Annotated in this window: 54 protein-coding genes (1 of these 54 running past the window's edge); 33 read left to right on the top strand and 21 right to left on the bottom strand. The window is 68.4% G+C overall.

Annotation, left to right across the window (positions count from 1 at the left end; all coding sequences use genetic code 11):
- A protein-coding gene (locus AB0I34_RS07445) for an ABC transporter permease subunit (protein ID WP_360440982.1) crosses the window boundary here: on the bottom strand, positions 1 to 207 show its beginning. The gene continues 561 nt to the left of window position 1, outside the view; only the first 207 of its 768 coding nucleotides appear in the window; its start codon is at positions 205 to 207; its stop codon lies off the left edge, out of view.
- A complete protein-coding gene (locus AB0I34_RS07440) occupies positions 200 to 928 on the bottom strand; it encodes an ABC transporter ATP-binding protein (RefSeq protein ID WP_360440979.1) in 729 nt (242 codons plus the stop codon). Before AB0I34_RS07440 ends, AB0I34_RS07445 begins: the two co-directional genes overlap by 8 nt.
- A 95-nt stretch (positions 929 to 1,023) precedes the next feature.
- Between AB0I34_RS07440 and AB0I34_RS07435 the strand changes: the two genes are divergently transcribed.
- Complete coding sequence (locus AB0I34_RS07435; protein ID WP_360440976.1) at positions 1,024 to 1,680, top strand: response regulator transcription factor; 657 nt, start codon at positions 1,024 to 1,026, stop codon at positions 1,678 to 1,680.
- Between the two features lie 18 nt (positions 1,681 to 1,698).
- Entirely contained in the window at positions 1,699 to 2,964 is a 1,266-nt protein-coding gene (locus AB0I34_RS07430; RefSeq protein WP_360440973.1) for a HAMP domain-containing sensor histidine kinase, read from the top strand.
- A gap of 6 nt (positions 2,965 to 2,970) precedes the next feature.
- Here AB0I34_RS07430 and AB0I34_RS07425 read toward each other — a convergent pair whose 3' ends face one another.
- Entirely contained in the window at positions 2,971 to 3,654 is a 684-nt protein-coding gene (locus AB0I34_RS07425; protein WP_360440970.1) for a response regulator transcription factor, read from the bottom strand.
- Complete coding sequence (locus tag AB0I34_RS07420) at positions 3,651 to 4,820, bottom strand: sensor histidine kinase (protein ID WP_360440967.1); 1,170 nt, start codon at positions 4,818 to 4,820, stop codon at positions 3,651 to 3,653. Before AB0I34_RS07420 ends, AB0I34_RS07425 begins: the two co-directional genes overlap by 4 nt.
- A 110-nt stretch (positions 4,821 to 4,930) precedes the next feature.
- Between AB0I34_RS07420 and AB0I34_RS07415 the strand changes: the two genes are divergently transcribed.
- Genes AB0I34_RS07415 through AB0I34_RS07405 form a run of 3 tightly spaced genes read left to right on the top strand, consistent with a single transcriptional unit; the run spans position 4,931 to position 8,094 of the window.
- Positions 4,931 to 5,863 (top strand): ATP-binding cassette domain-containing protein, encoded by a 933-nt coding sequence (locus tag AB0I34_RS07415; RefSeq protein WP_360440964.1) that lies wholly within the window; start codon positions 4,931 to 4,933, stop codon positions 5,861 to 5,863.
- Between the two features lie 3 nt (positions 5,864 to 5,866).
- Positions 5,867 to 7,279, top strand: a complete 1,413-nt coding sequence (locus AB0I34_RS07410; protein WP_360440961.1) for a hypothetical protein — start codon at positions 5,867 to 5,869, stop codon at positions 7,277 to 7,279.
- Positions 7,279 to 8,094: an ABC transporter permease gene (locus AB0I34_RS07405; RefSeq protein ID WP_360440958.1), complete on the top strand. Its 816-nt coding sequence runs from the start codon at positions 7,279 to 7,281 to the stop codon at positions 8,092 to 8,094. Before AB0I34_RS07410 ends, AB0I34_RS07405 begins: the two co-directional genes overlap by 1 nt.
- On the opposite strand, the gene AB0I34_RS07400 is transcribed toward AB0I34_RS07405, so the two are convergent.
- Together AB0I34_RS07400 and AB0I34_RS07395 are read right to left on the bottom strand one after the other, a co-directional pair.
- The gene (locus tag AB0I34_RS07400) at positions 8,091 to 9,254 is read right to left on the bottom strand and encodes a peptidoglycan bridge formation glycyltransferase FemA/FemB family protein (RefSeq protein ID WP_360440955.1); all 1,164 of its coding nucleotides are present in this window, start codon (positions 9,252 to 9,254) and stop codon (positions 8,091 to 8,093) included. The genes AB0I34_RS07405 and AB0I34_RS07400 overlap by 4 nt on opposite strands.
- A gap of 74 nt (positions 9,255 to 9,328) precedes the next feature.
- Positions 9,329 to 9,943, bottom strand: a complete 615-nt coding sequence (locus AB0I34_RS07395) for a DUF4386 domain-containing protein (RefSeq protein WP_360440952.1) — start codon at positions 9,941 to 9,943, stop codon at positions 9,329 to 9,331.
- Between the two features lie 316 nt (positions 9,944 to 10,259).
- Here AB0I34_RS07395 and AB0I34_RS07390 point away from each other — a divergent pair, with 316 nt between their 5' ends.
- Entirely contained in the window at positions 10,260 to 12,317 is a 2,058-nt protein-coding gene (locus AB0I34_RS07390; RefSeq protein ID WP_360440949.1) for a glycoside hydrolase family 36 protein, read from the top strand.
- A gap of 5 nt (positions 12,318 to 12,322) precedes the next feature.
- Here the strand turns inward: AB0I34_RS07390 and AB0I34_RS07385 are convergent, their stop codons facing one another.
- Entirely contained in the window at positions 12,323 to 13,078 is a 756-nt protein-coding gene (locus AB0I34_RS07385; protein WP_360440946.1) for a DeoR/GlpR family DNA-binding transcription regulator, read from the bottom strand.
- A 216-nt stretch (positions 13,079 to 13,294) separates the two neighbouring features.
- Here AB0I34_RS07385 and AB0I34_RS07380 point away from each other — a divergent pair, with 216 nt between their 5' ends.
- The 6 genes from AB0I34_RS07380 to AB0I34_RS07355 are packed head-to-tail and all read left to right on the top strand — an operon-like array spanning position 13,295 to position 19,921.
- Complete coding sequence (locus AB0I34_RS07380; protein ID WP_360440943.1) at positions 13,295 to 14,629, top strand: extracellular solute-binding protein; 1,335 nt, start codon at positions 13,295 to 13,297, stop codon at positions 14,627 to 14,629.
- A 2-nt stretch (positions 14,630 to 14,631) separates the two neighbouring features.
- On the top strand, positions 14,632 to 15,588 hold the full coding sequence (locus tag AB0I34_RS07375; RefSeq protein WP_360440940.1) for a sugar ABC transporter permease: 957 nt from the start codon (positions 14,632 to 14,634) through the stop codon (positions 15,586 to 15,588).
- The gene (locus AB0I34_RS07370) at positions 15,585 to 16,418 is read left to right on the top strand and encodes a carbohydrate ABC transporter permease (protein WP_360440937.1); all 834 of its coding nucleotides are present in this window, start codon (positions 15,585 to 15,587) and stop codon (positions 16,416 to 16,418) included. Before AB0I34_RS07375 ends, AB0I34_RS07370 begins: the two co-directional genes overlap by 4 nt.
- Positions 16,419 to 16,458: 40 nt before the next feature.
- Positions 16,459 to 17,823 carry a hypothetical protein gene (locus AB0I34_RS07365; RefSeq protein WP_360440934.1) on the top strand — a complete coding sequence of 455 codons (1,365 nt, stop codon included), beginning with the start codon at positions 16,459 to 16,461 and terminating at the stop codon, positions 17,821 to 17,823.
- On the top strand, positions 17,820 to 18,953 hold the full coding sequence (locus AB0I34_RS07360) for an SIS domain-containing protein (RefSeq protein ID WP_360440931.1): 1,134 nt from the start codon (positions 17,820 to 17,822) through the stop codon (positions 18,951 to 18,953). The genes AB0I34_RS07365 and AB0I34_RS07360 overlap by 4 nt, the downstream gene beginning before the upstream one ends.
- Positions 18,950 to 19,921 (top strand): BadF/BadG/BcrA/BcrD ATPase family protein, encoded by a 972-nt coding sequence (locus AB0I34_RS07355; RefSeq protein ID WP_360440928.1) that lies wholly within the window; start codon positions 18,950 to 18,952, stop codon positions 19,919 to 19,921. Before AB0I34_RS07360 ends, AB0I34_RS07355 begins: the two co-directional genes overlap by 4 nt.
- Positions 19,922 to 20,206: 285 nt before the next feature.
- Here AB0I34_RS07355 and AB0I34_RS07350 read toward each other — a convergent pair whose 3' ends face one another.
- The gene (locus AB0I34_RS07350; protein WP_360440925.1) at positions 20,207 to 20,764 is read right to left on the bottom strand and encodes a TetR/AcrR family transcriptional regulator; all 558 of its coding nucleotides are present in this window, start codon (positions 20,762 to 20,764) and stop codon (positions 20,207 to 20,209) included.
- A gap of 90 nt (positions 20,765 to 20,854) precedes the next feature.
- Here AB0I34_RS07350 and AB0I34_RS07345 point away from each other — a divergent pair, with 90 nt between their 5' ends.
- The 3 genes from AB0I34_RS07345 (at position 20,855) to AB0I34_RS07335 (ending at position 22,476) form a co-directional block, all read left to right on the top strand.
- Positions 20,855 to 21,229: a nuclear transport factor 2 family protein gene (locus AB0I34_RS07345; RefSeq protein ID WP_360440922.1), complete on the top strand. Its 375-nt coding sequence runs from the start codon at positions 20,855 to 20,857 to the stop codon at positions 21,227 to 21,229.
- 204 nt (positions 21,230 to 21,433) lie between these two features.
- A complete protein-coding gene (locus AB0I34_RS07340) occupies positions 21,434 to 21,904 on the top strand; it encodes a nuclear transport factor 2 family protein (protein WP_360440919.1) in 471 nt (156 codons plus the stop codon).
- A 134-nt stretch (positions 21,905 to 22,038) separates the two neighbouring features.
- Positions 22,039 to 22,476, top strand: a complete 438-nt coding sequence (locus AB0I34_RS07335) for an SRPBCC family protein (protein ID WP_360440916.1) — start codon at positions 22,039 to 22,041, stop codon at positions 22,474 to 22,476.
- Between the two features lie 39 nt (positions 22,477 to 22,515).
- Here the strand turns inward: AB0I34_RS07335 and AB0I34_RS07330 are convergent, their stop codons facing one another.
- Positions 22,516 to 23,274, bottom strand: a complete 759-nt coding sequence (locus AB0I34_RS07330) for a methyltransferase domain-containing protein (RefSeq protein ID WP_360440913.1) — start codon at positions 23,272 to 23,274, stop codon at positions 22,516 to 22,518.
- A gap of 95 nt (positions 23,275 to 23,369) precedes the next feature.
- Here AB0I34_RS07330 and AB0I34_RS07325 point away from each other — a divergent pair, with 95 nt between their 5' ends.
- On the top strand, positions 23,370 to 24,287 hold the full coding sequence (locus AB0I34_RS07325) for a LysR family transcriptional regulator (RefSeq protein WP_360440910.1): 918 nt from the start codon (positions 23,370 to 23,372) through the stop codon (positions 24,285 to 24,287).
- Between the two features lie 56 nt (positions 24,288 to 24,343).
- On the opposite strand, the gene AB0I34_RS07320 is transcribed toward AB0I34_RS07325, so the two are convergent.
- From AB0I34_RS07320 to AB0I34_RS07310, 3 genes are all read right to left on the bottom strand, one after another.
- Positions 24,344 to 26,812 (bottom strand): X2-like carbohydrate binding domain-containing protein, encoded by a 2,469-nt coding sequence (locus AB0I34_RS07320; protein ID WP_360440907.1) that lies wholly within the window; start codon positions 26,810 to 26,812, stop codon positions 24,344 to 24,346.
- A 118-nt stretch (positions 26,813 to 26,930) separates the two neighbouring features.
- Entirely contained in the window at positions 26,931 to 27,956 is a 1,026-nt protein-coding gene (locus AB0I34_RS07315) for an NADPH:quinone reductase (RefSeq protein WP_360440904.1), read from the bottom strand.
- Positions 27,957 to 28,215: 259 nt separating this feature from the next.
- Entirely contained in the window at positions 28,216 to 28,944 is a 729-nt protein-coding gene (locus tag AB0I34_RS07310; protein WP_360440901.1) for a hypothetical protein, read from the bottom strand.
- Positions 28,945 to 29,039: 95 nt separating this feature from the next.
- Between AB0I34_RS07310 and AB0I34_RS07305 the strand changes: the two genes are divergently transcribed.
- On the top strand, positions 29,040 to 30,074 hold the full coding sequence (locus tag AB0I34_RS07305) for a methyltransferase (RefSeq protein ID WP_360440898.1): 1,035 nt from the start codon (positions 29,040 to 29,042) through the stop codon (positions 30,072 to 30,074).
- Here AB0I34_RS07305 and AB0I34_RS07300 read toward each other — a convergent pair.
- Positions 30,055 to 31,155, bottom strand: coding sequence for a winged helix DNA-binding domain-containing protein (locus AB0I34_RS07300; protein WP_360440895.1), 1,101 nt, complete (start codon positions 31,153 to 31,155; stop codon positions 30,055 to 30,057). The two genes, AB0I34_RS07305 and AB0I34_RS07300, sit on opposite strands and share 20 nt — an antisense overlap.
- A 24-nt stretch (positions 31,156 to 31,179) precedes the next feature.
- Positions 31,180 to 31,707 (bottom strand): hypothetical protein, encoded by a 528-nt coding sequence (locus tag AB0I34_RS07295; RefSeq protein ID WP_360440892.1) that lies wholly within the window; start codon positions 31,705 to 31,707, stop codon positions 31,180 to 31,182.
- 214 nt (positions 31,708 to 31,921) lie between these two features.
- Between AB0I34_RS07295 and AB0I34_RS07290 the strand changes: the two genes are divergently transcribed.
- The 5 genes from AB0I34_RS07290 (at position 31,922) to AB0I34_RS07270 (ending at position 36,111) form a co-directional block, all read left to right on the top strand.
- On the top strand, positions 31,922 to 32,785 hold the full coding sequence (locus AB0I34_RS07290; protein WP_360440889.1) for a serine/threonine-protein kinase: 864 nt from the start codon (positions 31,922 to 31,924) through the stop codon (positions 32,783 to 32,785).
- Between the two features lie 24 nt (positions 32,786 to 32,809).
- Positions 32,810 to 33,463, top strand: coding sequence for a response regulator transcription factor (locus AB0I34_RS07285; protein WP_360440886.1), 654 nt, complete (start codon positions 32,810 to 32,812; stop codon positions 33,461 to 33,463).
- Between the two features lie 150 nt (positions 33,464 to 33,613).
- Entirely contained in the window at positions 33,614 to 34,225 is a 612-nt protein-coding gene (locus tag AB0I34_RS07280; RefSeq protein WP_360440883.1) for a signal peptidase II, read from the top strand.
- Positions 34,226 to 34,237: 12 nt separating this feature from the next.
- Complete coding sequence (locus AB0I34_RS07275) at positions 34,238 to 34,618, top strand: response regulator transcription factor (protein ID WP_360440880.1); 381 nt, start codon at positions 34,238 to 34,240, stop codon at positions 34,616 to 34,618.
- Positions 34,615 to 36,111: a CHASE3 domain-containing protein gene (locus AB0I34_RS07270; RefSeq protein WP_360440877.1), complete on the top strand. Its 1,497-nt coding sequence runs from the start codon at positions 34,615 to 34,617 to the stop codon at positions 36,109 to 36,111. Before AB0I34_RS07275 ends, AB0I34_RS07270 begins: the two co-directional genes overlap by 4 nt.
- A 12-nt stretch (positions 36,112 to 36,123) precedes the next feature.
- On the opposite strand, the gene AB0I34_RS07265 is transcribed toward AB0I34_RS07270, so the two are convergent.
- Genes AB0I34_RS07265 through AB0I34_RS07255 form a run of 3 tightly spaced genes read right to left on the bottom strand, consistent with a single transcriptional unit; the run spans position 36,124 to position 39,253 of the window.
- Positions 36,124 to 37,401, bottom strand: a complete 1,278-nt coding sequence (locus tag AB0I34_RS07265) for an ABC transporter permease (RefSeq protein WP_360440874.1) — start codon at positions 37,399 to 37,401, stop codon at positions 36,124 to 36,126.
- Positions 37,398 to 38,183: an ATP-binding cassette domain-containing protein gene (locus AB0I34_RS07260; protein ID WP_360440871.1), complete on the bottom strand. Its 786-nt coding sequence runs from the start codon at positions 38,181 to 38,183 to the stop codon at positions 37,398 to 37,400. Before AB0I34_RS07260 ends, AB0I34_RS07265 begins: the two co-directional genes overlap by 4 nt.
- A complete protein-coding gene (locus AB0I34_RS07255; RefSeq protein WP_360440868.1) occupies positions 38,183 to 39,253 on the bottom strand; it encodes a substrate-binding domain-containing protein in 1,071 nt (356 codons plus the stop codon). The genes AB0I34_RS07260 and AB0I34_RS07255 overlap by 1 nt, the downstream gene beginning before the upstream one ends.
- 220 nt (positions 39,254 to 39,473) lie before the next feature.
- Between AB0I34_RS07255 and AB0I34_RS07250 the strand changes: the two genes are divergently transcribed.
- Genes AB0I34_RS07250 through AB0I34_RS07240 form a run of 3 tightly spaced genes read left to right on the top strand, consistent with a single transcriptional unit; the run spans position 39,474 to position 41,220 of the window.
- Positions 39,474 to 40,211, top strand: coding sequence for a phosphoribosyltransferase family protein (locus AB0I34_RS07250; RefSeq protein WP_360440866.1), 738 nt, complete (start codon positions 39,474 to 39,476; stop codon positions 40,209 to 40,211).
- Between the two features lie 50 nt (positions 40,212 to 40,261).
- Entirely contained in the window at positions 40,262 to 40,699 is a 438-nt protein-coding gene (locus AB0I34_RS07245; RefSeq protein ID WP_360440863.1) for a universal stress protein, read from the top strand.
- A 32-nt stretch (positions 40,700 to 40,731) separates the two neighbouring features.
- Positions 40,732 to 41,220: a GNAT family N-acetyltransferase gene (locus AB0I34_RS07240; protein WP_360440860.1), complete on the top strand. Its 489-nt coding sequence runs from the start codon at positions 40,732 to 40,734 to the stop codon at positions 41,218 to 41,220.
- Here the strand turns inward: AB0I34_RS07240 and AB0I34_RS07235 are convergent.
- Both AB0I34_RS07235 and AB0I34_RS07230 read right to left on the bottom strand, forming a co-directional pair.
- Complete coding sequence (locus AB0I34_RS07235; RefSeq protein ID WP_360440857.1) at positions 41,144 to 42,523, bottom strand: MFS transporter; 1,380 nt, start codon at positions 42,521 to 42,523, stop codon at positions 41,144 to 41,146. The two genes, AB0I34_RS07240 and AB0I34_RS07235, sit on opposite strands and share 77 nt — an antisense overlap.
- Positions 42,524 to 42,600: 77 nt before the next feature.
- On the bottom strand, positions 42,601 to 43,668 hold the full coding sequence (locus tag AB0I34_RS07230) for an alkene reductase (RefSeq protein WP_360440854.1): 1,068 nt from the start codon (positions 43,666 to 43,668) through the stop codon (positions 42,601 to 42,603).
- Between the two features lie 211 nt (positions 43,669 to 43,879).
- On the opposite strand from AB0I34_RS07230, the gene AB0I34_RS07225 reads away from it, so the two are divergent.
- From AB0I34_RS07225 to AB0I34_RS07205, 5 genes are all read left to right on the top strand, one after another.
- Positions 43,880 to 44,350: a MarR family transcriptional regulator gene (locus tag AB0I34_RS07225; protein WP_360440851.1), complete on the top strand. Its 471-nt coding sequence runs from the start codon at positions 43,880 to 43,882 to the stop codon at positions 44,348 to 44,350.
- A 105-nt stretch (positions 44,351 to 44,455) separates the two neighbouring features.
- Entirely contained in the window at positions 44,456 to 45,337 is an 882-nt protein-coding gene (locus AB0I34_RS07220; protein ID WP_360440848.1) for a universal stress protein, read from the top strand.
- A 109-nt stretch (positions 45,338 to 45,446) separates the two neighbouring features.
- Complete coding sequence (locus tag AB0I34_RS07215; RefSeq protein WP_360440845.1) at positions 45,447 to 48,173, top strand: AAA family ATPase; 2,727 nt, start codon at positions 45,447 to 45,449, stop codon at positions 48,171 to 48,173.
- A 57-nt stretch (positions 48,174 to 48,230) separates the two neighbouring features.
- Entirely contained in the window at positions 48,231 to 48,599 is a 369-nt protein-coding gene (locus AB0I34_RS07210; RefSeq protein ID WP_360440842.1) for a VOC family protein, read from the top strand.
- Positions 48,600 to 48,634: 35 nt separating this feature from the next.
- Entirely contained in the window at positions 48,635 to 49,027 is a 393-nt protein-coding gene (locus tag AB0I34_RS07205) for a VOC family protein (protein WP_360440839.1), read from the top strand.
- Between the two features lie 9 nt (positions 49,028 to 49,036).
- Here AB0I34_RS07205 and ftsH read toward each other — a convergent pair whose 3' ends face one another.
- Positions 49,037 to 51,001 (bottom strand): ATP-dependent zinc metalloprotease FtsH, encoded by a 1,965-nt coding sequence (gene ftsH / locus AB0I34_RS07200; RefSeq protein ID WP_360440836.1) that lies wholly within the window; start codon positions 50,999 to 51,001, stop codon positions 49,037 to 49,039.
- Between the two features lie 148 nt (positions 51,002 to 51,149).
- On the opposite strand from ftsH, the gene AB0I34_RS07195 reads away from it, so the two are divergent.
- Positions 51,150 to 52,469 (top strand): NAD(P)/FAD-dependent oxidoreductase, encoded by a 1,320-nt coding sequence (locus tag AB0I34_RS07195; protein WP_360440833.1) that lies wholly within the window; start codon positions 51,150 to 51,152, stop codon positions 52,467 to 52,469.
- A 1-nt stretch (position 52,470) separates the two neighbouring features.
- Here AB0I34_RS07195 and AB0I34_RS07190 read toward each other — a convergent pair whose 3' ends face one another.
- The gene (locus AB0I34_RS07190) at positions 52,471 to 53,958 is read right to left on the bottom strand and encodes a DHA2 family efflux MFS transporter permease subunit (protein ID WP_360440830.1); all 1,488 of its coding nucleotides are present in this window, start codon (positions 53,956 to 53,958) and stop codon (positions 52,471 to 52,473) included.
- 146 nt (positions 53,959 to 54,104) lie between these two features.
- Here AB0I34_RS07190 and AB0I34_RS07185 point away from each other — a divergent pair, with 146 nt between their 5' ends.
- Together AB0I34_RS07185 and AB0I34_RS07180 are read left to right on the top strand one after the other, a co-directional pair.
- Positions 54,105 to 54,785, top strand: a complete 681-nt coding sequence (locus AB0I34_RS07185) for a VOC family protein (protein ID WP_360440827.1) — start codon at positions 54,105 to 54,107, stop codon at positions 54,783 to 54,785.
- A gap of 101 nt (positions 54,786 to 54,886) precedes the next feature.
- Complete coding sequence (locus AB0I34_RS07180) at positions 54,887 to 55,336, top strand: DinB family protein (protein WP_360440824.1); 450 nt, start codon at positions 54,887 to 54,889, stop codon at positions 55,334 to 55,336.
- Positions 55,337 to 55,541: the final 205 nt, after the last annotated feature.

Below are 55,541 nucleotides of genomic sequence, written 5' to 3'. Positions count from 1 at the left end.
CGTGAGCAGGACCCCGACCGCCAGCCCGACCTGGACCGTGAGGTTGACCGCCTCGCGTTGCTCGAGGAAGTTCATGGCCCGATTGGTCGCCGCCAGGTAGGTCATCGCGCTGAGCAGGATGCTGAACCCGAACACCAGCACCGGTCCGCGGCCGCCGATCCAGAGGTCTCGGCTCTCCTGCTCGGCAACCACTGTCCACCTAGTCATGACCGCTCTCCCCGGTCAGGTCGAGGAACGCGGCACTGAGACTGCCCGCACCCGCGACGATGCCGGCGATCGGCCCGGCCGCCTGAAGCCTGCCGTGGTCGAGGATGAGCACGCTGCCGCAGACCTCCTCAATCTCGGTGAGCGTGTGCGTCGACAGCACCACCGTCGCACCGCGCCGGCCGGCGATGTCCGCGATGGTGCTCAGGATCTCGCGCTGACCGGCCGGGTCGAGGCCGAGTGTCGGCTCGTCCAGGAACACGACCGCGGGGTCGTTGACCAGCGCGCGGGCGATCCCGAGCCGTTGCTTCATACCCCGGCTGTACGTCGAGATCCGTGAACCCGCTCGATCGCCGAGACCAACGTCGGTCAGCAATCGTTCGGCCACCGCGCGTGCATCGTGGCGACTCGATCCGAACAGCCGCGCCGCATAGCGGAGGTACTCCGCGCCGGTCTGCCGTGCCGGGTATCCGGCGCTCTCCGGCAGGACGCCGATGCGTTGTCTGATCCGGTGCGGCTGATCGCTGGGTACGCCGGCGACGCTGAAGGTCCCGCCGGTCGGCTCGAGGATCGTCGTGAGCAGGCGAATCGTGGTCGTCTTCCCGGCGCCGTTGGGGCCGAGCAGTCCGATCACCTCGCCCGCGTCCGCGGCGAAGGTGAGTCCGTCGAGGGCGTTGCGCGCGCCGTACCGCTTGCTGAGGCCGATCGCCTCGATGGTCGCCATGGGCCGACGCTAGGTCCGCACGGCTGAATCCCCGCTGAACGGTGCATTCAGCCGGGATTCAGCCAGAATGGAGGAGGATCGCCTGGAGGTGGGTGATGCGCGCGCTGGTGGTGGAGGACGAACTCCGGCTGGCCACGGGTCTGCGGGCCGGCCTGGAGGCAGAGGGGTACGCCGTCGACGTCGCGCTGACCGGGACCGACGGACTGTGGCTCGCCCGCGAATACGGGTACGACGTCGTCCTGCTGGATCTGATGTTGCCGGAGCTCGACGGGTTCGAGATCTGTGCGACGCTTCGGGCCGAGCAGGTGTGGACGCCGATCCTGATGCTGACGGCACGGGATGCGGACACCGACCAGATCCGTGCCCTGGACACCGGCGCGGACGACTATCTCACCAAGCCCTTCTCGTACGCCGTCCTGATCGCCAGGCTCCGTGCCCTGGTACGGCGGGGTGCGGCGGAACGACCGTGCGTGCTGGAAGCCGGTCACCTGCGGCTGGATCCCGCGGCCCGGAGAGCCTGGGCCGGTGAGGTCGAGCTGGTGCTGACCGCGCGGGAGCTGTCGCTGCTGGAGTTCCTCGTTCGGCGGCATGGTCAGGTGGTGTCGAAACGAACGATCCTCGACCACGTCTGGGACTACGACTTCGACGGCGACCCGAACATCATCGAGGTCTACATCCGGCGACTCCGCACCAAGCTCGGGCAGGACTCGATCACGACCCTGCGCGGAGCCGGCTACCGGCTTGCCGATTGACGATGGGGAGGTCATGCCATGCGGCTGCGGGTGACAATCACAGCGGTGTTGGTGCTCGGCCTCGCGCTCGTCGCGGGCGCCCTGGTGCTCGTCGCGTTGCTCGGCTCCGTGCTCACCGACCAGGTGTGCCGGGACGCGCAGGACCGAGCCGCACAACTGAGCTCGGCGACCGGCACCGACCGGCCACAGTCCACGAACAGCGAGCTGATCCAGTGGATCGCAGTACAGGGTGGTGGCGACACGATCGCTTCTCCGCCTGCCAACGGCTGCGTCTCGGTCGAACCTCCCGGTTATCCGGAGGACTTCGTCTTTGCCGCGGCACCGCTCGCCACCGGTGGCGATGTGATCGTGGGTAAACCCTTGGTGGATGTGCTGGACTCGACCCGGTTCGTACGTCGCGTCCTCCTGGTCGGGGTGCCGTTGATGATGCTGATCGTCGGCGGTGTGACGTGGGTGGTGACAGGGCGGATCCTGGCGCCGGTCACGGCGATCCGGCGTGAGGTCGACGAGATCACCGCGACCGAGCTCCACCGCCGGGTCCCCGCCGCACGCACCGACGAGATCGGCCGACTGGCCAGGACGATGAACCGGATGCTCGATCGCCTGCAGCGGTCACAGGAGAGCCGGCTGCGGTTCGTCTCCGATGCCTCGCACGAGTTGCGGTCCCCGATCGCGGCGATCCGCCAGCACGCCGAGGTCGCCCGGGCCCATCCCGGGCGCACGACCGTCACCGAGCTGGCGACGACAGTCCTCGAGGAAGATGTGCGGATGCAAGGCCTGGTTGACGATCTGCTGCTACTGGCCCGATCCGACGAGAACCACACGGAACCTCCGAACACCCCGGTCGACCTCGACGACCTCGTCCTCGCCGAGGCGCAACGGTTGCGGTCGGCAACAAGCCTGGCGATCGACACGGCCGGCGTGTCCGGCGGTCAGGTCCGCGGCGACGAGGCGGCGCTGGCCCGGATGATCCACAACCTCGCCGACAACGCCGCCCGGCACGCCCGGAGCCGGATCGCGTTCACCCTCACGGAATCCGCCACCACCGTCGTCCTCGCCATCAGCGACGACGGTCCCGGCGTCCCCAGAGCCGACCGGACCCGCGTCTTCGACCGGTTCGTGCGGCTGAACCCGGCCCGCTCCCGCGACGCCGGCGGCACCGGCCTCGGCCTGGCGATCGTTGCCACCATCATCGAACGCCACCACGGCACGATCACGATCCGCACCGCCGCCACCGGAGGCGCCACCCTGGAAGCCACGCTGCCACAGGCCGACCACACCTGAGGCCGCTCAGCGGTCGCGTGGGGCACCGGGGACGACGAGGCCTGACTCGTAGGCGGCGATCACGGCCTGGGTGCGATCGCGTGCGCCGAGCTTGCTGAGCAACCGGCTGACGTGGGTCTTGACGGTCTCGTCGCTGACCACCAGCCGGGTCGCGATCTCAGGGTTGGACAGACCACCGGCGATCAGTCGGAGCACCTCGAGCTCGCGCGGTGTGAGGTGGCCGAGAGACACCGCCGGGTCGCCGGCCGGACGACGTCGGGCGAACTCCGCGATCAACCGGCGCGTCACGGTGGGCGCGAGCAGACCACCGCCGGACGCGATCACCCGGACCGCGTCGAAGAGGCGTTCCGCGGTCACGTCCTTGAGCAGGAAGCCGCTGGCTCCGGCGGCCAGAGCGTCGTACACATGCTCGTCCAGGTCGAACGTGGTCAGCATCAGGATCCGCGGACCTGCGGTGGGACCGGAGTCGGTGACGATGCGACGGGTCGCCTCGATACCGTCCAGGACCGGCATCCGGACATCCATCAGGACGACGTCCAACGCCTGGTCGCGACACAACCGGACCGCCTCGGCCCCGTCGGCAGCGGTGCCCGCGACGACGAAGTCCGGCTGGGTACCGAGGAGCGTGCCGAATCCGGCGCGGATGACCTCCTGATCGTCGACGACGGCGATCCGTGTCGGTGTCGTCATGGCGCGTCCAGCGGGATCGGAAGGACAGCCTCGACCACGAAACCGCCGCCCACGGACCGCCCGAAGGTCAGAGAACCGCCCATCATCGCGGCGCGCTCGCGCATGCCTACCAGCCCGTGTCCGCCGGTCCCGTCGGGGTGGAGGGCCGGGCCTGGACCGCTGTCTCGGATCCGCACACGCAGTGTCTCGTCCGTGTAGTCCAACTCCACGTCCGCGGCCGCGCCCGGTGCGTGCCGGCGCGCGTTGGTCAGCGCCTCCTGGACGATGCGGAACGCCGTCAGCTGGACCCCCGGATCGAGCGGGACGACACCGCCGCGCACGATCAAGCGAGTGCTGGCGCCGGACGACGCGCGCGCTTCGTCGACGAGTGCGTTCAGCTCTTCCAGACCGGGCTGCGGTGCCCGCACGGCCCGAGCGCCGGTGTCAGCGTCTTCGCGCAGTACGCCGAGCAGCCGGCGCATCTCGGTGAGAGCGGACCGCGCGGTGTCGCCGATCGCGATCAGCCGTTGCGCACCCTCCGGCGGCAAGCATGGTGTGGACAGCCGGGCGGTCTCGGCCTGGACGGCGATGATCGAGATGTGGTGCGCGACGACGTCGTGCAGTTCGCGGGCGATCCGGGCTCGCTCACCCCGTGCCGCGTAATCATGCAGGGTCTCCGCGGTCTCGCGCTCGGCTGCCGCTGCGGCCACCGCCGTACCGCGTTCCCGTACGGCGGTGCCGAGCAGGACCGCGGCCGTCATCAGGACCAGCACCACAGTCGAGTCCAACCGCGGCTCACCGAGCGCGAGCACCACGAACGGCAGCAGCAGCGGGAACGCCACCAGACGCGATCTGCTCCGCGCCAGCCGGTACGCAGCGATCATCCCGGCCAGCACCGCCGCGACGTACGGCGTCTCGGGGCTGGCGAGCAACACGCTGTTCGCCAGCGTGACTGCCAGTGCTGCCGGAATCGGGTGGGCCGGCAGGAATGCGAGCGGCACCGTCGCACAGAGCCCGAGGAGCAGCCCTGTCCCTTGGTCCATGCCGCTCCGGTCGCCGCCGCTCGCAGACTCCATGACCGCGAGCAGTGCGAGCAGGACCGCCACGACGACGTACGCATCGCGGGTGTCGGCGATCCTGCGGACGGCAACGAACGCCCGGTCGCCCAGCTCACGGACCTGGCTCACAGACTCATTGTCCGCCCGGTCCGTCACCCCGGTCGTCCCCCACGCGAGGGACGACCAGAGCGCTCAGGAGCGTGACGAAATCTGCCGGGCCGAGCCGTAGCGTCGCAGGCATGGAGTCCACCACGATCGAGGTTCGCGAGCTGTCCAAGACGTACGGCGCCACGGTCGCCGTGGACGGTCTGTCGTTCACTGTCCGGCCGGGGCAGGTGACCGGGTTCGTCGGACCGAACGGAGCCGGGAAGTCGACCACGATGCGGGTCATTCTCGGCCTCGACGCGCCGGACGACGGCGACGCACTGGTCGGCGGTCGCCGCTACCGGGATCTCGCATCGCCGCTGCGCGAGGTCGGTGCGCTGCTCGACGCGGCCGCGGTCCATCCGGGCCGGAAGGCACGCGATCACCTGCTCTGGATGGCGCAGTACAACGGTCTTCCGGCGCGGCGCGTCGACGAGGTCCTCGAGCAGGTGGGCCTCACGCAAGCGGCACGACGCCGAGCCGGCGGGTTCTCGCTGGGCATGCGGCAGCGGCTCGGGATCGCCGGGGCGCTGCTCGGGGATCCGCCGGTGCTGTTGTTCGACGAGCCCGTGAACGGGCTGGACCCCGAGGGCATCGTCTGGATCCGCGGTCTGCTGCGGTCGCTGGCGGCCGAGGGCCGGACGGTGCTGGTGTCCAGCCACCTGATGGGTGAGCTCGAAGGCAGCGCGGACTATCTGATCGTGATCGGCCGCGGCCGGCTGATCGCAGATACCACCGTGGCGGAGCTGGTCTCCGCCGCATCGGCGGACAGAGTTGTACTCCGCACTTCGCACCGGACCCAGGCGATGACGGTGCTGGCGACGGCCGGCGCCACGGTCGCCGCGACCGACCACGATCGAGTGACCGTGACCGGGTTGACGTCAGAGCACGTCATCAAGCTACTGAACCAGCACGGGCTGACGTTCACCGAGGTCGCCGCGCATCGGGCGTCGCTGGAAGAGGCCTACATGGACCTGACCCGCGACGTGGTCGAGTTCGCCGCGCACGGCCGGCCACGGGAGGCGTGAACGATGACGAGCTTCCTGCGCGTGCTGCGCGGAGAGTGGACGAAGTTCCGCTCCGTGCGGAGCACCGCACTGTGCCTGCTCGCGGCGGTCGCAGTCACCGTGCTGCTGGAACTCCTGGGCACGTCGGCCGGCTCGACCGACGCCAACGAGCAGCCGCGGTACTCCGACCAGGCCTACTTCGTGCACAAGCCCTTGGCCGGCGACAGCTCGGTGGTCGCCAGGGTCGTCAGCCAGCAGAGCAGCCACGAATGGGCCAAGGCCGGCCTCCTCGTGAAGGCTGGGATCACACCGGGATCGCCGTATGCCGCTGTGCTTGTCACGCCTGACCACGGGGTGCGGATGCAGGCGATGTTCGACACAGATCTGGCCGGACCGCCCGACCGGGCGCCGCAGTGGCTCAAGCTGACCCGGGTCGGCAGTTCGATCACCGGGTACGCATCCGCCAACGGCCAGGACTGGCACGAGGTCGGGACGCTGAGCGTGGCGCTGCCGCGCGACGTCGAGATCGGCCTGTTCGTCGCGTCACCGCCGTCGTACGTGTCCACCCGAACGGGCGGCGGCATGTCGATCGGGATCAGGAACACCGTGGGCGCGGCGATCTTCGACGATGTCAGGGTGACCGGTGCACTGGCAGGGGGCCGGGACTGGATCGGTCAGAACATCTCGACGTTGCCGTCGAAGGAGACCGGTGGAGTTCCGATCGGTGACCTGAGCCGGTCCGGCGACACGTTCAACGTCACCGGGTCCGGCGACATCTCCGGGTACGGCATCGCGAGCTGGCATTCGCCGGGCGACGACGATGTGGTGCTGCTCAGCCTCTTCGGCGTACGCGTCGGAGTGATCGCGGTGATCGCCCTCGGCGTGCTGTTCATGACAGCGGAGTACCGGACCGGGCTGATCCGCACCACGTTCATCGCCGGACCCCGGCGCGGCCAGGTTCTCGCTGCGAAGGCCGTCGTGCTCGGCGGCACGGTGTTCGTGGCCGGGCTGATCGCCAGTGTCGCGTCCTTCCTGATCGCGCAACCTGGCCTGCACTCGGGTGGCTACAACCCACCGGCGTACCCGCATGTGTCGCTGCTGGACGGCGAGAGCCTGCGTGCGGTCGTCGGAACCGCCGTCTTCCTCGCCCTGATCGCGCTCTTCAGCCTCGGCATCGCCGTACTCCGGCGACGTACGGTCGGCGCGATCGTGTTCGTCGTCGCACTCGTGGTGGTGCCGCAGCTCGTCGTACCGGTGATCTCACCCGATGCCGACATCTGGGCCACCCGGCTGACCCCGATCGCCGGGCTGGCCGTGCAGCAGACGGTCGACGCGGGCCAGGTGATCGGTCCATGGGCGGGTCTGGGCGTGCTCTGCGGGTACGCCGTCATTGCACTCGGTCTTGCCCGCTGGCAACTCGGCCGCCGGGACGCCTGATGGCCGCCGGACAGGGCCTGGTGGCCGGACGGGCGCTGTGGGCAGAGTGGACGAAGCTGCGCACGATGCCGGCCACCGGCTGGACGCTTGCCGCGATGGTGTTGACGACGGCAGCCATCGGGGCTTTGGTGACCTGGGACCTCACACCGCCGGACTGCGCGCGCTCCGACCCCAGCTGCGACTTCGATCTCGCCAAGCTGAGCCTGTCCGGGGTCTACCTCGGACAGGCGGCCGTGATCGTGCTGGCAGCGCTCGCGGTCACCACCGAGTACGAGACTGCGATGATCCGGACGACGCTTGCGTCCTGCCCGCGCCGGTTCGCCGTCCTCGCCGCGAAGGCGGTGGTCGTGACCTCCGCGGTCGTCGGGGCCGCCACGATCAGTGTGGTGATCTCGCTGCTCGCCGGCCGCGAATTCCTGGCCGGCAACGGGTTCACCACGACCGCGGGCTACCGGCCCCTCTCGCTCGGAGATGGGCCGACCCTGCGCGCGTACGGCGGAACCGTGCTGTATCTCGGCCTTGTCGCGCTGCTCAGCCTCGGCGTCGCCTTCGTCGTCCGCCATACCGGCGGCACGGTGTCGATCCTCTTCGTCCTGCTCTACGTCGCACCGATCATGTCGATCGCCGTCACCGACCCCCGCTGGAAGGAATGGATCGAGAAGGCGTCACCGATGACCGCGGGCCTGTCGATCCAGGCCACGCTGCGTCTGGACGCCCAATCGATCGCTCCCTGGGCAGGTCTCGGTGTCCTCGCGTTGTACGCCGTCGCCGCCCTCGCCACCGCCCTGCTGCTCCTCCACCTCCGCGACGCCTAGCCCCGGATCAGCCCCGAGCGGCGGCGGTGACGGAAGTGGATCATCGCCCGGTGCAGGGTGCGGTTGATCGGTCCGGGAAGCGGCCGCTCCCATTCGCCGACGGTCTCGACCACCTCTCCGCCGGTGCCCAGCTTCCACCGCAGCAGCCCGTACGCGGCGTCATCCGGATCCAGCGAGGCCGGCACACCGCGCATGTCGTACCGCTCGGCGCCGAGCTTCTGGGCGTCGGTCATCATCTTCCACTGCAGGATGTGGCTCGGCCTGACGTCGCGGCGGTGATCGGCCGATCCGCCGGCCTGGTACCAGACGCGCCTGCCGACGACGTTCATGGTGTGGGCGGCAAGGACTTCGTCCCGCCAGGTCGACAGATACAACCGCATCTGACCCGGCACCTCGCCGTTCATCACCCGGTACTGGCGTTGGTAGTACGCCAACGACCGGCCCGAACGGAACCCGTTGCGTCGTTCCGTGGTGCTCAAGAGCTCATAGAACGTGGGCAGGTCGCGCTCGGCCCCGAGTCGTACGTCGACGCCCGATCTCATCGCCTTGCGGATGTTGCGCTGCCACTCCTTGCTGAAGCCGGCCACCAGATCGCGACCCGCGATCGGGACCTGGAACAGATACCGGGGCTGTGCATCGCCGGCCGACTCCTGCTCGCCGCATCGGCGCCAGCCCAGGGATCTCAGGCGGTCGGCGATCGCCGACCCGACTGGCTCCACCACATCAGGCAGGACATGGTCGACCCGGCGGCCAGGTGCGACCGCCGGCCTCAAGGTGGCTGCCTGCCAACGCCGCAAGGCCTTCGGCGGCCCCAACCTGACCGCGAAAGCCTCCCGTCGCTCGAGATAGTCGAGCAGGGGATCGAGCCATCGTTCCAGCCAAGGATCCGCCCAATCGATATCCGGGCCCTCAGGCAGGTACGCATACCACCGGGACAGGCCCGGCACCTGGCGAAACAGCACCAGCGTCGTACCGACGACCCGTCCGTCGCCGTCCCGCCAAGCCAGCAACTCGGAGGCCCAGCCGGTCTTGACCTGAGCCCACGAAGGGATCTGCAGAAAGCTTCTGTCGTCGTGGAGATCGGCTACCGCTCGATAGTGCAGTGGCTCGATCTCACCGACCGTCAGTTGGTCCTGACGAATCGGAACATCGGTGTGCACACGTCTCACCCCGCCCGCAATCGGCTGTCATGTCGTCGCGTCACCCTGTAAGACGCCTCGACAGCCGCGAAAGGTCACACCGCCAACGCTGGTGACCCGACCTCACCTGCAGGTGTCGGTGACCTGAACCCCTTGGCGATCAGCCAGATCGGCATGGCCACGAACTCGAACAACCCGCCCGGAATCAGGAGCGCAAGCCCTGCGCCGTCATTCATGTCGAGAACACCGAGAAGGTCGAGGGGTACTCCGAGCAGGAGACAGGAGTAGCCGACGATCCCGAGCACCGCGATCGCCCGAGGGACGAGCCTGGAGACGAACAGCAGGTAGGTGAGGATCAGACCGCCGATACCCGTTGGGATGTACACCCAGAGCAGGTGATTGGGAACGACCTCCAACTGTGTCAGCAGATAGATCCCGCACACAGTGGAGACGGTGAACTCGATGACTCTCATCACCGGGTACCAGATCGCAAGCCTCTGATTGACGTCCTTCAGAACCGGGTACATCAGCAGGCCGATCCCCACGACGGCGATCCCGGAACACATCATCAGTACGACGCCGACCGTCAGTGGCGCGCGGTCGGTGTCGCCGTTCTCGAACGCGTCGATCAACGACGTACCGACCATGGCGGTGACCATCTGGACCAGGAACAAGATGCCGACGGCGACCGCGATTCCCCTTCTTGACATGACTCTCCCTCGATCGAGCATGAGCAAGGAGATGCGATATCGCCCCCGATGACGGTCTCCCCCGGATATGACGTCCGCTCCCCAGCCCCTCCCCCGGCAGACGTCTCTCCTCACAGTGCGCCTCCACAGATCGGTTGTCCACCTCCACTACCGAATCCGCGGCTGACCAAATCACAATGCGACGGCGATTGCGCGTTTTGATCAATAGTGTGCGCAAATAGATTGTTGCCTTGACGGAATGTGTTCGCCAGATTACGTTTCAGACCTCATCGCGCATTGTGCGCTGCGTCGGCTTTCACTCCTGAGGGGTTTTGGCATGACCAATATGAAGCGGCGAACCGTGCTGAGAATCGCGTTGGGAGGCGCAGGTCTCGCTGCGCTCCCGGCGGCGACTGCTGCGGCGGCAGGGCCGAAGATCGTGGGAGTCGGCGACACCTCCATCACTGTTGAGTTCGATGACCAGTTGCACAGCAGAGTCGCACTGAACGGCTCGCAGCTGACGCAGTTCGACGCCGGCGAGGCGTTGCTCCTCGGCGAAACAGCCATCGACACCTTCGCCTATCGCGAACACCGGACGCGAAAGACCTGGCATTCCCGCCACGGCGCAGGTGTGCAGGTGACCATCGAGGGTGACTCCAAGGAACGCGTACGGAAGACCGTCGAGCTCACCTGCTATCAGCGATTGAGCGGTATGGCCGTGATGCAGGTGACCTACACGAACCTGTCCGGCACGTCGTTCGACATCACCGGCTGGCGGAACGGAGCCCACGAACTTCTGCAATCGCCAGGCGGCTTCTACACCTTCTCCGGCTCAACTCACGAGGACCGGCGCGACTGGGTGCAACCGGTGACCGAGGACTTCTCCCAGGAGAACTCCCTCGGCATGGATGCCTCCGACTACGGCGGCGGCACCCCGATGGCGACAATCTGGCGTCGCACCGGCGGCCTCTCCGTAGGCCACGTCGAGCCCAAGGCCCGGATTCTGCGGATGCCCGTCCGCAAGTCCGGGCACGGAGCAAGCATCGCGATCGAGGGCGACACCCCGCGCACCCTGGAGCCCGGACAACGGCTGACCACCGACACCACCTTCGTGACGGTCCATCCCAGCGACCACTTCGTTCCGCTGCAGCGGTATCGCGACTACATGGGCGACCTCGGTCTGCGGGCGCCCAAGGTCGCAAAGTCGGCGTACGCTCCGGTCTGGTGTGCCTGGGGATACGAGCGCAACTTCACCGTCGAACAGGTGCTCGGGACGTTGCCGAAGGTCCGCGACGTCGGCTTCAAGTGGGCCGGGCTGGACGACGGTTGGCAGACCAACGAGGGCGACTGGGACATCAACCTGGCGAAGTTCCCCGGCGGCAACGCGGACATGCGGGCGTTCACCCGGGACATCCGCGACGCCGGTCTGCTGCCCCGGCTGTGGTGGGCGCCGCTGGCTGCGGATCCCGAGAGCAACCTGTTCAAGGACCACTCCGACATGTTGCTGCTCGACCGCGACGGCAACAAACAACAGGTGACCTGGTGGGACGCGTGGACCCTGTGCCCGGCGTACCAGCCGGTGGTCGACTACTTCGCCGGGCAGGCGCGGAAGTTCATCGGTGATTGGGGTTATGAAGGATTGAAGATCGACGGGCAGCATCTGAACGGCGTCACGCCCTGCTACAACCCCACTCACGGGCACGCCCGGCCGGAGGAGTCGACCGAAGGACTGGCCCAGTTCTGGAAGGCGATCCACGACGCCGCGCACGCCGAGAACCGCAACGCGGTCGTCGAACTCTGCCCGTGCGGTACGGCGTTCGCCTTCCACAACCTGCCGTACGTCGACCAGTACCCGGGCTCGGACCCGACGTCGTCGTACCAGGTCCGGACCAAGGGCAAGTCGATGAAGGCGCTGATGGGACAGGGCAGCAGCTACGCCGGTGACCACGTCGAACTGAGTGACGGAGGCAACGACTTCGCCTCCAGCTACGGCGTCGGCGCGGTGCTCTCGACGAAGTTCACGTACCCGAGCGACCCGCCGGGGACGAAGCCGGGGCGGGAGAAGGTGCTGACCCCGGAGAAGGAGGCGCTCTGGCGCAAGTGGGTCGACCTGTACGAGAAGAACATGCTGCCCACCGGCGAGTACCGCGGTGAGCTGTACGACGTCGGGTTCGACCTGCCGGAGACGCACGTCATCGCCAAGAACTCCACGCTGCACTACGCCTTCTACGCCGACCAATGGGATGGAGACGTGGAGCTGCGAGGGCTGGGCAAGGGCAAGTACACACTGACCGATCCCTTCAACGGAACGTCTCTGGGCACCGTCGACTCACGGCACAACATCGTCAGGCTGACGTTCGACAAGTTCCAGCTCGTCGTTGCCGAGCGCCGCTGATCCGGTCAGACCGCGGTCACCTGTACGCCGGCTCGCTGCAGTGCTTCGAGTTGGCCGGGCTGAGCGCCGCGATCGGTGACGACATCGTTGACGCCGGAAAGCATGCTGATCCGGGCGAAGGTGACGCGGCCGAGCTTGGAGCTGTCCGCGATCACAACACTGCGGTAGGCCCGGCGCAGGAACGCGAGGTCGGTCTGCGCTTCCATCTCGTCGTACGTCGTACAGCCTTCTTCCGGCGTGAGTCCGTCCACGCCGATGAACGCGATGTCGAGGTGGTAGTTCGCGAGCATCGCCTCGGCGGCCGGGCCGACCAGCTCGTAGGAGGAGCGCGCGATCCCGCCGATCAGCACGAGCCGGACGCCCGCGTGACCGACGAGCTCGGAGGCGATGTTGATCGCGTTCGTCACCACGGTGATGCCGCGCCGTTGCGCCAGGGCGCGCGACAACTCGAGGGCGGTGGTGCCGCCGGTCATGCCGACAACAGCACCCTCCTCCACGAATGAGGCAGCGGCTCTGCCGATGGCTCGCTTCTCCGCCTGCCGCAGCGCCGCCTTGACCCGGGTCGGGACTTCGTCGCCGGACTCGTTGGACATCGCTCCGCCGTGCGTCCGCACCAGCAACTGGTCGCGGCTCAGGGTCTGCAGGTCCCGGCGGATGGTCGCGCCCGAGACGCCGAGCGCCCTGGCCAGCGCGGCGACGTCCACGCTGCCGTGCTCGCCGACCTGATCGAGGATCGCACTCAACCGCTCTGACTTCCGCACAACGGGCACTGTACAAGATGCACATCTTTTGAGCACTTGCGCATTATTCTGCGCATGTAATCGAATGCCTTGACCGGTTGTTTTCTATTCAGCTACGTTCGCATCAAATTCGCGCGATCGAATGCGCGATTGCGCAGCGTCTCTCACTCGTACGCCGGCCGCTTCGGCCAGGGCCGGGATCACAACGGAGAAACCATGCTGAGGACCAGACGTCGGATGGGTACAGCGCGGTGGAACGCAGCACTGACGGCAGGCGTCACAAGCCTCGCCCTCGTGCTTGCGGGCTGCGGCGGGTCGGGGTCGACGGACAAGCAGAGCAGTGGCGGTTCGACCCAGACCAGCGGAGTGACGATCACCGTCGCGCTCGCCTCGGACCCACCACCGAAGGCCGCGCTGGCCGCGTTCACCAAGGACACCGGCATCACGGTCAACTGGGTGAACATCGACTGGGACAGCCTGCAGAGCAAGATCTCCGCCGCCGCCACCGCGAAGACCTACTTCGCCGACGCCACCAATGTGGACTGGTCCCGGGTCGGTCAGCTCGGCAAGCTGAAGTGGTTCTACCCGATGGACACCTACGTCGACACCAAGGCGATGGAGGCCGACGTACCGCAGCTCGCGTCGTTCACCGTCGACGGTCACGTGGTCGGCGTCCCGTACGACGCCTCCTTCATGGTCACGACCGTGAACACGGAGCTGTTCCAGAAGGCCGGCGCGAATCCCGCACCGAAGACGATCGACGAGTACACCGACGCGCTCAAGACGATCAAGGCCAAGGGCGTCGCCGAGCACCCGCTGAACATCCCGTTCGCGGCCGCCGAAGGCTTGTCGACGTACTGGTACGAGACCACCGGTGCGTTCGGTGGGACGGTGCTCGACAAGGACGGCAAGCCGCAGTTCACCAGCCCCGACTCGCCCGGCTACAAGGCCGCCCAGTGGATGGTGGACGCGCTGAAGACCGGCCTCGTCCCGCCCGGCAACATCAACGTCACCGACTCGCAGGGACAGCAGAACCTGATGGCCAAGGGGCAGGTGGCCAGCACCTTCTCCGACTACTCCGGCAACGTCGGCACGCTGTACAACATCAAGGCGTCCTCGTCGGTCGCCGGCAAGGTGAAGTACCTGCCCACCCCGGGCGCCTCAGGTCCCGCGGCGAACCTCAGCAACCCGGACGGGGTCGGCATCCCCAAGGAGGCCAAGTACCCGAACGCCGCCGCGAAGTTCATCGAGTGGTTCACCGCCACCGAGCAGCAGGCCGACTTCGCCGGCGTGAACGGTCCGGAGAAGACCTTCGCGACGTACCCGATCCCGTCGCACCTGTCCGCGGTCCAGCAGATGGTTGCCAAGGGCAATCTGGTCGGCGGCACGGACCTCGAGCCGATGCTGAAGGGCTCCAAGCCGGTCTTCGAGGGTGGCGCACCGTCGTGGTACCCGAAGTTCTCCAACGCGGTCTACACCAACCTGCACGCCGCGGCGACCGGCTCGATGTCGGTCGAGCAGGCGATGAAGACGATCGGCGACACGGCGAACCAGCTCGCATCCGGGTCGTGACGGTGAGCTCTTCGACCACCGAACCGAGGGCGGCCGAGGGGGCGGCACCGCGTCCCCCGGCCGGGCCGACCAGCGTCGCACCGGTACGCCGCTCCCGCGTCGACCTGCTGCCGTACCTGCTGGTCGCGCCGGTGATGATCTTCATCGCCTGCCTGGCCCTGGTGCCGGCCGTGTTCACCGTGGTGCAGTCGTTCTTCAAGGTCGACGCACTCGATCCACCCACGCGGTTCGACGGATTCGGCAACTTCACCCGGCTCTGGCATGCCCCTGCCGTCATCGGCAGCATCGGCAACACCGCGCTGTACGTCGTGATCGGCGTGACCCTGTCCACCCTGATCGGCATCGGCGCCGCTGTCGTCCTGCAGAAGCCGTTCCGTGGCCGCAGCCTGGTGATCGCGATCCTGATCCTGCCGTGGGCCATGCCCGGGGTGGTCGAGGGCATCCTCTGGACCGGGATCTTCGATCCCAACGCGGGTTTGATCAACAGCGTGCTGTCGTCACTCCATCTCAGCGACGGCAACGCCGTACTGCTCGGTCAGAACCGGTTGCTCACGATCGCCCTGATCGAGCTGGTCCAGGTCTGGCAGATCGCGCCGCTCTCGGTCCTGCTGATCCTGGCCGTCCTGCAGCTCATCCCGGGCGAGCTGTACGAGGCAGCCCAGATCGACGGCTGTACGTCGTGGTCGGCGTTCCGGCGGATCACGCTGCCACTGGCCCGGCCTGGCATCGCGGTCACCATGGTGCAGGCGGTGATTGCCACGCTCAACGTCTTCGATCAGCCGTACGTCCTGAACGGTGCGGCGAACACCGGAGCCTCGGTCACCATGCAGACGTACTTCATCAGCTTCCAGGATCTCGACTTCGGTCAGGGGTACGCGTTGTCCCTGCTGATCACCATCGTCACGCTGCTGATCTCGCTGGTCGTGGTCCGCCTGGTCTACCGGAGGGTCGAGCTGTGAAACGACGGACCGGCGCCCGCGGTCTCGGGGTCGCGGCGATTCTGATCTGGTCCCTGGTGCCGATCTACTGGGCGATCAAGACCAGCCTGCAGACCGAGGCAGACGCACGGGCCAAGCCCGCGCACTACCTGCCGACGAACGCCACTCTGGACAACTATGCGACGCTGCTGACCGGTGACAGCGACGTCCCGGCGCAGATCCGGCGGTCCGCGGTGAACATCGTCGTCGAGTGCGGCGCGGCAACCATCGTGACCGTGCTGCTCGCGACGCTCGCCGGGTACGCGTTCGCGCGGATGCGGTTCCGCGGCCGGAACGTCTTGTTCTACGCGGTTCTGGCGACGATGGCGTTCCCGGCGTACACGACGTTGATCCCGCTGTACCGGATCATGAGCACGTTCGGGCTCGTGAACACCTACACCGGGATCGTGCTGGTCTACGTGTCCGGCTTCCTGCCGCTGGCGACCTGGATCCTGCACAACTACTTCGCCAGTCTGCCGGTCGGGATCGAGGAGGCCGGGCTGGTCGACGGAGCCCGCCGGCTCCAAGTGCTGTGGCACCTGTTGCTGCCGCTGGCGCGACCGGGCATCATCTCCACCGCTCTGATCACGTTCCTGTTCGCCTGGGGGCAGTTCCTCTTCCCACTGGTGCTGTCGAGTGATCTGTCGACACAGCCGCTGACCGTCGTCATCGCTTCTCTCCAGGGCCGGCACGTGGTGCCGTCGACGCTGCTGAACGCAGCCGGCGTACTGGCGATCATCGTTCCCGCGCTACTGGCGCTGGCCTTCAACCGCTACATCGTCAACGGTCTACTGGCCGGGAGCACCAAGTGACATCCGGCGTGATCGATCCACGTTCCTGAAGGAGAAGTCCTTGACCGAGAAGTCCTTCGTCCTGATCGGCGCGGGCAGCACCGTGTTCACCCCCGGCCTGATGACCGATCTCGCCTCGTCCCGGACGTTCGACGGCTGGACGGTCCACCTGGTCGACCTGAACGGCGAAGCCGCCGAGACCATGGCCAGAGTGGGTCGCCGGATCGCCGCCGAACGGGGCGCCGAGCTCGAGTTCGTCCCACACGTCGATCGCCGGGAAGCCTTGCGGGGCGCGCGATTCGTCACCACGACGATCGCGGTCGGAGCCGCCGCCGGCTGGCGCGCCGACATCGAGGTGCCGGCCCGCTACGGCATCGCTCAGACTGTGGGCGACAGCGTCGGGCCGGGCGGCGTACTGCGGGCGCTCCGGCACGTGCCCGAATTGGTGGCCATAGCAACCGACGTTGCAGACCTGGCGCCTGAGGCCCAGCTGATCAACTACTCGAATCCGCTGACCGCCAACGTCCGGGCCATCACCCTCCAGACCGGCGTCAAGGCCGTCGGCCTGTGCCACGGGACCATGCACACGCTGTCCAAGCTGGCCGCCGATCTCGAGATCCCGCGTGACGAGGTGAACGCCGTTTTCGCGGGCCTCAACCATCTGTGCTGGCTGCTCGACGTACGCAGGGGCACCGAGGATCTGTATCCGTTGCTGCGCCGGCGCGTGGCGGAGCGCGCCGGCGGCGTGGACGCGCCCTCCACTCGGGAGGAAGGTGTCCATCTGCCGGTCTCGGCGGATCTGCTGCGGACGTTCGGGCTCTATCCGGCACCAGGTGATCGGCACGTCGCCGAGTTCTTCGGTTGGTACCTGCGGGCCGAGGACGGCCGCCCGGCCGACGAGACTCGGCTGCCTTGGGGATTGCAGGGTGGCCGGGACGCGACGATGGAGTACATCGGCGAGAAGGACGACCTCTGGGAGCTCTTGCATGCCCAAGCCGATGGGAAGGCGCCCTTGCCGCGGACCGACAATCAGGAAGCCGAGCGACTGGTGGCGATCGCCGAAGCCATTGTCAGCGGCAACGAGCACGTCGAGTTGGCGGTGAACCTTCCGAACGAGGGGAAGATCCCCAACCTGCCGCCGACCGCCGTCGTCGAGGTGCCGGCCGTGGTCGGCGCCGCGGGAATCACCGGGCTTGGCGTCGGAGCATTGCCGGACGGGATCGCCGCCGTACTGACCGCGCGGGCTCAGCAGCAGGAGATCACCGTTCGTGCCGCCCTGACCGGCGACCGGGCGCTCGCGCTGCAGGCGCTGGCACTCGATCCGCTCGTCGGCCGGCTCGACATCGCGACCGGAATCCTGGACGACGCGATCAAGGCACACGGGCCGCTGCTGGATCGGTTCACGGAAACGGAGCCGGCCAGATGACCGGGGCACCGAACACCGCGGACGGGCTGGCCTCCCTCACCACCTACCGCGAAGTCGTTCAGCAGCCAGCGGTTTGGCGTGAGGCTGCCGAGACTCTGGCCGCCAGGTCGGACGAGGTCGCCACGTTTCTCGAGCCACTGTTCGCGCTGCCCGACCTGCGCATCGTGCTGACTGGCGCCGGGACGTCGGCGTTCGCCGGGGAGGTGCTGGCTCCCGCGCTGGCGCGGACCCTCCGGCGCCGGGTCGACGCGGTGGCGACCACCGATATCGTCTCGAATCCGCGGGAGATGTTCGCCGAGGATGTGCCCACGCTCCTGGTCTCGTTCGCTCGCTCCGGCGACAGCCCGGAGAGTGTCGCGGCCACCCAGTTGGCCACGACGTGCCTGACATCTGTGCATCAGTTGGTGATCACCTGCAACCCCGAGGGCCAGCTGGCCCGCGAGCACAGCGGCTCGAAATCCTCTCTGGTCCTGTTGATGCCGTCAGCAACCAACGACCGCGGCTTCGCGATGACGTCAAGCTTCACTTCGATGCTGTTGACCGCCTGGCTCACGTTGGCGCCGGACCAGGATCCGCGGCTGGCCGAGCGGCTCGCCGCAGCGGCCGAGCAGGTTCTCGACCGCCCGGACGAGCTGGCTCGGTTGACCGGTCGCCCCTACGACCGGGTCGTCTACCTCGGCAGCGGTTCGCTGGGCGGATTGGCCAGGGAATCGGCGTTGAAGCTGCTCGAACTCACCGCGGGCAAGGTGATCAGCTTCTACGACACACCACTTGGGTTCCGGCACGGGCCGAAGGCAGTCCTCAAGGACGGGACCCTTGCTGTCGTCTACCTGTCCAACGATGCCTACACCCGCCAGTACGACCACGACATCGTCGAGGAACTCCGTGCGGCCATCGGAGCCGAGAACGTGCTGGCCGTCAGCGCTCAGGCCGATGATGCGGAGTGTTGGCAGATCGACGGGGTGGCCGACGTGGACGACGCCGTACTGACGCTGCCGTTCGTGGTCATCGCTCAACTGCTCGCGTTGCGATTCTCCGTGGCGCTCGGCCGGACACCGGACAATCCGTTCCCCGACGGCGAGGTCAATCGCGTCGTTCAGGGCGTGACCATCCACCCACTGCAGCCGTGACGATCTTCCTGGGCGTCGACGGCGGTGGTTCGGGTACGGCGCTGTGCCTGGTGACCGGTGATGGCGAAGTCCTGGCCGCCGCCGACGCGCCGAGTTGCTACTACCTCGACTCGGCCGAGGGCGAAGGCGTCTCGCTGGTGGAGCGCGTACTGACCGAGGCGGTTGCCGGAATCTGCGCGAGTGCCGGGATCCAGCCGGCCGCAATCACGTCGGCGTTCTTCGGACTGCCGGCGTACGGCGAGGTGAGCGGCGACGTGCCGCTGCTCGATGCGGCACCGCGGACCGCTCTCGGACATGATCGCTACAGCTGTGGCAACGACATGGTCTGCGCCTGGGCCGGTTCGCTCGGGCTTGCCGATGGCATCAACGTGATCAGTGGAACCGGGTCGATGACCTACGGCCGGTACGGCGATAGCGGGGTCCGCGTCGGTGGTTGGGGCGAACTGTTCGGCGACGAGGGCTCGGGCTACTGGATCGGTGTCCAAGGTCTGCGCGCGTTCTCACAGATGAGTGACGGGAGGTTGCCACCGGGACCGCTGCTCGCCGTACTGCGGGAGGAGCTCGACCTGGCATCCGATCTCGATCTGCTCGACATCGTGCTCAATCGTTGGCGCGGAAGCCGGCGGGCCGTGGCGGCACTGTCCCGACCGATCGTCCAGGCTGCCCGGCTGGGTGACGCGGCGGCCGGACGAATCGTTGGTGATGCAGCGGCTGAGCTCGTGCGGCTGGTGGACACCACGCGCTCGCGCCTGGGCTTCACACCGGCGGAGACGGTCCCGGTCTCCTACTCAGGCGGCGTACTCACGGCGCCTGAGGTACTGCAGCCTTTCACGACCGCACTGGCCGCGCGGAGCGAGACCTACGACCTGCGGACGCCGCTGTACTCCCCCGTGATCGGCGCGGCACTCTACGCGGCAGCCCAAGCCGGAGAGTCGTTGAACGAGCACGCGCTGAGCCTGCTCAGTTGACTGCCGGTACGACGAATCACCTCGGGCGGATCGGGTACCAGGAGGTCAGAGGTGCCCGGGCTTCTCGGGGGTCTGGTTGCTTCGAGGTCTGGGACCGTTCAGCCACGCAGCGGGCCCGGACCGTTCCAATTCACGCCGCGAACAACCTTCAAACGTTCGAATATGTATGTTTTCGATACGTTGTAGTCCACAATCGGAGCTAAGGGACGGTCGACTTCGTTTGCACGGTTGAGCCCCCCACACAGCTCCCGTTTTCCCGGGGCCGGCCGTCTCGTGAATCTCTCGTCAGCCGAGAACGACGGCGGCGAGGTCGCGCGCGGCGCGGCCGGGATGGTGACCGTCCTGGGTGGCCCCCACCACCAGGGTCCCCTCGATCAGCAGATGTAGCTGCTCTGCAGCGCGTTCTGGGCGGGCATGACCCAGGGCCTTGAGTTCCCGCACGAGGAGCGCGCGAAGGCTCCGCCGGAAGGCATCGGTCTCCGCATGGGCCGGATGACCGGGGTTCGCGAACGAAAGGTCGGTCGCGAAGTACCGACAGCCTCGGAAGTCGGGGGTCGCGACGAGTTCGTCGAGCCGATCGAAGAGCCCGAGCAGTCGGGCTCGCGGTTCGGTGGCGCCGGCCAACGCGTCCTCGTACCAGGCAAGGTCCTCCTCGGCGGCGCGACGGAGAACCGCCGCGATCAAGCCGTCCTTGTCGCCGAAGTGTTCGTAGAGCGACCTGCGGGCGACGTTCGCCTCCTTGAGCAGCGCATCCACTCCGACCGAGGCGCCTTGTGAGTAGAAGAGTTGCTGCCCTGCCGCGAGAAGTCGTTCCCGGGGTCCTGGCGAGGTCCTGGGCGTCATCTGCCGATCCTGACCCTCTCCTTGACGATAGACCATTCAGTCTACTACGGTCAGAAGTAGACCAACTGTTCTACTTTCCAGGAGGGTGAGATGACCGACACCGCTGAGACCGTTGACCGCTTCAACGCCGCGTTTCGGCAGCGCGACAAGGACGCACTCGCCACCCTCGTCCATGACGACTGCGTGATGGTCGCGGCCCAGCCCGCTCCCGACGGCGCCGCGTTTGTCGGGAAGGACGCGTGCGTGGCGTTCTGGGCCGAGCTGATGGACGACGAGTCGACCACTTTCGAAGTCCAGCACGTGTTCTCGGCCGGAGACTGGGCGGCAGTGCGGTGGCGCTACCGCTTCGGGCCCACCGACACGGAATCCGTTCTCGGCGTGAACGTGACGCGGGTGAGCGACGGCCGCGTCATCGAGCAACTCGGGTACACCAAGACGCCCGGTGGGCTCCCACTTCCGGACTGAGAACCCACCGAGACCGACTACAGGTTGCTGACCTTGTAAACGGTGGCGTTGATGGACACGACGTACGCCGTGTTGCCGACGAACTCCATCGCTGTCGGGCGGTCCAGGACCAGCTCTCGTCCGCGGCACCCGCAACCCGTCAAGGGAACTGGTCTCCGCAGGATCTTGGATACTGTCTCGACGGGACCCGACCGAGGAGAGCAGATGAACACCCGACCACCACTGCCGCCGTTCACCGAGGAGACCGCGATCCAGAAGGTCCGGGCCGCGGAGAACGCCTGGAACCTGCGCAATCCCGAGGCCGTGTCGCTCGCCTACACGACCGATACGAGGTGGCGTAACCGGGACGTCTTCGTCAACGGACGTGACGAGGTGGTCGGGTTCCTGACGCAGAAGTGGGAGCGCGAGCTCGACTACCGCCTGATCAAGGAACTCTGGGCGTATACCGGCAACCGGATCGCGGTTCGCTTCGTGTACGAGTGCCACAACGCCGACGGGCAGTGGTTCCGCAGCCACGGCAACGAGAACTGGGAGTTCGACGAGTTCGGGCTGATGCGAGTACGCCGGGCCAGCATCAACGACCAGTCCATCAACGAGTCCGACCGGCTCTTCCACTGGGACGCTCCCGGACCTCGCCCCGACGACCACCCCGGCCTGACCGAGCTGGGACTCTAGCCCCGATCATCGCGACCTACAGAGCTCGCATCACGCGTTCGACGTGTGGACCCGCAGGTGTGCGATCTGGTGGCCGGCCGCCTGGACCGCAATCGCAACCCGCTACGCCGCAGCCGCCGCGAGATGATTCCGACATGGCTGTCGACGTACTCACTGAGATCCTGATCAACCGCCCGCTCGCGCAGGTCGCGGCGTACGTCGGTGATCCGACGAACGCACCCGAGTGGTACACGAACATCGAGTCCGTCGAGTGGCGGACCACACCGCCGGTGGCGGTCGGGTCCCGGATGGACTTTGTGGCGCACTTCCTCGGTCGGCGCCTCGCCTACACCTACGAGGTGGTGGAACTGGTGCCGCACGAGCGCCTGGTGATGCGCACCGCCCAGGGACCGTTCCCGATGGAGACCAGCTACCAGTGGACGGCGGCCGGCGAGGCTGCGACCCGGATGAGCCTGCGCAACCGCGGCGAACCTTCCGGGTTCGCGGGTGTCGCGGCTCCATTCATGTCCGCGGCCATGCGACGCGCCAACCAGAAAGACCTGAGGCGCCTCAAACAGCTCCTCGAGGCGTGATCGTCACAGGGGCGGTGCGAGGGCGACCAGCTTTTCGCCTCAATCGCGCCGGCGATGCGCGGTGATGATCCAGGCGCGGGAGTCGAACCAGACGCCGTCTGGGGTCTGGTGGGCGGCAAGGTCGGCGAGGAGGCGTTGGCGAGCGTGTTCGGCCTGGGTTGGGTCCAGGCCCGCAACGAGGTCCTGGGTCATCCGCAGACTGCTCGCGGCTTCGTAGGCGGTCTCGGCGTCTTTGCCGTAGTACACAGGTTCGCGTACGTCGGTGACTTGAATGCCAGTGAATCCCGCGGCGGTCAGGATGCGTTGCGCGGTCGCCGGGTCGGCGAGGGAGAACGCGCCACCGGTGACGGGCTCGGTGCGTTGCGCACCGCGGAAGACGGCGTACCACTCCTGGTGTTTGCTGTCCTGCCAGACAAGCTGCACGAGCCGCGAGCCCGGACGCAGTGCGCGGGCGATATTGGTGAACGCGACCTCGGGGTCGGTGAAGAACATCGTGCCGAACCGGCTGATGCCTAACGAGAAACGATCCGATGGAAAGGCGTGGACCTGGACATCGGCCTGCTCGAAGGAGATGTTCTGAAGGCCTTCCTGTTCGGCCAGCCCGCGAGCGGTCGCCACCATCTGGGCGGAGATGTCCACGCCGACCGCGGAGGCCGCCCGCTTGGCGGCGTCCCGGGTGGTCAGCCCGGTACCGCAGCCGATGTCGAGCACGTGATCATCGGGGCCGACCTTCGCGGCCGCCTGCAATCGCTCGTGATAGCGACGGAGCTCGGCGTCGTAGTCGAACGGTTGGTCCATGAGTACGACGCTAAGCCGCCTACCTGCATGGTGAAAAGCGATAGTTCTCGATCGATGTCATCGCGAAGCCCGATCCACGCGGGTATCTTCAGGTCATGGCCGAGGTTGAGTTGCGGCATCTGGCCACCATGGCCGCCGTCGCGGATGAGGGATCGTTCGGGCGTGCGGCGGTGCGACTCGGGTACACGCAATCGACGGTGAGCCAGCACATCGCGACGCTGGAGAAGGCCGTCAGCGGTTCGGTGTTCGACCGGCCCGGCGGGCCGAAGCCGGTGCGGATCACGCCGCTCGGCACAGTCGTGCTGTCCCACGGTCGAGACCTGTTGGAGCGAACCGACGACCTGGCCGCCGCGGTCGACCGGTTCAAGGCCGGCGAAGGACGCATCGACATCGGCACCTTCCAGAGCGTCTCCAACGTGCTCCTGCCGCACGTCATCCGCCGGTTGCGCGAGGAGCTCCCCCGCTGCGACATCCGGTTGATCGAGGACGAGTCCGATCCACCACCGGTCGGCACGGTGGACCTGATGTTCCACGACCGCCGAGTCCCCGGCGAGATCGAACATCTCAAGCTGCTCGACGATCCCTATGTCCTGGTGGCTCCACGCGGCGCGTTCCCCGACGGACCGGTCCGAGTCAGCAGTCTCGACCGTGCACCGATGGTGGCGTGGCCACCCACCTGCGACCAGCGCGAGGTCGAGGCGATGTTCGCCCGCAACGACGTCCGGCCGCAGATCGTGTTCCGTGCCGTCGGCAACGAAGCCGTACTGGCGATGGTCCGGTCCGGACTGGGCTCCGCCGTACTTCCCTGGCTGGTCCTGACCGGCGCCGAGGTCGCCGACCCGGAACTCTCCATCCACGATCTGCGCCCCGCGCCATCACCCCGCGAGATCTACCTCCTCTGGCAAGCCGGCCGCACCCAATCCCCCCTCACCAAACGAGCCATCGACATCACAGTCGAAGTCGCAACCGAATGGAAAGCCCACGACCGCGGCTCAGCCACCGCCCGTCGATAGGGAAGGCTGCGACCAGAGTGGCGGCGCCGGGATCGCGGCGCCGCCGTTGCCTACGGCTACTTTCCGGTGGTGTAGCGGATGACGTCGTTGCGCAGTACGTCGCCTGAGACCTTGACGATGCGCAGGGTGTGGTCGCCGTTCTTCAGGCCGGTTTGGGTGAAGGCCGGGCGGGCGGTGACGCGTGCATCGTTGGCCAGGCTCACTCGGCGTACGAGCTTGCCGTCGAGGTAGACGTCGGCATCGCCCTGGTCCGGGCCGAGTGCAGTGAGCCATTCGACGCCGGTGCCGCGGAACGCGAAGTCGATCGCCGCGCCGTTCGCGGTGGCGTAGTGCACGTCGTCGTGGTGGTCGCCGCGGAACCGGAAGTCGAGCACCGTACTGCCGACGGGCTGGGCCGCGAGGTACTGCTTGCTGATCGTCACGGCCGTTCCGTCGGCGGTGTAGTCGGTCCCCTTGACGAGGTCCTTGCCGCCCTTCGCGATCCCGTCCAGTTCGGCGGAGTCGCGCCCGATCTGGACACTGACATCGGCCTGCGCGGACGGGTTCTTGTCGAACGCCGCCGTGTCCGGGTTCAGCAGGCTCTCCTGCCGCACGTTCAGCTTGTCGAGCAGCATGAACTGTCCGGACTTCTTCACACCACGGATCGTGTGCGTTCCGTTCGGCAGGTCCGAGATGCTGTACACGACCTGCTGCGCACCGCGCCCGTCGGCCGGATCGCGATGAGTGTCGACCGTCGCCTTGAGCGCACCGTCGATGTAGATCTCGACCTCGCCCTGCGACTCGTGCGTCTCCGTCACGTAGTCCACCCCGGTGCCGACGAAGCTGTACGTGAACGCGTCGCCGTTGGCCTCGGTGTACTGCACGTCGTCCTGATAGTCACCGAGCCCGCGACCCGTGCTCCGGCTCCACGAACCCGTGTAGACGATCTCCGGGTTGTCGTTGTTCACCGAAATCGTCCGCACGCCGGCATCGGTCGACGTCGCGGCCGCACCGGCCTTGGCCGCCGACGAGTCGGTCACCGCGACCGTGAGCGGTTCGGAGACCGCCGGTACCTCGAAGTTGCCGTTGCGCTGCCAGGTTCCGTCGTACGACACCCGCAGATCGTCGTCGTTGACGCTGACCTTCGAGTTCTTCTGCGGCGTGACGGTGAACAACCGGGTCCCGTGCGGCGGCACGGTCGCGGCGGTGTAGCCGGACGCGAACTGGCCCAGGTTCTGCTTCGCCCACAGGTCACGCACCTGCGCGGACCCGTCCAGTCCGAGGTCCGCCCAGTTCACCGTCATGTTGGCCTCGGTGGTCCCAAGGTTGAACAGGGCAACGGTGTACGAGCCGTCCGCGTTCAGCGAGTACCAAGTCTGCCGGTTGGTCTTGGTGGACACCGGTTGGGCCGGCCGACCGGCCTGGTTGACCGCGATCACCTCGCGGTTGGTCAGCAGTTCGAGGCCGTACGAATCGAGCTTGGTCATGTCGTTGCCGATGTAGAACGGGGCCGCAGACACTGCCCACAGCGTCGCCGCCGTACGCCGCTCGTCTTTCGTCAGCCCGTCCATCGTGCCGTTGCCGACATCGAGGGAGTCAAGGTCGTTCCACCCACCCGGTCCGCCATGGCGCCACCAGTCGGCGAGCTTGGGGAACAGTCGCGCGATGTTCTGCCACGTCGTGAGTGCCTCACCAGGGCAGTAGCACTCGACGTCCCAGTCGATCCGCCACCCGTTCGCGTACTGCTTCCAGTAGTCCGCGTAGTTGATGTCGAGAGCCCAGGACAGCTCGAGCCAGATGCCGTGGCGGGCGAGAGCCTGCGACCAGGCCTTGACCTCGTCGCGTGCGTCCATGGACAGGTCGCTGACCCCTGAGCCCGGCGTCACGCTGTCGAACTTCAGGAAGTTCACGCCCCAGCTGGCGTAGAGATCGGCGATGGAGTTGATGTACGCCTGCGCGCACGGCTTCGCGGCGTCGATCCGGTAGCCGAAGCCCCAGTAGTCGCCCTTCTGCAGCGGTTGGACCGCCAGGTCTCCCGTCGTACATCCGGGGGCGCCGTACACCGGAAGGTTGGCGTCGAGCATCGCCTTCGAGATGCCAGGGATGCCGTAGAGCCCGATCTTCTGGCCGTTCGCGTGGACGTGGTCGATCACCGCCTGCAGGCCGTCGGGGTACAGCGTCTTGCTCGGCACCGGCCGGCCGTAGTCGTCGATGCCGCCGTTCCAGCCCGCGTCGATGTTGATGTACTCGTACCCGTACGGCTGCAGCTTCTGGTGCATCGCATCCGACTGCGCCTCGATCTGGTCGGCGGTGATCCAGCTACCGCCGTTCGGCGAGTACACCTGCATGCTGTAACTGCTCCAGCCCATGTAGGGCTTCCGCGCCTGCTCACCCGCCGGCGGGTACGTCGTACTGGCCGCGGTGACCGTCTGCAGCGGAGCCGCGCCGGCAGACGACGCCGCGGTCAGGCCGACCGGGAGGAGAGCGGCGACGGCGAGCGCCACGAGTGGTCCTCGGATCGCCTTGTTTCGAAGGAATCTGGTCATGAGCGGCTGACCTCTCTACGGGTCCCCGAAGAAGCGATCGGATAGGATATCTGAACCCTGAGGCCTTTTACTTACTCTTGTCAAGTATGTGAGTACGGGGAAATGCTCCCGCCGTCGGTCAGGTCGCTGCGACGGTGATCAGGACCTTGCCGACCGCTCCACTCTCGACGGCTGCGTGGGCTGCGGCGGTGTCTTCGAGTTGGTAGCGGTGCAGCGGGAGGCCGGCCTGCTCTCCGACGCGGTAGGCCCCGTCCTCGATGGCGTGGTTGATGTCTTCCGCGGCGGCGGTGATCCGGTCCCAGCCGAGCGTGTAGAGCAGCACGAACTGGTAGCGGGTGTTGAGGCCCATGTTCCGCCGTACGTCGAGCTCGAACGGCGTACCGCCGTCGTTGGCGTAGATCGAGATCGTCCCGCGCGGACGCAGTACTGCGAGGTCGAGCTCGGCGTTGGCGCCCGCTGCGACCTCGACGACGAGGTCGACACCGTCGGGAACGATCCGCCTGACCACCTCGGCCGCGTCCGCCTTCGTGTAGTCGACGACGTGGTGTGCCCCGGCGGCCGTCGCGAGCGTGGCCTTCGACTCCCGGCTGACTGTCGAGATCACGGTCGCGCCGGCCCAGCGGGCGAGCTGGATCGCGGCGTTGCCCACCGCACCGGCTCCCCCGGCGACCAGGATGGTCCGGCCGGACAGCGCGCCTGGCCGGAGCCGGCCAGCGCCGCCATCTCCGACCGTCAATGCGCGGTGTGCGGTGATGGCCGGGATGCCGGTACTCGCGCCGAGGTCGAAGTCCGCGTTCGCCGGCAGGGGGAACACGCGGCCGGCGGGCACGACAGTGAACTCCTGGGCCGTGCCGCTGCCTGGACGGCCGTCGCCGGCCAGAGTGACCCAGACACGGTCGCCCACGCTGAGACCGTCCACACCACCACCGATCGCGTCGATCACGCCCGCGCCGTCGTGGTTGGGCACCGTGGCCTCGTCCGGTCCACCGCCGTACGAGCCGCTCCGCGACTTCCAGTCCGTCGGGTTCACGCCCGACACCACCACCCGGATCCGCACCTCACCGTCACCCGGCTCGGCGACCGGCCTCTCCCCGAGCTCGAGAACCGACGGATCTCCGGAACGCGCGTACGTGATAGCTCTCATGCCTTGCATCCTCCTCCCGTACGGCGGCAGCAGCTAACCGCCGCCCAGAACCAGGAGGTGATGGCCTACAGGTGTACGTCGGGGAGCGCGCTGTGTGCTTCATCCGGTCCTCCCCCTGGCGGCGATTGGCGACGGCTCCCGCAGGCACCCCCCTCTGGTTGTGCAGCCTGCGGGACGCCGTCGCATCCACCCTGCGGTGGTCGCGGGACCGCGACGCCGATCTGGCGTCAACTCGCCACGCGCCCAGGAGCGGACCGGGTCAGAGCCAACCGCGCCGAATCGCCTCGGCACCTGCCTGGAAGCGGCTGTGCACGCCGAGGACCTTGAGCAACTCCGCGACGCGGCGACTGTAGGTGCGCGATGAGAGACCGAGCCGGGGCGCCGCGACTTCGTCGGGCGCACCCGAAGCCAGCGCTGGCAGGATGACGGCGAGGTGCGGTGGAGGCAGGTCGCGATCGATGCCCTCCGGGTCGGTTCCGGCGTTCCACAGATGCTGGTGGACGGCCACGAGTGCGCCGACGACACTCGGGTCCTGCACGATCTGGAACCCATCCGCCAGCACCGTCGAGTTCAACGGCAGCAGGATCGTGCGGCGATCGATGATCGAAACCTTGAGCGGCACCGCGTCCACCACCCGCGCCTCACCGCCGGATCGGTAGACGATCGCCCCCAGTTGCTGGTCGGCGAGCAAGCCCGCTCGCGAGGTGACCTGACGCACTCTGGCACCGCGGCCGAGTGCCGCGCGGAGAGTCGCCGGACCGCGCCGTTGGATCGGATCCGGTACGTCGTTGGCCAGCAGGTAGCTGGTGTCGTCGAAGCTGAGGATCTCCCGGCGCGCCTGGGCCCGCAGCTTGGTGATGGTGTCCCAGAGCGACGACTGTGACCCACGCACGGTGTGAGCCGGTGCGGTCTCCCCCAGCCGGACCCGGCGCCTGCCCTGCTCCAGGGCATGCGTCACCTGCTCGACCGGCTCGGGCCTCCGTGTCATCCGTCCATTCTGGCCTCGATGGCGGGTCTACCTCCCCGCTGGCGAGTTCCTGCCACCCTGCGAGTGATCGCCGAGGTCGAGCAGATGCTGGCGCCATGCCTCAGTCGACCTCAGCGCCGGGTCCGGACCAGGTGACGGATCTGGTGACCCCTGTAGTCGTTCGGGTCGCGGTCACGATCGGCCTGCTCTCCGCGATCTGCGCGGAGCCCACACCGCTGAGCCAACTGGCGATCGGCTTGGGGATCGACGAGTCGGTCCTGCGGCGCCTGGTGCGATTCCTCGCCGTCCGCGGAATCCTCGCTGTGGACGCGAACGGCGTGGTGGCGTCGACCGAGCTCGGCCGGCGCATCGCGGACCGGACGGGACCTTATGCGGCCCGGTTGGACTGGAGTGGCGCGGCCGGACAGATGGACAGGTCCTTCGTGGAGGACTGTCTGGCGGCACTGCAGGGCCGACGGCGCAGACCGGATCCCTGGGCTGTCTTCGACGACGATCCTGTGCTCTCGGGCTCGTTCGACACGCTGATGAGCGCCCGGGCAGCCGAGTGGGCCGACGAACTCGTCGACGATCCGCTATGGGGGCGGCTGGGCTGCGTTGCGGATCTGGGCGGAGGCCGAGGCCACCTCCTCTACCGCCTCCTGCGGGCTTGGCCGCACCTGAACGGCGCACTCGTCGAACGCCCCGGTCCGGCTCGAGCTGCGCAGGAGGAAGCCGAACGGCTCGGCTTGACCGACCGCACGCAGGTAGTGACCGCCGACCTTCGCGATCCGTTGCCCACCGGGTACGACGCCTATGTCCTGGCGCATGTCCTGCACGATTGGAACGACGATGGCGCCGCCGTCATCCTTCGGCGGGCAGCGGAGGCGTGCGGACCCGATGGTCGGGTTGTCGTCGTCGAACGCGAGCTGACCGATGATCAAGCAGGGTCCGCGGCGGGGCTGGACGCCACCGCCCAGGATCTCCGGCTGTTCGTGCTCTTCGGCGGGGGCGAACGGACGCACGACGACCTGCACGCGCTAGCCGTGTCGGTCGGCTTGTCGCTGGAAAGACGCCGGCGCCTGACCTCGGGCCGGTCCCTGCTCGTCTTCGCCCGACCTCCGCTGGAGGACCCTAGTCCGTCGAGAAGGTGATCGGTGTGTCGTCAGTGCCGATCAGCGTGAGGAGCCGAGCGCCTTCGAGCTCGATCGTTTCCTGCTCATCAGTGGTCAACGGGCGGTGGGGTGTGATCCGCAAGCTCGGTTCCTTGCCACGGTGGTGACGCCAGTCGGCCTGGTAGTCGCCGTCGATGAGGAGCGTGCCCATCGCGGCGCCGTTGCCCGGCGGCAGTGGGATCGGCCGTCCGGACGGATTGACCCGCCGGCGATCAGCGTGCGAGAGCAGCAGATTGTCGTACTCCGGCAGGAACCGCACCGGAGCCGGCGTTTCCGGATCAGGCAGCGTCCCGTCCGGTACGTCGTACAGCTCCCGCCCGTCGTCGTCGGCGTACACACGCAGCTCGAGCCGATCCACGACCTCCCGCAGCTTGGTCAGCCCGGACCAGGTCTGTACGTCGGCCACACTCGCGGGACCGAACGCCGCCAGATACCGCAGTACGAGCGAGTCGATCGGACGATCAGCCACCGGTGACCGGCCGAGCCAGCTCTCGATCGTCTGCAGGGCGGCAGGGCCGTTCTCGCCCCAGATCCCGCGCGGAGTCACGTGGACCGTGCCGGTCAGGTAGCTCACGGCGTACGCCATCGCCGTGGCGTCCCAGTCCGGCCAGCGCTCACCGAGCACCTCGCGCAGCCGGCTGCGGGTGTACGGCTCCCGGCTCAGCAGCTCAGTGCCGTAGGCAACCACCGCGTCGACGTCGGCCCCGGCCAGTTGCTTGCCGAAGGCACCCCGCAGCCCTCGATCCGCGACCGGATGCACGAGCCGCCACAACGACAGGCAGTCCTCGGCAGTGACGAGATGAATCGTTGCTCGCATCAGCGAGGAACGCACGAGCCGGCGCGACCTCAGCAGCGCGGACAGCTCCTCCGGGTCGAAGCTCTCGAGCCTCGACCACAAGGCGACGTACGGCGCCAACGGCGCCTGGGCCTGGAGCCCTACCAACCGCTCGATCAGCTCGGTCGCCGGCCCGCTCCTCCGGTCCAGCAACTGCTGACGCTGGAGCAAAGCCCGATTCAGGGCACGACGGCTGAGTACCGAACGCGGCACCGTTGCACTCATCGCCCCAGCGTACGGAAGAACGACTCAGTAGCCGGCGTTCCCGCCCGACGAGGACGCCTGGGTGGTGATCTTCTGGCCGTTCGTGGCGTCCACCCACCAGGTGCCGTCCACGCCCTGGCCGTTCACGTCGCCGGCCTTGGAGTCGTTGGCGAAGTGGTAGAGCGGCCATCCGGCCAGCGTCACCTGCTTGGTGCCGTCGGTACGGGCCACCGTGCCCACCAGCGAGGGGTCGACCCCGCTGACCTGCGGCGTACCGGTGCCTGCGAGGAACGGTGGCCACAGCGCGGCGCAGCCGGTGTAGCAGTTGGACTTGGACGGCTTGGCGGTGTCCAGGTCGTACACGTACAGCGTGCGGCCGGTGCCGTCGACAACGATCTTCCCGAAGTTCCCGGCGGTGGCCGTGGACACCTTCGCCGGAGCGTTGGAGGCCGGCGCCGACGCGGCGGGCGTGCTCTGCGGCGCGGGCGAACCGGCACTCGAGCCATTGCTGCAGGCTGCCAGGGTGGACAGCCCGAGCACCGCCGTACCGGCGAAGAGGGCAATGCGCTTCATTTCAGGTTTCTCCTTGCGCTGTTGATCATTCGACACTCCTCACACGGTCGGATCGAACGGACGGGTTCAGAGCGCGGAGCAGGTCTGCGGCTGGCACCCAGCACGCCTTCCTGCTAGCAGGTAGATGGGATGCCCGCAGGCCCTGACGACTCGGACGCCGGGTTCCCAGCAGGCTGGAACGGTCGGAACACCGCCAGATCCGAAGGGTCAGCCCATGAACGCCGTCGCGGACCTCGCCGAAGTCGTCACGGAGTCCGTGACCGCACCGTCGGGACGGCTCGTCGCAGGGCGGTACCGGCTCCGGTCACTGCTGGGACGCGGGGCCATGGGACGGGTCTGGCTGGCCGAGGACGAGCTGTTGTGCCGGCCGGTCGCACTCAAGCAGCACCTGGCGAACGACACCGGTTCGGTGGAAGCGGCCAGGGCAGCGCGGGCCCGGTCGCTCAACGAGGCGCGGACCGCTGCCCGGGTCAGTCATGACGGAGTGGTCAGGATCCTCGATCTCGTCCGCGAAGGCAGCCTCCCCTGGATCGTGATGGAGCCGCTGTCCGGACAGACTCTGGCTCAGGTGATCGCGACCGAAGGACCACTGCCGATCGACCGGGTGATCCGCCTCGCGCTGCGCCTGCTCGACGTACTGCGAAGTGTCCATGCGGCCGGCATCGTTCACCGCGACGTCAAACCGGGCAACGTGCAACTGTGTGCCGACGGCCGGGTGGTGCTGACCGACTTCGGCGTCGCCTGCATGCGCGACGAGGACTTCGACTACCCGCAGGGTTTGGTCGCCGGCAGTCCGGCGTTCATGTCCCCGGAGCAGCTCCGAGGCGACGAGCCCGCACCCCCGTCCGACCTGTTCTCACTCGGCGCGACGCTGTACGCCGCCGTCGAGGGCAGAACGCCGTTCGACCAGGGCGGTCTGTGGGCGACGCTGACCGCGGTTGCCGAGAATCCGCCCGGCCCCTGGCTGCGGGCCGGCCGGCTGCGCCCCGTCATCGCCGGCATGCTGGCCAAGGACCCGGCCGAACGTCTCACTACCGGCGCTGCCCGGGCTGCCCTCCTCGACCTCGCGCTAATCTGAGTCCAGGCGGCGTAGGGAGTGGAGATGAGCCGGACCCGAGTGGCGATCGCGGATGACGACGTCCTGCTCCGGGAAGGGCTCGCGAGCCTGCTGGAGCGCTCGGGATTCGAGGTCGTCGGCCAGGCCGGCAACGGCCCGGGACTGCTGGCGCTCGTCCGGCAACACCTCCCGGAGCTGGTGATCATCGACATCCGGATGCCACCTGGCCACTCGACCGAGGGTCTGGAGGTGGCGCAGGCCATCCGGCAGGAGCGCCCTCAGACCGCCATCCTGCTGCTCTCGGCCCATGTCGAGGTCGAGCACGCGATGCAGATCCTCGGCAGTGGACAAGGAGTCGGCTACCTCCTCAAGAGCCGCGTCACGGACGTGGACGAGTTCGTCGAGACGCTGGAAAGGGTCGCCCGGGGTGGCTCCGTGGTGGACCCGGCGCTGGTGAAGGAGCTCGTCGACTCTCGCCACCGGCAGGACCCGCTCGCGGTGCTCACCGAGCGCGAACGCGAAGTACTGGCGCTGGTGGCCGAGGGCCGGTCGAACGCCGGTGTCGCCCGGCAGCTGTGGGTCACCGAAGGCACCGTGGAGAAGCACGTCCGCAGCATCCTCACCAAGCTCCAGCTGCCCGAGGCCGATGACGACCACCGCCGTGTCCTGGCGGTGCTCACCTACCTCGAGGGCCGCTGACCCCAGACAGCGCCCGGCGCAAGATTGCAGGCAGCCGGTAGGTGGGTCGGCCGCTGGCGCTGAGGTCCGATCCTCGCTCGCTTGGAAGGGTTGAAGTACGGCCAGAACGCGCGTGACCAGCGCGGACGCCGTTCACCCCCGAGGAGCGTCATGTCGAACGTCCGCCTGGCCACTACGACGACCGCGGCCGCCGAAGCCGGACAGCGGTTCCGCGTTCTCGTCCTGCTGGCCCTGGTCGTCCTGCTCGACCAGACGACCAAGCGCTGGGCCTGGCAGCACGTCGACGGCTCGATCATCAATCGGGGCAGCGACATGCTCGCCGGCCCGCGGATCGGCCACTGGTACGCCGACCCGTCCACGGGCGCGCTCCTGGACCTCGCTGGTCTCGGCTTGCTGATCACGGCGTACGCCGTACTGGTACGGCGCCGGCGCTCGACGATCATCCTCGTCTCCGCAGCCCTGGCGATCGGCGGATGGGGCAGCAACCAGCTCGACCGGGTCGGCCTGCACTCCTGGACCGCTCCGGGCAGCGTCCGCGGCGCGGTCGACTTCATTGCTCTCAGCCACTACCGCGTCAACCTCGCGGACGTCGTCATCACCGCCGCGACACTCGTCCTCGGAGCCTCGCTAAGCCACCGATCCGGTACCGCGATCTACCGTCGCCTCCGGGGGCGCCGCAAGACGTCGGTCCAGCCACGGACCGTGACCGGATCGATGTCCAGAGGTGCAGCTAGCCGGAATGCCACCGGTCTACTTCGCTGAAATGGTGGAACCATGGTTCGCTGCATCATCGTCGACGACAGCGCGCGCTTCCTCGAGGCCGCGCGGGCGGTGCTGGAGTACGACGGCATCCAGGTGGTGGGGACCGCCTCGACCAGCGCGGACGCACTCGAGCTGGTGGCGCGGCTGCGGCCCGACGTGACGCTGGTCGACATCGACCTCGGTGCCGAGAGCGGACTGCGACTGGCCGCCCGGTTGGCGGAGCAGGCCAACGGGTCGCCGGGACCGTTGATCATGATCTCCGCGCACTCCGAGGAGGACTACGCTGACCTGATCGCGGCGAGCCCGGCGATCGGGTTCCTGTCGAAGACGGCATTGTCCGGTGCCGCCGTCCGCGAGACGCTCGGCGATGCCGGAGGGCCCTCGAGACGGTGAGCACCGCGAGGCCCCGGGAGCACGGCGACCACCCGGAGGGGCTGATGAAGGGTCTCGGCCTGAGTGTCCGGATCATCACCGCCAGCGTTCTGCTCGCCGTGATCATCGCCGCCGCCTTCGCCGTACTGCTCTCCTCGGTGACCGAACTGCGCAGCCTGGAGCGACGGGCGCAACAGTCCGAGGACGTGCTGGTCGCCGCGAACCGGCTGGAGCGGCTCATCGTCGAGATGGAGGACGGCCAGCGCGGGTTCCTGCTGACCGGATCCGAGCAGTTCCTGCAGCCGTGGGTGGAAGGCCGCGCGCAGTTCGCGCAGCAGGCCGCCGGCCTGGAGAACCTCGTCGCCGACAACGCCGAACAGCACCAGCGGGCCGAGGCCCTCACCCGAGCCGGGACGTCGTACCTGAACGACTACTCCGTACCGCTCGTCGCCGCCGCCCGGCGGGATCGGGCGGCGATCGACGTCCTGCCGGCGACCACAGAGGGCAGGCAACGGGTCGACGCGATGCGGGCGCAGTTCGATCAACTGCTGGACGCCGAGAAGCAACTGGCGATGACGCGCCAGGACAGTGCGCGCAACGCGGCCGGCCGCGCGATGTTCGCCGCAGCCGCGGGCCTGACCGGATCGGTCCTGCTGGTGGCGCTGTTCACCTGGTATCTGAACCGGAGCATCCTTCACCCGGTACGCCGTACCGCCGCCATGGCCGAGCGACTCGCGGCCGGTGATCTCGGAGCCAGAGTGTCCGACCACGGTGTCGGCGAGATGGGCGTGCTGCAGCGGACCTTCAACGCCATGGCCGCGGCCGTGGAGCAGGCACAGCGGGATCTGGCCGGTTCGCGCGCACGCATCGTCGCGGCTGCCGATCGCGCCCGTCAGCGGATCGAACGCGACCTGCACGACGGCACGCAGCAGCGCCTGGTGGCGCTGGCGCTCCAGCTCCGGGCGGGCGAGGCGGCGGTGCCGCCCGACCACCCGGAAGTCCGCGCCCAGCTCGCCAACGCCGCCCGCGAGCTCACCAACGCGACTGACGAACTGCGGGAGCTGTCCCGGGGAATCCACCCGGCGATCCTGACCGAGGGCGGCCTCGGTCCGGCCCTCAAGGCGCTCGCTCGCCGCAGCCCCGTGCCGTCCGAGCTCACAGTGGACATCCCGGCCAGGCTCCCTGAGGCGGTGGAGGTCTGCGCGTACTACGTGGCGTCGGAAGCGCTGGCCAACACGGTCAAACACGCCGACGCGTCGGCGCTGTGGATCGACGCCCGGGTCAGCGAGGGTCGCCTGCACCTGTCGGTCCGCGACGACGGCACCGGTGGTGCGATGCCTGATCAGGGAACGGGGCTGATCGGGCTGGCCGACCGGGTCGAGGCACTAGGTGGCACGATCTCGGTGGACAGCCCGGCCGGTGTGGGTACCACGCTGCTGGTGGACCTTCCGCTCGAATCCGGCACCGAGACTCAGCCGAGCTGGTCGCGTCCCGACAGCCGAATCCGCCCATGATCCTGTCCCTGCTCAGCTAGCCCGCGACCGGCGTACGACCGCGTCGAATCCGGCGGCGAGCAGCAGTACGGCGCCCGTGACGATCCACTCGTAGCCGGCGGAGTTCGCGCCCTGGATGAGGTCGCTCATGCCGTTGATGATGACCGCGACGACCAGTCCGCCGAGGACCGCGTCGATGACCCGGCCGTGCCCACCGAACAGCGACGTACCGCCGATGACCGCGGCACCGACGGCCAGCAACAGGGTGTTGCCGGCGCCGGCGTTCGACTGGACCGACTGCAGCAGCGAGGCCGCGACGACCCCGGAGACGGCCGCCATGCCGGAACAGATGGCGAACACCGAGATCCGGATCCGGGACACCACGATGCCCGCGCGCCGCGACGCCTCCTCATTGCCGCCGACGGCGTACAGATGCCGGCCGTACGGCGTACGACTGAGGATGAAGTGCCAGCCGGCGAACAGGATCACCAGCAGGACGACGACCCACGGCATGCCCTGCGCCTTGTTGCTGAAGAAGGCGTTGGCGGACAGGTTGCGGTTGATCCCCATCTCGTACGTGAACGCCGCACCCAGCGCGGCCAGGACGACCACCTTCGCCGCGATCACGGTGAACGGCGGCCGGGACAGCCCCGAGCGTTCGCGTCCGAGTGCGTCGTTGACCTTGACAGCGGCGTACCCGATCACGAACAACGCCCAGAGGATCCAGCCCAGCCACAACGGCACGAAGCTGTTCTCCAGCTTGATGATCGGCGAGTCGGCGGGCAGCGTCACCGCCCCCTGGCCGCCGATCAGAATCAGCGTGACGCCCTGGAACGCCAGGAACGTCGCCAGCGTGATGACGAACGACGGTACGCCGACCCGGGCGCGCAGCCAGCCGATCCCGAGACCGATGAGGACGCCCGCGCCCAGCCCGATCAGGAGTCCGAGCCACCAGGGCGCACCGTGCCGGATCATCAGTACGGCCATGATCGCCGAACACAGTCCGCCGGTCGTGCCGGCGGACAGGTCGATCTCGCCGAGCAGCAGGACGAAGACCAGGCCCATCGCCATCACGATGATCGGCGCTGCCTGGATCACCAATGCTTCGATGTTGTAGGCACTTAGGAAGCCCTGGTGCACCACGGCGAACACGACGGTGATCACAATCAGGCCGACCATCGCAGGGATGGAGCCCAACTCGCCCCCGCGGACTCGGCCGAGATAGTCGCGGATGTACGCACTCAATGCGCCGAGTCCCTCGACCGGCTCCGCGCTGTCCGGCTTGATGAGGTGATCTGTCTGGGCGCTCATATCGCCGCTCCGGTCGACTCTTCGCGGGACAGTCCCAGGTCGCCGGAACGGCCGGCGGTGATCAGCTCGACCACCTGCGTCTGGGTCACGTCCTCGCGCCTGACCTGCGCCGCCATCCGGCCCAGGAAGAGGACGCCGATCGAGTCGGCGACCTCCATCACGTCGTTCATGTTGTGCGACACCAGAATCACTGCCACGCCCTGCTCGGCGAGCCGGCGGACCAGGCCGAGCACCTGCTCGGTCTGCGCGACGCCGAGCGCCGCCGTCGGCTCGTCCAGGATGACGATCTTCGACTGCCAGAGCACCGACTTGGCGATCGCCACCGTCTGCCGTTGGCCGCCGGACAGGCTCGCCACCCGCTGCCGTACCGACCGGACGGTCCGTACCGACAACGAGTTCAACGCCTGTCGCGCCAGCTTCTCCATCGAGTTCTCGTCAAGCGTGTGCAGGCCGGTGACCTTCTCGCGGCCGAGGAACATGTTCTGGACGATGTCGAGGTTGTCGGCCAGCGCCAGGTCCTGGTACACGATCTCGACGCCGAACTGCGCGGCGTCCCGCGGGCCGGTGACGACCTGCGGCGTACCGTCGAAGATCAGTTCTCCCGCGTCGATGCGATGGATGCCACCGATGCACTTGATCAGGGTCGACTTGCCCGCGCCGTTGTCGCCGACAAGGGCGGTCACCTCACCGCTGAGCGCGGTGAGGTTGACCGATGACAACACGTGGACCGGACCGAACGACTTGTCGACGCCACGCAGTTCCAAGGTGGGTACGCCGGCCATCAGGGGGTCTTGATGCCGTTGGCCGCGCACAGCTGGACCAGCGCGGGGGTGGGGCAGACGGCCGCGGCCGTCACGTAGCCGTCGGTCACCGGCTTGGCCACGTTCGCCTTGGTGATGACGGTCGGGTCGGCCAGGTACGCCGGGACGGCGCGACCGCTCGTCGGGTCCTTGACCGTGGCCGGCGCGGTCGGCTTCTGGCCGGCCAGGATCTGACCCGCCAGCTTGATCGCCACGTCCGCCTCACCGGCGACGGGCTTGTAGATCGTGAAGGCCTGCGTTCCCGCCATCACGTTGTCGAGACCGCCGGCGGTGGAGTCCTGCCCGGACACCGCGACCTTGCCGGCGAGGCCCTGGGACTTCAGCACGTTGATGACCGACTGCGCCATGGTGTCGTTGGCAACCATGACCGCGTTGATGTCGGGGTGCTGGCCGAGCATCGTGGTGAACACGGTCTGCGCAGTGGCGGCATCCCAGTTACCAGTCTGGTCGGCGAGCTTCTTCCAGCCCGGCTGCTTCGACAGGACCGAGTTGTAGCCCTGCGCGAACTGCGTGGCGTTGTTGTCGGTCGGCGCACCGTCGATCTCGACGTAGTTGACCGCGCTCTTGTCCTTGACCTGCGGGGCCTGGGTCAGCGCCGTGCCCTGGTCCTCGCCGACCTTCACGTTGTCGTAGGAAACGTAGTACGACGCTGTGCCACCGGCGGTGAGCCGGTCGTAGTCGATCGTGACGACGTTGTGCTGCTGGGCGAGGGCCTCGATCGCCTTGCCGGAGCCCGAGTCCAGGTTCACGACCAGGAGGACGCCGACGCCGGCGTTGATCAGAGCCTGCGCCTGCGACTGCTGCGTGGTCGCGCTGCCGTTGGCGTTGTCGATGAAACAGGTGAGCTTGTTGGCCGCACACTGCGCCTTCAGCTCGTTCGGGTCCGCCGAGACCCAGCGCGGCGAGGACGCCGTGTCGGGCAGCAGGATGCCGACCTTCGTGTTCGCGGGCGGGGCACCGCCGGCCGAGGAGGTCTTGTTGTTTCCACAGGCGACCAGCCCGGCCGTCATCGCGGTTGCGACTCCGGTCACGGCCACGACGGTGCGGAGTGTTCTACGCATGTCCCAGGGAGCCTTCATACTGGCAACACTCCGCCCGGGCGCCCGACACATCATCCCGGCAAGCGCCCTACCTACCTTCCAGCTAGCCGCACTCCCCGTGCTCCGGCTAACTGCAACAAGACCAGTCCCCGGGTGGTCACCAGGGACTACCACAGGGGCGACGGGACGGCAGCCGCGCGATGTTCTTGTCATGACTACTTCGCAGCTCACCGCAGCACCCTTGGCGAACACGCACCGTGTGCAACTCCGTGACCTGGCGGACGCCGCTCGGCTGACTGCCGCCGTACCGACCGACCTCATCAGCCGGCTCGCGGCCGCGCCCGGCCTGGTCCGCCCAGGCATCGCGCACTGGGACATGAAGACCCGGCTCCCCCTGCACCCGCTGTCCATCGAGAACGCGTACGGCGACCCGCGGTTGCTGCGCGATCTCGCCGTGCCCGGTGCGACCTACGCCCACCAGCTGAACGTGGACGTCGTCGTCGGTGCCGAGACCGGCGGCATCCCGCTTGCGGCCGCCGTCGCGCTCGCCGCCGATCTGCCGTTCGCGTTCGTCCGCAAGCCCGGCTACGTCGGGCACGAAGACAACGAGCCACGTGTCCGCGGCGCCTCCGTCGCCGGCAAGCGCGTCCTGCTCGTCGACGACGCCATCTCCCAGGGCACCGCCCTGGAAGCCTTCGCCAACCAGCTACGACTCGAGGGCGCGATCCTCGTCGGCGCTTTCACCCTGGTCGACATGCGCGACGTCGCCGACTCCGTGACACCGACCGCGCTGACTCTCCCGATCGCCTCCGTCGCGACGTACCTCCAGGTCCTCGACAGCGCCACCGACCTCGGCATCCTCGAGCCGGCCATTCACGACCTCGCCGTCGACGCCCTCATCAACCACTGGCCCGACCAAGACCCCCGCTGGTCCCTGCTCGCCGCATGACCCCGGCCGCCCTTGCCGGCAGCAACTGTCAGAGTCGGTACGGTATGGGGATGTTCGAGCTCGGCACCGATGGTCCTCGGTCGATCCTGGTCGGAGTCGACGGGACGGAGACGTCTCTGCGGGCCGGGTCGTACGCCGCCGGGCTGGCCAGGCGCCAAGGCGCGCAGGTGATCGTCCTCTTCGTCCACGTCCCGGCCGGAGGCGGCCTGCTGAACCCGCAGCTGATGGAACTGCAGCGCCAATCCCAGGTCAGCGTCGTCGACGAACTGCGGGAAGAGGCGCACCGCAACGCGGCAGCCCTCGGCCTGCACATCACCTTCCACGAACGCCACGGCAACCCTTACCTCGAACTCGTCCGCCTCGCCGACGAACTCCGCGTCGACGCAGTAGTCGTAGGCGCCTCCATGCAAGCCGGCCACCGCCTCATCGGATCCCTGGCCACCCGTCTCGTCCGAGACGCCCGCTGGCCCGTAACCGTCGTCCCGTAAAGCCGAGCTCCCCGCGAGTCTTAGGGTGAAGCATGGTGCAAGAGGCTGACGGGTATCGGCTCCGGCCGGCGACCGGAGAAGACGACGCCTTTGTCTATGAGTTGCACCGGGCGGCCATGGGTGAGGTCGTCGAGGCTACGTGGGGGCCTTGGGACGAGACGGTGCAGCGCGGGTTTCATGAGCGGTCGTTCGCGCCTGATCGGCTGCGGATCGTACTGGTCGACGAGGTGGCGGCCGGTGTCGTCGACGCCGGGTTCGGCGCGCCGACCGTCTTCTACGTCGGGCGGATCGAGATTCTGCCGCGGTTCCAGGGCGCCGGGCTCGGGTCGCGGATTCTGCGGGACCTGCTCGCGGCGGCTCGGGGGCGCGGAGCCGCCGCGGCAGAACTCCATGTTCTGAAGGCGAATCGGGCCAGAGCTCTCTATGAGCGGCTCGGATTCGTCGTCATCGCGGATGAGGATCCGAAGCTCCGGATGCGACTGGAGTTGTTTGACGCTGGTGACGCGGCAGCAGGGTGCTGACCACCGCGATGGCCGCGCCGAGCGCGGCGGCGACGAGGAAGACCAGGTCATAACCGTCAACGAGGGACGCCGGCCTGCCGGCGGCGGTCGTGAGCGCCGCAAGACCAATCGATCCACCCACCTGACTGGCGGTGTTGGCCAGGCCGCCGACGATCCCGGCGTCGCTCTCAGGCACGTCAGCGGTCACCGTGGCCATCAGTGTCGGGAAGGTCAGCCCGATGCCGGCCGCGACGAGCAGCGTCGGCCAGAGGATGCCCGTGAGATAGCCGGTGCCGGCACCCGCCTGCGCAAGCCACCCGAACCCGGCCAGAAAGAACGCGCTGCCGGCCAGGATCAAGCGGCGTACGCCGGTCCGCGGCAACAGAGCCGAAGCCAGTCGCGCGACCACGACGAACGTGACGGCCGCCGGCGTTTGGCCGAGGCCGGACCGCAGTGCGCTGTAGCCGAGGACGTTCTGCAGGAACAGCGATGTGAAGTACCACATCGCGATCGCGATCCCGCCGAACAGCAACAGCATGCCGTTGCCGACAGCAACCTTCCGGAGACGGAACACCCGGAGCGGCATCATCGGCCGGGCAGCGACGCGCGCCTCCACCAGCGTGAAGACAGCGAGTAGCAGCAGACCTACCACGATCGGTACGACGACCGGCACCGACGTCCAGCCATGATCGGTGCTCTGCATGACGCCGTAGATGAGAGCGGCCAGCCCCGCCGTGCCAGTGACGGCGCCGGTGAGGTCGAGCGATTCCCGTCGGCCGGCGCGTACGCCGGCGAGCGACGTCATCGCCACGACGATCAGCACCGCGCCGATCGGGACGTTGATCAGGAAGACCCATCGCCACGACAGGCCGGTCGTCAGCGCGCCGCCCGCGACCGCGCCCGCCATCCCACCCACACCACCAGACGCCGACCATGCGCCGAACGCTCGCGCACGTGCGTGTTCCTCGGTGAAGTGAGTGTTGATCACGGCCAGCGTCGCCGGCGCGAGCATGGCGGCTCCCATGCCCTGCACAATGCGGGCCGCGACGAGGACCGCAGGATCAGCGGCCAGACCGCCGACCAGGCTTGCTGCGGAGAACAGCAACAACCCGGCTGCCAGCATCCGCCGGTGGCCGAACAGGTCGGCGGCGCGGCCGCCGAGCAGCATGAAGCCGGCGAACGTCAGCAGGTAGCCGTTCACGACCCAGGCCAGGCCGGTGGAGCTGAAGCCGAGGTCTCGTTGGATCGAGGGCAGGGCGACGTTCACGATGGACGCGTCGAGGATCACCATGAACTGGCTGGCACACGCCAGCGCCAGGATCATCCACGCGGATCTCCTGACTGCGGGCTGCATTTCTACTGCGGGTTGCATATCGAGACCTTCCCGGGTGTTGGTATCAGTCAGGCGAGCGTTGGGTAGTCGGTGTAGCCGCGGTGGTCGCCGCCGTAGAACGTGGTCTGGTCCGGCGTGTTGTAGGGGCCGCCGGCCGCGAGGCGGTCGGGCAGATCGGGGTTGGCCAGGAACAGCGCCCCGAAGGCGATCAGATCGGCGGTGCCGTCCTCGATCAGGTCAAGGGCGTCCGGACCGGTGAGCTCGGGAAAGGTCTGCGGGTTGAGGATGAACGTGCCGGCCCACTCCTTGCGCAGCCGGTAGGTCAGGTCGCGGTCCGGGCCTTCCATCAGATGCAGGTAGCTCAGCCCGAGCGGGGCCAGCCGTCCGAGCAGAGCGCCGTACGTCTCGTAGGGATCGACCTCGACGATGTCGTTGTTCGGCACGCCGGGTGAGATACGAAGCCCGACGTTCTCGGCGCCGACCGCGTCCGCGACCGCGGACGCCAGTTCCACAGGGAAGCGGATCCGTCGCTCGGCCACGCCACCCCAGCCATCGGTACGGCGGTTCGCGTTGGGTGCGAGGAACTGGTGGATCAGGTATCCGTTGCCGCCGTGCAGTTCGACACCGTCGAACCCGGCGGCCATCGCATTGCGGGCCGCCGCAACGAAATCGCCGATAGTGCGGGAGATGTCGGTCTCGGTCAGCTCCTTCGGCGTGACGAAGTCCTGGGGCCCTTCGTGGGTGAAGACCTGTCCGCGCGGGGCCGTTGCGGACGGGGCGACCGGGTGCAGGCCGTCCGGAAGCAGACTGGGGTGGCCGATGCGGCCGGTGTGCAGGAGTTGCGCGTAGATCACGCCGCCCGCGCGGTGCACGGCGTCTGTCACCGTTCGCCACGCTGCGACCTGCTCAGCGCTGTGCAGTCCCGGCGTATTCGGGTACCCCTGGCCGACCGGCGAAGGCTGGGTGCCCTCGGTGACGATCAGGCCGGCTCCCGCCCGTTGCGCGTAGTACTCCGCGGTCAGCGCTGTTGGACTCGCTCCGGGTCCGTACGCGCGACTGCGGGTCATCGGGGACATCACGATGCGGTTGGCCAGGCGCTTGCCACCCAGGTCGTACGGGTCGAAGGCCATCGACATGGTCGGACTCCCGTTCTCGAGGAGGTCGCCGCCCTCCGCGGCAACCAATACCTGTTCGAACAGGTAATCCGCTCAAGGCATTTCCGCCAACTCTGTGACCTGCATCACTTGATCGCGTGACTTCGCAGGCCAGAGCACCCCGATGGCCGCTCGAACGGCGTCCGGTACAGTGACAACTGATTGAACAGCTAAATGACCCGGTGAGAGGCCGATGAATCCTTCAGAGCAGACACCGCTGCCGTCGATGCCGGCCCAGCCGCTGACCAACGCGATCGTCCGAGTGGCACGGTTGCACCGGATGATCGCCGGGCACCTGCTACGTCCGCTCGGCCTGCGCCTCGGACAGGAACTGGTCATGATGCAACTGTGGGAGCGCGGCCCGCAGAGCCAGACGGAACTGGTCCGCGTCCTCGGCTCCGACTCCGCGACCATGACCCGCACGGTGCGACGGCTGGAGAACGCCGGCTTCGTGCGTATCCGGCCCAGCACCACCGACAAGCGCGCCACGATCGTCGAGGCCACCCCCGCGAGCCAGTCCGTACGGCGCGAGGTCGAGCGCATCTGGGCCCACCTGGAAGAGAGCGCCACCGGCGACCTCACCTCCGCCGAGCAAGCCGATGCGCTGGCACTCCTCCAACGCATCGAAGACAGCCTCACCCGCGCCGCCGCCCCACCCGCCTAGTGCCCCGCCAGACCAGGGACTCGGCCCGTGTCTTCCACTGGTGTGACCGGACGGCGGCGGCGCGACCTTGGAGGAGTACAGAGGCACGGTCTAGGAGGCAACCTCATGAAGCTCTTCCGCGGATGGCAAGGCGCCGAGGCGGCGGCTGACCGCGCCTCTGCGCCGGCCGGACCGGACAACGGCCCGGTCATCGCGCTGGTCGACGAGCACACCACCACCGACGTGGAGGCGCTGGAATGGGCCGCGGCCGAGGCGGCGGCACGGGGTTCAGAGTTGCGGATCGTGTACGCGTTCCGCTTTCCCCGTCTGCTCGACCCGGTCGGCAATCCGACCGTGGACCTGCAATCCCGTGAGTCGGCCGAGGACGTCGTCACAGTGGCCGTCCGCCGCGCCCGCCGGATCGCACCGGACCTGCCCATCAGGACCCACGTCTTCCCGGGCAGGCAAGTCACCGCCCTGGTCACCGAGGCACGCGAGGGCGACAGAGCACTCGTTGTCCTCGGCCATGGTCGCCGGTCCAGGCTCGAACGGACGCTGACGCGACGGTTGGCCCGCGGTACGACGGCCTCCCTCGCGGCGATCGGACTCTCGAAGCACGGCGCGGTCGGGCCGTCCGCGGGCCGGGTGGTCGTCGGTGTCGACGGCAACGGTGGTCCACCGGCAGTGCTCGGGTTCGCGTTCCGCGCCGCGCGGCGTCGGGGCACCGGCCTCACCGTCGTACACGCCGCCGCATCGAGCCGGCGCAGGTCAGTCGAAGACGCGGTGCAGATCTGGCGGATGGCCTATCCGGAGGTCGACGTGCAGTGGGACTTCACCCGTGGACCGATCGACAGTGCCGTCCTGGCCGAGTCACCGGCGGCCGCGCTGACAGTGCTCGGTGCGGACCGTCACGGTTGGCTCCGCCGGGTCGTGCGCGGCTCGGCGTCGTACAACGTCCTGCGGCTCGCCCGCGGTCCGGTCGTGATGGTCGGGACCGGAACCGTCTGAGCGCCACCGTTGCGCCGGATCGGTCCCGGATGCAAACCTGACCTCGTTGCGGCGCGCCGATCGATCCGGTCAGGGCCGGAGGCAGTCGCCTTGGAACGGCGGGGTGGGCATGGGAGATCGTGAACTGCGCGGCCGGCGACACGAGAACGCCGTACTCGACGGGCTCCTCACCGCTGCACGAACCGGTCAGAGCGGAGTCTTGGTCCTCTGTGGCGAGGCAGGCGTCGGCAAGTCGGCGTTGCTGGATTCGCTGGCGGCACGCAGCCAGTCCTACCGGGTCACGCGGGTCGTCGGGATCGAGTCCGAGATGGAGCTCGCCTTCGCCGGGCTGCACCAGCTCTGTCAGCCGTTCCTCGACCATCTCGACCGCCTGCCGCGTCCACAGCAAGACGCCCTGGGTACGGCATTCGGCCTGATGGGCGGCGCGGCTCCGGACCGGTTCCTGGTCGGCCTCGCCGTCCTCAACCTGCTGTCCGACGCGGCCGGGAAGCTGCCGGTCGTGTGCATCGTCGACGACGCACAGTGGCTCGACCGGGTGTCCGCCCAGGTCCTCGCCTTCGTCGCCCGACGGCTCGCGGCCGAGTCGGTGGTGATGATCTTCGGCGTCCGCCACGGCGAGGAGCACGAGCTGGCCGGATTGCCCGAGCTCGAGATCCGCGGCCTGGACGAGACGGACGCGCGGGCGTTGCTGGACTCGGTGCTGCCGGGGCCGGTCGACCCACGCATCCGGGACCGGATCGTGGCCGAGACGCGCGGCAACCCGCTGGCACTGCTCGAGTTGCCGCGGGCCTGGAGCGTCACCGAGCTCGCCGAGGGCGACTCCGTGGGGACGCTGTCCGGCCGGCTCGAGGAGGGCTTCGTACGACGGCTCGAAGTACTGCCGGCCGACACTCGCCTGCTCCTGCTGACCGCAGCGGCGGAACCGCTCGGCGACGCCACCCTGCTCTGGCAGGCGGCGGAACGACTCGGGCTGGGCGCGGACCCGGCAGCGGGCGCGATCGAGTCCGGACTGATCACCTTCGGCCAGCACATCCGGTTCCGGCATCCGCTCGTGCGCTCGGCGGCGTACCGGATGGCCTCACCTCGGGACCGGCAAGCCGTGCATCAGGCGCTGGCAGAGGTCACCGATCCCGAGACCTCACCGGACCGGCGCGCATGGCACCGCGCGCAGGCGACAGCCCTGCCGGACGAGGAAGTCGCGGCAGAGCTCGAGAGCTCGGCACGGAGAGCGCAGAGCTGCGGTGGATTGATCGCGGCCGCCGACTTCCTGGAACGCTCCACGGAGCTCACTCCTGAGCCCACCCGCCGAGCCGAGCGGGCGCTGGCCGCGGCAACAGCGAAGCGCGGGTCCGGCGCACTGGATGCGGCGCTGGAACTGCTCAACGGAGCGACCGCCGGCCCGCGGGACGAGCGCCGGTCGGCCGAGGTCGAGCGGCTCCGCGGCCAAATCGCCTTCGACCAGGGCCACGCCCGAGACGCTGCCCGTCAGCTGCTCAGCGCGGCCCAGCATCTCGATCCGCACGACCCTGACCGGGCGCGGATGACCTACCTGGAAGCGATGTCGGCCGCGATCTGGGCGAGTGGACCGGGCGCTCCGGGCATCCTGGCCAAGGCTGCGGCCGCGGCTCCTCCCCCGGTCGGTTCGGACCCACCGGCGGACCTGCTGCTCCAGGCCTTGGCACTGCGCTTGAGCCGGGGGTACACGGCCGCCGCGCCCCACCTGACCAAGGCACTCGACCAGACGCGCCAAGCCGTGATCGGCGCGGAGGACGTCAGCAGTTGGCTCTGGCTCGCCGGGAACCGCGCGGCCGGCATGGTCGCGATCGAGGTGTGGGACTTCGACACCGCGCACGAACTCGCCCTCCGCCAGGACCGGATGGCCCGGGAGACAGGGGCGCTGGTGCAACTGCAGTTCGCCCTCAACTTCCGCGCCAACCTGTTGTGCCTCACCGGCGACCTGTCCGCGGTGGCCGGCCTGGTCGAGGAGGACCGCCAGCTCGCCGCGGCCACCGGCAACCCGCAGATCCGGTACGGCGGCGTGCTGCTCGAGGCCTTCCGGGGCAACGAGGTGACGGCGACCGGGATGATCGAGACGACCATCCGCGCTGAGACCGAGCAGGTCCAGGGCCGGATGGCAGCCTTCGCGACGCTCGCGAACGCCGTCCTGCACAACGGCCTCGGCCGCTACGAGACTGCCCGGGACGCGGCGCTGCAGGTCTTCGAGCAGGACGTCGTCGGGTACGGCGTACTCGTCGTGGGCGAACTGGCCGAGGCGGCGTCCCGGACCGGCGACACGAAACTCGTCGAGTCGGCACTCGCCTGGCTGACCGAGCGCACCACGGCGACTCCGACGGAGTGGGGTCTCGGCATGCAGGCCCGGGTCGAGGCCTTGCTCGGCGCGGACGAGGACGCCTACCGCAGCTCGATCGAGCACCTGAGCCGGACCAGGATCGCCGTCGAGGTGGCCCGTTCCCATCTCCTGTACGGCGAATGGCTGCGACGCGAGGGCCGGCGGATGGATGCCCGCGATCACTTGCGGACGGCCCACGACCAGCTGACCGCGATGGGGGTCGAGGCCTTCGCCGAGCGCGCTCGCCACGAACTGCTCGCCACCGGGGAGACGGTCCGCAAGCGCTCACCGGAGACGCTCAACGACCTCACCGCGCAGGAGGCGCAGATCGCCGGGCTGGCCCGGGACGGCATGACCAACCCCGAGATCGCGGCGCAGCTGTTCATCAGTCCCCGGACCGTGGAGTGGCACCTGCGCAAGACGTTCTCCAAGCTCGGCATCACCTCTCGCCGGCAGCTGCGCACCGCGTTGGCCCGCCCCGCCTGACCGAGACCAGTGTGTTCCACGGGGGCGAAGGCACCCTGCGGAGCCGACAGTCGAAGTGTGGACAACAAGCTCGAACCCGTCGTCGTACCCGTGTCCGATGTTGACCGGTGCCGGCACTTCTACCGTGCGCTCGGATTCCGGCTGGATCTCGACCAGACGGACGGCAACGGCCGCCGGGTCGTCCAGCTCACGCATCCGGGCTCGCAGTCCTCGATCGTCCTCGGCACCGGCACAAACTCGGCCCCACCAGGGTCGGCGCGAACCGTACTGAGGGTGCCCGATCTCGAGGCGGCCCGCGCCGAGCTGCTCGCTCGCGGCGCGGCACCCGGTCCGGTCTCCTGCTGCCAGGACGGATCCGACTACCTGACCTTCCGCGATCCCGACGGCAACCAGTGGATGCTGGTGGGCGACGTACCGGCGCGCTGAGGCTTACGGTGGCATCACCCTGAAAGGGGGTGGGGATGCCTGCACTCGAAGCGTTCTCGCATGTTTCGCTGACCGTGACCGATCCGGAGCGGAGCGCCGAGTTCTACAACCGCGTGCTCGGCACCGAAACCGTGTTCTCGGCCGGCGCCGACACCGGCCGGCTCGTCATCGTCGCCCGCCCCGGCGTGATGATCGCGCTGCGGGATCATCCCGAAGGCGCGAGCGAGAGCTTCGATCCGGTCCACGTCGGGCTGGATCATCTCGCGTTCCAGGTTCCGTCGCAGGCGGAGCTGGAGTCCTGGCACCGCAGCCTCGAGGCGCAAGGGGTGAGCTGCTCGACCATCGAGGCCAGTCCGTTCGGCCTGCATCTGAACCTCAAGGATCCCGACAAGATCGCCATCGAGCTGTTCGTCTCGCAGCCGTCCTGAGCCCAGGCGTCAGGCCCGGGCGTCGTGCGGGATGCCTGCCGCGGCGTACGCGTCGGCCTCGTCGAGGGTCTCGTGCCGGAGCAGTTGCTCGGCGATGCCCTCGAGCCGATCACGGTTGTCGCGCAGCAGCCGCCTGGCCTCCTGGTAGCACTCGTCGATCAGACGTCGTACCTCTTCGTCGACGGTGTTCAGCAGCGACTCGGACGCGACGGCCCGCGGGTCGCCATCGACCGGGAGCACCGACACCGGTCCGACGGCTGCCGACATACCCCACCGGCCGACCATCGAACGGGCGATCTGGGTGGCACTCTCCAGATCGCTCTCGGCGCCGGTCGTCACCACGCCGAGGATCTCCTGCTCGGCCGCCATCCCGCCGAGGGCTCCGATGATGCGACCGCGCAGGTACTCCGCGTCGTAGCCGTACCGATCCATGTTCGGGGTCGACAGCGTCACCCCGAGCGCGCGGCCGCGGGGAATGATCGACACCTTGCGGACCGGGTCCGCGCCGACCTGGATCATGCCGAGCAGCGCGTGTCCGCCCTCGTGGTACGCCGTACGGCGTCGCTCCTCCTCCGGCATCACGACGTTGCGAGCGGTACCCAGCTGGATCTTCTCCAGCGCATCGGTCAGGTCGCGGCGGCCGATTTCCGACCGGTCATCGCGGGCAGTAGCCAGAGCGGCCTCGTTCAACAGGTTGGCCAGGTCGGCCCCGGTCATTCCCGGAGTCGACTTGGACACCGCAGTGAAGTCGACGTCCGCGGCGAACGGCTTGCCCCGTGCGTGCACCCGCAGAATCGCCTCGCGGCCCTTCTGGTCCGGGGCATGGACGGTGATCGTCCGGTCGAATCGCCCCGCTCGCAGCAGCGCCGCATCCAGTACGTCGGCCCGGTTCGTGGCCGCCAGCACCACCACACCCTCGGTCCCGGAGAAGCCGTCCATCTCGGTGAGGATCTGGTTCAGTGTCTGCTCGCCCTCGTCGTGACCACCGAACGAGCGCGCGCCGCCGCGGGCCCGGCCGATCGTGTCGATCTCGTCGATGAAGATGATCGCCGGCGCGACCTTCCGGGCCTCGCTGAACAACTGGCGGACCCGGCTCGCCCCGACCCCGACGATCGCTTCGATGAACTCCGAGGCGGCGGCCGAGAAGAACGGCACCCGAGCCTCGCCCGCGGTGGCCCGAGCGAGCAGTGTCTTCCCTGTCCCCGGTGCGCCCGAGAGCAGCACACCCTTGGGCGCCCGGGCACCGAGCCTGCGATACTTGTCCGGGTCCTTCAGGTAGTCGACGATCTCGGAGATCTCGTCCTCGACCTCGTCGATCCCGGCGACGTCGGCGAAGGTGGTCCGCACGGTCTGCGGGTCGACCGGCTTCTTCTGCCCACCACCGAGCAGACCGCTCAACCCTCCGCCGGCCGCGCGTTGCTGACGCCGGAACAGCCAGATGTAGAACCCGACCAGGAGCAGGATCGGAGCGAACGAGATCAGGAGGTTCCACAGCGCTCCGCGCTGCTGGACCACCGGGGTGGCCTTCACCGTGGTGCCGGCCTTCTGCAGGGCGCCGTACAGATCGTCGTTGGCGAACGTCGGCCGCTCGGTGGTGAACTTCGTGTACTTCGAGTCGCTCTTGCCCGGCACCGGGGCCTCGTTCTTGAGTTGGCCCTGGATCGTGTCGCCCCGGGCGAAGATCTCGGAGACGTTGCCCTTCTGCACCTGCGCGGAGAACTCCGTGTAGGAGACCGTCTCCGCGCTGCCCGACATCTGGTCCTGCATCGTGGTCAGCAGGAACAGCACCAGGTAGCCGCCGGCGATCAACGCCACCCACCGCAGCCAGCGCGGCCGCCGCGGCTTGTCCCCCCGCTTGCCCGGCGGGAGCCCCTCGGTGCGCCAGGGCTGGTCCGCGGGTCGCTGCGAACCGTTGGATCGACCGTCCTGATCCGACGGGGGCTGCTCACGCGGTCGCTTGTCCTGGTCGCTCATGGTCGGCTCCGTTGTCTCGGCTTGCCTCCATCATCGGGCCGGGCAACCCCCATCGCGCTAGTGCAGGTCCAGGGACTCTCCCTGGTGCGACCCGGCCGTCCGGCGAGCGAGCGTGGAGGACAGCACCTGTCGAGGGAGGAACCGAACTATGACAACCGAGTACGACGTGATCGTCGTGGGCGGCGGATCACCGGGCGAACACACCGCCGGTGCCCTGGCCGAGGGCGGCCTGCGGGTCGCCGTCGTCGAACGTGAACTGGTCGGCGGTGAGTGCTCCTACTACGCCTGCATCCCGTCCAAGTCGCTGCTCCGTCCGGGCGAGGCCGTGCAGGGCGCGCGGGACGCCGGCGCCACCGCGCAGGTGGATGTCGAGGCGGTGTTCGGCTGGCGCGACTTCATGGTGTCGGACTACTCCGACGCCGGTCAGGAGCAGTGGCTGGCCAAGAACGGTATCGACCTGCTCCGCGGCTCCGGCCGCCTTGCGGGACCAGGTGTCGTCGAGGTTGACGGCGTACGCCACACGGCCGGCAACGTCGTACTCGCCAACGGCGCGGATGCGGTGATCCCACCGATCCCAGGACTTCGTGAACTCGACGGTGTCTGGACGAGCCGCGAGGCAACCAGCATGAAGGCGGTCCCCCGCCACCTGCTCATCATCGGTGGCGGCCCGGTCGGTACTGAGATGGGTCAGGTCGTACGACGCCTCGGCGGCGGAGTGACGCTGATCGACCAGAGCCGGCACCTGCTGTACCGGGAGCCTGTGGCGCTGGGCGAGGCGCTCGGCGAGTCACTCCGCCGCGAGGGGATCGACCTCGCCCTCGGGGTCGAGATCACCGGTGCCCGGCGCGACGGCGACGACTACGTGCTGAGTCTCAGTGACGGCCGGGAGTTGCGCGGCGACAAGCTCCTTGTGGCCACGGGCCGTCGCCCGCGTGTGGAAGGGATCGGACTGGAGACGTTCGGCATCACACCCGACCGACGCGGTGTTCCGGTCGACGCCCGGCTTCGCGCCGGTGAGCGGCTGTGGGCTGTCGGCGACATCACCGGCCTTTGGCCGCTGACCCACGTCGGCAAGTACCAGGGCGAGGTCGTTGCCGCCAACATCCTCGGCGAGCCACGCGAGGCGAACTACGACGCGGTCCCCCGGGTCGTCTACACCGACCCACAGGCCGCATCGGTCGGAGCGATCGAGGCGCCGTACAGCGGGACGGCCGCACTCTCCGGCGTCGCCAAGACAGCCACCTACACCCACGCGTACGCCGAGTCGAACGGCTTCCTCACCTTGCTCAGCGACGGGGAGAAGCTGACCGGCGCGTACGCCCTCGGCCCCGAGGCCGGCGAGTGGCTGCAACAGGCTGCTCTCGCGATCCGGGCCGCCGTACCCCTCGATGTACTGCGCGACGTGATCCAGCCCTTCCCGACCTTCTCCGAGATCTACGTCGAAGCCCTCAAGGCCTTGCGGGTATAACTCACCGTTCGTTGGCTGCGCCTACCGTCGCCTCGGTGGTGACGGCGAGGGCGCAGCCGTGGTGCGGGGCCGGCGGAGCGAGGCGGGGAGCAGTGGCCCGTTCGTTCGACACGAAGATGGCGACCAGTACGGCGGCGAACGCGCAGACACCGGCGAGGACGAGCATCGCCGGGCGGTAGCCATCGGTGAGAGAGTCGGCGAGGCTGCTGCCCGCCGTCGCACCGATCAGGAGCGGCACGAGGGCGATCATGGCCAGTGCGCCGACCCGGGCGGCCGCGTCGTTGATCGCGGAGGCTTCGCCGAGATCGGCATCGCTGACGGCCGCGAGAACCGCCGCCGTCAGAGGCGCGACCATCACGCCCTGGCCGACGCCCAGCACCAGCGCGGCAGGAAGGATCGTGCCGACATAGCTGGAACCGGGAGCCGCTTGGGCCAGCAAGACGTTCGCGCCCGCGATGATGAGGATCCCCGCGAACATCAACCACCGCGGCCCGAGACGAGACACGAGCGCACCGCTGAACGGCGACAGGAGCAGGAAAACGATCGACGCCGGGATCAGCGCTGCCCCCGCCTGCGCGGCCGTGTATCCGAGGCTGAGTTGGCAGTTCACCACGAACAGGTAGCCGCCGGCGGCCAGAGCGCCGTACACGAGGACGGTGACGACGTTGATCGCGTCGAACTGACGCGACTCGAACAGCGAGAGCCGCAGCAGTGGCGCGCGCCGGCGGTTCTCGACCGGCAGCAACGCGATCAGCGCCAGGGCGCCGATCACACCCGGGACCAGCACGCGCGCGCTCGACCAACCTGCACTGGGCCCCTCCGTCAACGCGTAGATGAGGCCGCCCAGCCCGACGACTCCGAGCACCGCACCGATCACGTCGACCGACAGCGCCGGCCGCTCACGGGTCGTCTCGGGCACGTGCCGCAGTACGGCGAACACGGCCACGAACAGCGGCAGTGGGAGCAGGAACACCCAGCGCCATGAGGCGTTGTCGATCAGCCAACCGCCGCCGTACGGACCGATGGTGCTCAGGGCTGTGGACAGGCCCGCCCAGATCCCGATGCCCTTCGCGCGATCCGCGACGCGCAGCGTGCCGTTCAGCAAGGCCAGGCTGATCGGTACGACGAGTGCGGCGCCGATGCCCTGGACAGCCCGGGCACCGATCAGCCACCCGATCGATTGAGCAGCGGCGCAGAGGAACGACGCCCCGAGCATGACCAGCAGGCCGACCACGAGCACGCGTCGCCGGCCGAACCGATCGGCCAGTGCACCGGCGAGGAGCAGCAGCGACGCGACAGCCAGGAGATAGGCCGTCAGTGTCCACTGCACCGATGCGACACCAGCGCCGAAGTGCTTGCCGATCGCCGGCACTGCGACGTTCACGACATACGCGTCGTACCACGCGATCCCCGACGCGAGCACGGTCGCCGCGACAATCGCGACCCCGGCCCGGCTGCGCAGTGGGACGAGGAGATCGGGTGTAGGCATGGTCGGCTCCCGGGGTGGCGGCGGTGTTCACGTCCGACCTTCCTCCACGTCGCACGTAGGTCGCACCAGTGAGTCACCCTGGTGCGACGGAATCGTCGCGGCGCGAGGATCGTTTGTACCCGCAGACACACATCCAGGAGGCACAGATGAGCACCACCCAGGACTCGACCGGAGTTGCGAGCGCCAACGGGCGCCCCGGGAAGGTTCCTTTCAAGTTCGAGGCCACCGTCATCCCGGTGACCGACGTCGACGCCGCGAAGGCGTTCTATGCGAACCTCGGCTGGCGCGAAGACGCGGACTTCGCGTTCGACAACGGCTTCCGGGTCGTCCAGTTCACCCCGCCGGGGTCGCCGGCCTCGGTCCAGTTCGGCGCCGGCATCACCTCGGCCACGCCGGGTTCGGCCCAGGGTCTGTACCTGATCGTGTCCGACATCCAGGCGGCTCGTGACGAGCTCGCCGGCCACGGTGTCGAGGTGAGCGAGGTGTTCCACCCCGGCGCGCCGGGCGCCCAGTTCCACACCGACGGCAGCGATCGCGTCGGCGGGCGGGCGGAGGAAGGCGCCAGCTACAGCTCGTTCGCGACGTTCAGCGACCCGGACGGCAACGGCTGGCTGCTGCAGGAGATCACCAGCCGGCTCCCCGGCCGGATCGAGTCCGACGAGACGTCGTTCGCGTCCGTCGACGACCTGCGCGAGGCGCTGCTCCGGGCGGCCACGGCCCACGGCGAGCACGAGAAGCGCAACGGCGGCGAGTTCGACGTGAACTGGCCGGCCTGGTACGCCGAGTACATGGTCGCCGAGCAGTCCGGCGCCGAGCTCCCGGAATGAAGCACAGGAGACGACAGAGCACGCTGGTGTCCTGAGTCGGAGGTTCGACCCAGGACACCAGGTCGTCTCCTGGGTGTTCGCCCCGCCGTTATGCTCCCGGCATGACTGGCGAGCTCCAGCAGTTGTGCGCGGTGCTCGATGGGTTGCGGGCCGGCGTACTGAAGAAGCTGGCCGGGCTCAGTGAGGCGGACGCGCGGCGCACTACGGTCGATTCCGGCACCAACATCGCCGGCCTGATCCAGCACCTGACCTTCGTCGAATCGCTGTGGTTCGAGGAGGTCGTGGCCGGACGTAAGCCGACCCGCGGGAAGCGGTCGATGCAGGTCGACCCCACGGTCTCGCTGAAGAACCTTCGCGCCGACTATCGCGCTGCCTGCGAGACCAGCAACGAGATCATCGCCGCGATCGGCGACGCGGACGCACCGGTGACCCGCAACGGCAAGACCCACGACCTGCGCTGGGCGATCCTGGCCGTCATCGGCGAGACCTCCCGGCACGCCGGCCACGCCGACATCATCCGCGAACAGCTCGACGGCACCACCGGTCGCTGACTCCCGGTCCATGGTCTGACTCCGAGGTCCGGCGTTCGGTAATCGGGGCGCCGTTGCTTTCCGTGGCCGGCGACCACACAGTTGAAAGATGGACAGGTCCGAAGAGGATCGCGCTCACCTCCAGGCCGGCCTTGGCCAGCGCCTTGCGCGCGGCCGGTGCCGGTCCGGTCAGCATGATGGTCGGGTCGGCGCCACTGACGCCGGT

This window comes from Kribbella sp. NPDC050281, from assembly GCF_040655855.1.
Lineage (GTDB): Bacteria > Actinomycetota > Actinomycetes > Propionibacteriales > Kribbellaceae > Kribbella.
Note: the sequence above shows the minus strand (reverse complement) of the source record. Positions and strands in the feature narration are given on the sequence as shown.

What these genes read in the sequence shown, in the direction of transcription:
- AB0I34_RS07235 (WP_360440857.1), bottom strand. Translation starts at nt 42,523, where the DNA reads ATGATCCTGGCGCTGGCGTGTGCCAGCCAGTTCATGGTGATCCTCGAC.
- AB0I34_RS07280 (WP_360440883.1), top strand. Translation starts at nt 33,614, where the DNA reads ATGTCGAACGTCCGCCTGGCCACTACGACGACCGCGGCCGCCGAAGCC.
- AB0I34_RS07340 (WP_360440919.1), top strand. Translation starts at nt 21,434, where the DNA reads ATGAACACCCGACCACCACTGCCGCCGTTCACCGAGGAGACCGCGATC.
- AB0I34_RS07360 (WP_360440931.1), top strand. Translation starts at nt 17,820, where the DNA reads ATGACCGGGGCACCGAACACCGCGGACGGGCTGGCCTCCCTCACCACC.
- AB0I34_RS07380 (WP_360440943.1), top strand. Translation starts at nt 13,295, where the DNA reads ATGGGTACAGCGCGGTGGAACGCAGCACTGACGGCAGGCGTCACAAGC.
- AB0I34_RS07315 (WP_360440904.1), bottom strand. Translation starts at nt 27,956, where the DNA reads ATGAGAGCTATCACGTACGCGCGTTCCGGAGATCCGTCGGTTCTCGAG.
- AB0I34_RS07430 (WP_360440973.1), top strand. Translation starts at nt 1,699, where the DNA reads ATGCGGCTGCGGGTGACAATCACAGCGGTGTTGGTGCTCGGCCTCGCG.
- AB0I34_RS07260 (WP_360440871.1), bottom strand. Translation starts at nt 38,183, where the DNA reads ATGGCCGGCGTACCCACCTTGGAACTGCGTGGCGTCGACAAGTCGTTC.
- AB0I34_RS07410 (WP_360440961.1), top strand. Translation starts at nt 5,867, where the DNA reads ATGACGAGCTTCCTGCGCGTGCTGCGCGGAGAGTGGACGAAGTTCCGC.
- AB0I34_RS07330 (WP_360440913.1), bottom strand. Translation starts at nt 23,274, where the DNA reads ATGGACCAACCGTTCGACTACGACGCCGAGCTCCGTCGCTATCACGAG.
- AB0I34_RS07285 (WP_360440886.1), top strand. Translation starts at nt 32,810, where the DNA reads ATGAGCCGGACCCGAGTGGCGATCGCGGATGACGACGTCCTGCTCCGG.
- AB0I34_RS07335 (WP_360440916.1), top strand. Translation starts at nt 22,039, where the DNA reads ATGGCTGTCGACGTACTCACTGAGATCCTGATCAACCGCCCGCTCGCG.
- AB0I34_RS07395 (WP_360440952.1), bottom strand. Translation starts at nt 9,943, where the DNA reads ATGTCAAGAAGGGGAATCGCGGTCGCCGTCGGCATCTTGTTCCTGGTC.
- AB0I34_RS07310 (WP_360440901.1), bottom strand. Translation starts at nt 28,944, where the DNA reads ATGACACGGAGGCCCGAGCCGGTCGAGCAGGTGACGCATGCCCTGGAG.
- AB0I34_RS07195 (WP_360440833.1), top strand. Translation starts at nt 51,150, where the DNA reads ATGACAACCGAGTACGACGTGATCGTCGTGGGCGGCGGATCACCGGGC.
- AB0I34_RS07305 (WP_360440898.1), top strand. Translation starts at nt 29,040, where the DNA reads ATGCCTCAGTCGACCTCAGCGCCGGGTCCGGACCAGGTGACGGATCTG.
- AB0I34_RS07230 (WP_360440854.1), bottom strand. Translation starts at nt 43,668, where the DNA reads ATGTCGATGGCCTTCGACCCGTACGACCTGGGTGGCAAGCGCCTGGCC.
- AB0I34_RS07300 (WP_360440895.1), bottom strand. Translation starts at nt 31,155, where the DNA reads ATGAGTGCAACGGTGCCGCGTTCGGTACTCAGCCGTCGTGCCCTGAAT.
- AB0I34_RS07275 (WP_360440880.1), top strand. Translation starts at nt 34,238, where the DNA reads ATGGTTCGCTGCATCATCGTCGACGACAGCGCGCGCTTCCTCGAGGCC.
- AB0I34_RS07180 (WP_360440824.1), top strand. Translation starts at nt 54,887, where the DNA reads ATGACTGGCGAGCTCCAGCAGTTGTGCGCGGTGCTCGATGGGTTGCGG.
- AB0I34_RS07295 (WP_360440892.1), bottom strand. Translation starts at nt 31,707, where the DNA reads ATGAAGCGCATTGCCCTCTTCGCCGGTACGGCGGTGCTCGGGCTGTCC.
- AB0I34_RS07205 (WP_360440839.1), top strand. Translation starts at nt 48,635, where the DNA reads ATGCCTGCACTCGAAGCGTTCTCGCATGTTTCGCTGACCGTGACCGAT.
- AB0I34_RS07440 (WP_360440979.1), bottom strand. Translation starts at nt 928, where the DNA reads ATGGCGACCATCGAGGCGATCGGCCTCAGCAAGCGGTACGGCGCGCGC.
- AB0I34_RS07425 (WP_360440970.1), bottom strand. Translation starts at nt 3,654, where the DNA reads ATGACGACACCGACACGGATCGCCGTCGTCGACGATCAGGAGGTCATC.
- AB0I34_RS07390 (WP_360440949.1), top strand. Translation starts at nt 10,260, where the DNA reads ATGACCAATATGAAGCGGCGAACCGTGCTGAGAATCGCGTTGGGAGGC.
- AB0I34_RS07245 (WP_360440863.1), top strand. Translation starts at nt 40,262, where the DNA reads ATGTTCGAGCTCGGCACCGATGGTCCTCGGTCGATCCTGGTCGGAGTC.
- AB0I34_RS07215 (WP_360440845.1), top strand. Translation starts at nt 45,447, where the DNA reads ATGGGAGATCGTGAACTGCGCGGCCGGCGACACGAGAACGCCGTACTC.
- AB0I34_RS07265 (WP_360440874.1), bottom strand. Translation starts at nt 37,401, where the DNA reads ATGAGCGCCCAGACAGATCACCTCATCAAGCCGGACAGCGCGGAGCCG.
- AB0I34_RS07405 (WP_360440958.1), top strand. Translation starts at nt 7,279, where the DNA reads ATGGCCGCCGGACAGGGCCTGGTGGCCGGACGGGCGCTGTGGGCAGAG.
- AB0I34_RS07320 (WP_360440907.1), bottom strand. Translation starts at nt 26,812, where the DNA reads ATGACCAGATTCCTTCGAAACAAGGCGATCCGAGGACCACTCGTGGCG.
- AB0I34_RS07190 (WP_360440830.1), bottom strand. Translation starts at nt 53,958, where the DNA reads ATGCCTACACCCGATCTCCTCGTCCCACTGCGCAGCCGGGCCGGGGTC.
- AB0I34_RS07240 (WP_360440860.1), top strand. Translation starts at nt 40,732, where the DNA reads ATGGTGCAAGAGGCTGACGGGTATCGGCTCCGGCCGGCGACCGGAGAA.
- AB0I34_RS07290 (WP_360440889.1), top strand. Translation starts at nt 31,922, where the DNA reads ATGAACGCCGTCGCGGACCTCGCCGAAGTCGTCACGGAGTCCGTGACC.
- AB0I34_RS07185 (WP_360440827.1), top strand. Translation starts at nt 54,105, where the DNA reads ATGAGCACCACCCAGGACTCGACCGGAGTTGCGAGCGCCAACGGGCGC.
- AB0I34_RS07250 (WP_360440866.1), top strand. Translation starts at nt 39,474, where the DNA reads ATGACTACTTCGCAGCTCACCGCAGCACCCTTGGCGAACACGCACCGT.
- AB0I34_RS07415 (WP_360440964.1), top strand. Translation starts at nt 4,931, where the DNA reads ATGGAGTCCACCACGATCGAGGTTCGCGAGCTGTCCAAGACGTACGGC.
- ftsH (WP_360440836.1), bottom strand. Translation starts at nt 51,001, where the DNA reads ATGAGCGACCAGGACAAGCGACCGCGTGAGCAGCCCCCGTCGGATCAG.
- AB0I34_RS07225 (WP_360440851.1), top strand. Translation starts at nt 43,880, where the DNA reads ATGAATCCTTCAGAGCAGACACCGCTGCCGTCGATGCCGGCCCAGCCG.
- AB0I34_RS07345 (WP_360440922.1), top strand. Translation starts at nt 20,855, where the DNA reads ATGACCGACACCGCTGAGACCGTTGACCGCTTCAACGCCGCGTTTCGG.
- AB0I34_RS07350 (WP_360440925.1), bottom strand. Translation starts at nt 20,764, where the DNA reads ATGACGCCCAGGACCTCGCCAGGACCCCGGGAACGACTTCTCGCGGCA.
- AB0I34_RS07220 (WP_360440848.1), top strand. Translation starts at nt 44,456, where the DNA reads ATGAAGCTCTTCCGCGGATGGCAAGGCGCCGAGGCGGCGGCTGACCGC.
- AB0I34_RS07435 (WP_360440976.1), top strand. Translation starts at nt 1,024, where the DNA reads ATGCGCGCGCTGGTGGTGGAGGACGAACTCCGGCTGGCCACGGGTCTG.
- AB0I34_RS07325 (WP_360440910.1), top strand. Translation starts at nt 23,370, where the DNA reads ATGGCCGAGGTTGAGTTGCGGCATCTGGCCACCATGGCCGCCGTCGCG.